This window comes from Nonomuraea antri, assembly GCF_013283785.1.
GTDB classification, from domain to species: Bacteria; Actinomycetota; Actinomycetes; order Streptosporangiales; family Streptosporangiaceae; genus Nonomuraea; species Nonomuraea antri.
Genome location: NZ_JABCPZ010000043.1, coordinates 1 through 57671, shown reverse-complemented (window position 1 = coordinate 57671; position 57671 = coordinate 1). Strand labels below are relative to the sequence as shown.

The 57671-nt window shown below is 71.5% G+C and carries 48 protein-coding genes (1 of these 48 running past the window's edge); 28 read left to right on the top strand and 20 right to left on the bottom strand.

The annotated features are described in order from the left end of the window. From HII36_RS16960 to HII36_RS16940, 5 genes are all read left to right on the top strand, one after another. The coding region annotated (locus HII36_RS16960) for a hypothetical protein (protein ID WP_173524157.1) crosses the window boundary (this coding region is incomplete at its 5' end): on the top strand, positions 1-557 show 557 of its 707 nt. Its footprint begins 150 nt before the window's first position. Between the two features lie 16 nt (positions 558-573). After that, positions 574-2415 carry a serine/threonine-protein kinase gene (locus HII36_RS16955; protein ID WP_173524156.1) on the top strand — a complete coding sequence of 614 codons (1842 nt, stop codon included), beginning with the start codon at positions 574-576 and terminating at the stop codon, positions 2413-2415. 35 nt (positions 2416-2450) lie between these two features. Further along, positions 2451-3677, top strand: a complete 1227-nt coding sequence (locus tag HII36_RS16950; RefSeq protein ID WP_173524155.1) for a serine/threonine-protein kinase — start codon at positions 2451-2453, stop codon at positions 3675-3677. A 266-nt stretch (positions 3678-3943) separates the two neighbouring features. Further along, a complete protein-coding gene (locus tag HII36_RS16945) occupies positions 3944-4723 on the top strand; it encodes an electron transfer flavoprotein subunit beta/FixA family protein (protein WP_173524154.1) in 780 nt (259 codons plus the stop codon). A 22-nt stretch (positions 4724-4745) separates the two neighbouring features. After that, a complete protein-coding gene (locus tag HII36_RS16940; protein WP_173524153.1) occupies positions 4746-5699 on the top strand; it encodes an electron transfer flavoprotein subunit alpha/FixB family protein in 954 nt (317 codons plus the stop codon). Positions 5700-5810: 111 nt separating this feature from the next. Here the strand turns inward: HII36_RS16940 and HII36_RS16935 are convergent, their stop codons facing one another. The 4 genes from HII36_RS16935 to HII36_RS16920 all read right to left on the bottom strand — a co-directional run bounded on the left by HII36_RS16935 (position 5811) and on the right by HII36_RS16920 (position 9686). After that, positions 5811-6608 carry an ABC transporter permease gene (locus tag HII36_RS16935; RefSeq protein WP_173524152.1) on the bottom strand — a complete coding sequence of 266 codons (798 nt, stop codon included), beginning with the start codon at positions 6606-6608 and terminating at the stop codon, positions 5811-5813. After that, on the bottom strand, positions 6605-7525 hold the full coding sequence (locus HII36_RS16930) for an ABC transporter ATP-binding protein (protein ID WP_328807746.1): 921 nt from the start codon (positions 7523-7525) through the stop codon (positions 6605-6607). The genes HII36_RS16935 and HII36_RS16930 overlap by 4 nt, the downstream gene beginning before the upstream one ends. A 97-nt stretch (positions 7526-7622) precedes the next feature. Further along, a complete protein-coding gene (locus HII36_RS16925) occupies positions 7623-8837 on the bottom strand; it encodes an MFS transporter (protein WP_173524150.1) in 1215 nt (404 codons plus the stop codon). A 339-nt stretch (positions 8838-9176) separates the two neighbouring features. After that, positions 9177-9686, bottom strand: a complete 510-nt coding sequence (locus HII36_RS16920; RefSeq protein ID WP_173524149.1) for a TetR/AcrR family transcriptional regulator — start codon at positions 9684-9686, stop codon at positions 9177-9179. Positions 9687-9785: 99 nt separating this feature from the next. Here HII36_RS16920 and HII36_RS16915 point away from each other — a divergent pair, with 99 nt between their 5' ends. Continuing rightward, positions 9786-10904: a cysteine desulfurase family protein gene (locus HII36_RS16915; protein WP_217369611.1), complete on the top strand. Its 1119-nt coding sequence runs from the start codon at positions 9786-9788 to the stop codon at positions 10902-10904. A gap of 22 nt (positions 10905-10926) precedes the next feature. Here the strand turns inward: HII36_RS16915 and HII36_RS16910 are convergent, their stop codons facing one another. Next, the gene (locus HII36_RS16910) at positions 10927-11979 is read right to left on the bottom strand and encodes a DUF695 domain-containing protein (protein WP_173524148.1); all 1053 of its coding nucleotides are present in this window, start codon (positions 11977-11979) and stop codon (positions 10927-10929) included. Positions 11980-12046: 67 nt separating this feature from the next. Between HII36_RS16910 and mnmA the strand changes: the two genes are divergently transcribed. Continuing rightward, positions 12047-13111 (top strand): tRNA 2-thiouridine(34) synthase MnmA, encoded by a 1065-nt coding sequence (gene mnmA / locus HII36_RS16905; RefSeq protein ID WP_173524147.1) that lies wholly within the window; start codon positions 12047-12049, stop codon positions 13109-13111. Positions 13112-13115: 4 nt separating this feature from the next. Here the strand turns inward: mnmA and HII36_RS16900 are convergent, their stop codons facing one another. Continuing rightward, on the bottom strand, positions 13116-13748 hold the full coding sequence (locus HII36_RS16900) for an MBL fold metallo-hydrolase (protein ID WP_173524146.1): 633 nt from the start codon (positions 13746-13748) through the stop codon (positions 13116-13118). A gap of 24 nt (positions 13749-13772) precedes the next feature. Between HII36_RS16900 and HII36_RS16895 the strand changes: the two genes are divergently transcribed. The 7 genes from HII36_RS16895 (at position 13773) to HII36_RS16865 (ending at position 24317) form a co-directional block, all read left to right on the top strand. Then, on the top strand, positions 13773-14756 hold the full coding sequence (locus HII36_RS16895; protein ID WP_173524145.1) for a methionine synthase: 984 nt from the start codon (positions 13773-13775) through the stop codon (positions 14754-14756). A 141-nt stretch (positions 14757-14897) separates the two neighbouring features. Then, positions 14898-17093: an NAD-dependent DNA ligase LigA gene (gene ligA / locus HII36_RS16890; protein WP_173524144.1), complete on the top strand. Its 2196-nt coding sequence runs from the start codon at positions 14898-14900 to the stop codon at positions 17091-17093. Positions 17094-17392: 299 nt separating this feature from the next. Next, positions 17393-19465: a putative bifunctional diguanylate cyclase/phosphodiesterase gene (locus HII36_RS16885; RefSeq protein WP_173524143.1), complete on the top strand. Its 2073-nt coding sequence runs from the start codon at positions 17393-17395 to the stop codon at positions 19463-19465. A 106-nt stretch (positions 19466-19571) separates the two neighbouring features. Next, positions 19572-19871, top strand: coding sequence for an Asp-tRNA(Asn)/Glu-tRNA(Gln) amidotransferase subunit GatC (gatC, locus tag HII36_RS16880; protein ID WP_101787882.1), 300 nt, complete (start codon positions 19572-19574; stop codon positions 19869-19871). Continuing rightward, a complete protein-coding gene (gatA, locus tag HII36_RS16875) occupies positions 19868-21358 on the top strand; it encodes an Asp-tRNA(Asn)/Glu-tRNA(Gln) amidotransferase subunit GatA (RefSeq protein ID WP_173524142.1) in 1491 nt (496 codons plus the stop codon). Before gatC ends, gatA begins: the two co-directional genes overlap by 4 nt. Positions 21359-21360: 2 nt before the next feature. Next, positions 21361-22848, top strand: coding sequence for an Asp-tRNA(Asn)/Glu-tRNA(Gln) amidotransferase subunit GatB (gatB, locus tag HII36_RS16870; protein ID WP_217369610.1), 1488 nt, complete (start codon positions 21361-21363; stop codon positions 22846-22848). Positions 22849-22982: 134 nt separating this feature from the next. After that, positions 22983-24317, top strand: coding sequence for an MFS transporter (locus tag HII36_RS16865; RefSeq protein ID WP_236003573.1), 1335 nt, complete (start codon positions 22983-22985; stop codon positions 24315-24317). Positions 24318-24398: 81 nt separating this feature from the next. Here the strand turns inward: HII36_RS16865 and HII36_RS16860 are convergent, their stop codons facing one another. From HII36_RS16860 to HII36_RS16845, 4 genes are all read right to left on the bottom strand, one after another. Next, entirely contained in the window at positions 24399-25535 is a 1137-nt protein-coding gene (locus tag HII36_RS16860; protein ID WP_173524140.1) for a serine hydrolase domain-containing protein, read from the bottom strand. 86 nt (positions 25536-25621) lie between these two features. Further along, complete coding sequence (locus tag HII36_RS16855; protein ID WP_173524139.1) at positions 25622-27130, bottom strand: tripartite tricarboxylate transporter permease; 1509 nt, start codon at positions 27128-27130, stop codon at positions 25622-25624. Between the two features lies 1 nt (position 27131). Continuing rightward, the gene (locus HII36_RS16850; RefSeq protein WP_173524138.1) at positions 27132-27641 is read right to left on the bottom strand and encodes a tripartite tricarboxylate transporter TctB family protein; all 510 of its coding nucleotides are present in this window, start codon (positions 27639-27641) and stop codon (positions 27132-27134) included. Continuing rightward, positions 27641-28612 carry a Bug family tripartite tricarboxylate transporter substrate binding protein gene (locus HII36_RS16845; protein WP_173524137.1) on the bottom strand — a complete coding sequence of 324 codons (972 nt, stop codon included), beginning with the start codon at positions 28610-28612 and terminating at the stop codon, positions 27641-27643. The genes HII36_RS16850 and HII36_RS16845 overlap by 1 nt, the downstream gene beginning before the upstream one ends. A 138-nt stretch (positions 28613-28750) precedes the next feature. On the opposite strand from HII36_RS16845, the gene HII36_RS16840 reads away from it, so the two are divergent. The 3 genes from HII36_RS16840 (at position 28751) to HII36_RS16830 (ending at position 33111) form a co-directional block, all read left to right on the top strand. Then, a complete protein-coding gene (locus tag HII36_RS16840; protein ID WP_173524136.1) occupies positions 28751-30373 on the top strand; it encodes an ATP-binding protein in 1623 nt (540 codons plus the stop codon). Continuing rightward, entirely contained in the window at positions 30370-31026 is a 657-nt protein-coding gene (locus HII36_RS16835) for a response regulator (RefSeq protein WP_173524135.1), read from the top strand. Before HII36_RS16840 ends, HII36_RS16835 begins: the two co-directional genes overlap by 4 nt. Positions 31027-31353: 327 nt before the next feature. Beyond that, entirely contained in the window at positions 31354-33111 is a 1758-nt protein-coding gene (locus HII36_RS16830) for a VanW family protein (protein ID WP_173524134.1), read from the top strand. Here HII36_RS16830 and HII36_RS16825 read toward each other — a convergent pair. Then, positions 33108-34172, bottom strand: a complete 1065-nt coding sequence (locus tag HII36_RS16825; protein ID WP_173524133.1) for a PQQ-dependent sugar dehydrogenase — start codon at positions 34170-34172, stop codon at positions 33108-33110. The two genes, HII36_RS16830 and HII36_RS16825, sit on opposite strands and share 4 nt — an antisense overlap. A gap of 38 nt (positions 34173-34210) precedes the next feature. Here HII36_RS16825 and HII36_RS16820 point away from each other — a divergent pair, with 38 nt between their 5' ends. The 5 genes from HII36_RS16820 to ilvC all read left to right on the top strand — a co-directional run bounded on the left by HII36_RS16820 (position 34211) and on the right by ilvC (position 41443). Further along, positions 34211-35119 carry a 2-hydroxyacid dehydrogenase gene (locus tag HII36_RS16820; RefSeq protein ID WP_173524132.1) on the top strand — a complete coding sequence of 303 codons (909 nt, stop codon included), beginning with the start codon at positions 34211-34213 and terminating at the stop codon, positions 35117-35119. Positions 35120-35356: 237 nt separating this feature from the next. After that, positions 35357-37969 (top strand): putative bifunctional diguanylate cyclase/phosphodiesterase, encoded by a 2613-nt coding sequence (locus HII36_RS16815; protein WP_328807744.1) that lies wholly within the window; start codon positions 35357-35359, stop codon positions 37967-37969. A 209-nt stretch (positions 37970-38178) separates the two neighbouring features. Then, positions 38179-39918, top strand: a complete 1740-nt coding sequence (locus tag HII36_RS16810; RefSeq protein ID WP_173524131.1) for an acetolactate synthase large subunit — start codon at positions 38179-38181, stop codon at positions 39916-39918. Beyond that, positions 39911-40435 carry an acetolactate synthase small subunit gene (ilvN, locus tag HII36_RS16805; protein WP_173524130.1) on the top strand — a complete coding sequence of 175 codons (525 nt, stop codon included), beginning with the start codon at positions 39911-39913 and terminating at the stop codon, positions 40433-40435. Before HII36_RS16810 ends, ilvN begins: the two co-directional genes overlap by 8 nt. A gap of 24 nt (positions 40436-40459) precedes the next feature. Continuing rightward, a complete protein-coding gene (ilvC, locus tag HII36_RS16800) occupies positions 40460-41443 on the top strand; it encodes a ketol-acid reductoisomerase (RefSeq protein ID WP_173524158.1) in 984 nt (327 codons plus the stop codon). Between the two features lie 47 nt (positions 41444-41490). Here the strand turns inward: ilvC and HII36_RS16795 are convergent, their stop codons facing one another. Next, positions 41491-41790, bottom strand: coding sequence for a DUF6204 family protein (locus tag HII36_RS16795; RefSeq protein ID WP_173524129.1), 300 nt, complete (start codon positions 41788-41790; stop codon positions 41491-41493). Positions 41791-41793: 3 nt separating this feature from the next. Continuing rightward, complete coding sequence (locus HII36_RS16790) at positions 41794-42432, bottom strand: TetR family transcriptional regulator (RefSeq protein ID WP_173524128.1); 639 nt, start codon at positions 42430-42432, stop codon at positions 41794-41796. 125 nt (positions 42433-42557) lie between these two features. Between HII36_RS16790 and map the strand changes: the two genes are divergently transcribed. After that, a complete protein-coding gene (map, locus tag HII36_RS16785) occupies positions 42558-43325 on the top strand; it encodes a type I methionyl aminopeptidase (RefSeq protein ID WP_173524127.1) in 768 nt (255 codons plus the stop codon). Positions 43326-43377: 52 nt separating this feature from the next. Here map and HII36_RS16780 read toward each other — a convergent pair whose 3' ends face one another. Next, on the bottom strand, positions 43378-44166 hold the full coding sequence (locus HII36_RS16780; protein WP_173524126.1) for an alpha/beta fold hydrolase: 789 nt from the start codon (positions 44164-44166) through the stop codon (positions 43378-43380). Positions 44167-44423: 257 nt separating this feature from the next. Here HII36_RS16780 and HII36_RS16775 point away from each other — a divergent pair, with 257 nt between their 5' ends. Next, positions 44424-44657: a hypothetical protein gene (locus HII36_RS16775; RefSeq protein ID WP_173524125.1), complete on the top strand. Its 234-nt coding sequence runs from the start codon at positions 44424-44426 to the stop codon at positions 44655-44657. Between the two features lie 211 nt (positions 44658-44868). Here the strand turns inward: HII36_RS16775 and HII36_RS16770 are convergent, their stop codons facing one another. The 3 genes from HII36_RS16770 to HII36_RS16760 form a co-directional block, all read right to left on the bottom strand. Next, complete coding sequence (locus HII36_RS16770; protein ID WP_236003572.1) at positions 44869-45678, bottom strand: CAP domain-containing protein; 810 nt, start codon at positions 45676-45678, stop codon at positions 44869-44871. A gap of 180 nt (positions 45679-45858) precedes the next feature. Beyond that, positions 45859-47409, bottom strand: a complete 1551-nt coding sequence (gene dacB, locus HII36_RS16765) for a D-alanyl-D-alanine carboxypeptidase/D-alanyl-D-alanine endopeptidase (protein WP_173524123.1) — start codon at positions 47407-47409, stop codon at positions 45859-45861. 209 nt (positions 47410-47618) lie between these two features. Further along, the gene (locus HII36_RS16760) at positions 47619-48167 is read right to left on the bottom strand and encodes a DUF1707 and FHA domain-containing protein (RefSeq protein WP_173524122.1); all 549 of its coding nucleotides are present in this window, start codon (positions 48165-48167) and stop codon (positions 47619-47621) included. Between the two features lie 108 nt (positions 48168-48275). Between HII36_RS16760 and HII36_RS16755 the strand changes: the two genes are divergently transcribed. The 3 genes from HII36_RS16755 to HII36_RS16745 are packed head-to-tail and all read left to right on the top strand — an operon-like array spanning position 48276 to position 51999. Then, positions 48276-48788: a PadR family transcriptional regulator gene (locus HII36_RS16755; RefSeq protein WP_173524121.1), complete on the top strand. Its 513-nt coding sequence runs from the start codon at positions 48276-48278 to the stop codon at positions 48786-48788. After that, positions 48785-49465 carry an ABC transporter ATP-binding protein gene (locus HII36_RS16750; protein WP_173524120.1) on the top strand — a complete coding sequence of 227 codons (681 nt, stop codon included), beginning with the start codon at positions 48785-48787 and terminating at the stop codon, positions 49463-49465. Before HII36_RS16755 ends, HII36_RS16750 begins: the two co-directional genes overlap by 4 nt. Continuing rightward, on the top strand, positions 49462-51999 hold the full coding sequence (locus tag HII36_RS16745; protein ID WP_173524119.1) for an FtsX-like permease family protein: 2538 nt from the start codon (positions 49462-49464) through the stop codon (positions 51997-51999). The genes HII36_RS16750 and HII36_RS16745 overlap by 4 nt, the downstream gene beginning before the upstream one ends. Here the strand turns inward: HII36_RS16745 and HII36_RS16740 are convergent. Beyond that, positions 51959-53320 (bottom strand): MFS transporter, encoded by a 1362-nt coding sequence (locus tag HII36_RS16740; RefSeq protein ID WP_173524118.1) that lies wholly within the window; start codon positions 53318-53320, stop codon positions 51959-51961. The genes HII36_RS16745 and HII36_RS16740 overlap by 41 nt on opposite strands. Positions 53321-53398: 78 nt before the next feature. Beyond that, complete coding sequence (locus HII36_RS16735; RefSeq protein ID WP_328807743.1) at positions 53399-54163, bottom strand: hypothetical protein; 765 nt, start codon at positions 54161-54163, stop codon at positions 53399-53401. A 334-nt stretch (positions 54164-54497) separates the two neighbouring features. Here HII36_RS16735 and serA point away from each other — a divergent pair, with 334 nt between their 5' ends. Beyond that, entirely contained in the window at positions 54498-56087 is a 1590-nt protein-coding gene (serA, locus tag HII36_RS16730; RefSeq protein ID WP_173524116.1) for a phosphoglycerate dehydrogenase, read from the top strand. Positions 56088-56555: 468 nt separating this feature from the next. Here serA and HII36_RS16725 read toward each other — a convergent pair whose 3' ends face one another. Further along, a complete protein-coding gene (locus HII36_RS16725) occupies positions 56556-57452 on the bottom strand; it encodes an ROK family protein (RefSeq protein ID WP_173524115.1) in 897 nt (298 codons plus the stop codon). Positions 57453-57671: the final 219 nt, after the last annotated feature.

Genomic DNA, 57671 nt, shown 5'->3' with positions numbered 1-57671 from the left:
TGCTCATGATCGTGGCGGCCGTCATGGCGCCGGTGCTGGTGGCCGTGGTGGCGATCCCGGTCGCGGTGCTGCTGCGCGCCGCCGACCTGGCCCAGCCCGAGCTGCACACGCGCCGTCCTGCCGGTTCGGCCGCGCTCGACGTGCTGCGGGTGTTCGCCTACCCGTACGCGCTGGCCAAGTCGGCCGGCATCACGCTGGCGCTGGTACTGTACGCGCTCATCCTCGGCCTGCCCGTGACCCTGCTGCTCAGCGTGGTGGTCAAGACCGATCCGTCCAACGCCCTGGCGTGGGGCGCCGCGGTAGCGTTGTGGACCGTGTGCGCCGGGCCCGGCGTCGAGGGCCCGGGCAGGCAGATGCGCAGAACGTTGTCATCCCTCGTACCCTCGAGAACAGCGGCGATGGTGATGGCCGGGGTTCTCGCGGCGGGGGCCGCGCTCTCGCTGATCCTCGCCTACAGCACGTTCGGGGACCGTTCAAGGGAGGCCGTATGGGCTCCGGTAGATGTCGGCTGGTTGGAGACACAGCTCACCGACCTGAGGGGGAATTCCGGGGGATGACGCGGGTGAGGTGGCGATGAGCACGCAGGCACCAGAGCGGCTCGGCCCGTACCGGCTCGTCAGGAAGATCGGCGAGGGCGGCATGGGCGTCGTCCACCTCGGGCTCGACACCGAGGGCCGCGAAGTGGCCATCAAGGTGCTGCACCCGCACGTGGCCGCCGACCTCAAGGCGCGCGACCGGCTGACCCGCGAGGTCGAGACCATGCGCAGGGTGCGCAGCCCGAACGTGGCCGAGGTGATCGACGCCGAGCTGGTGGGGGGCCAGCCGTACGTCGTCACCCGCTTCGCGCCCGGCCGCACGCTGGAGGACACCGTGCTGGCCGACGGGCCGCTGCCGGCCCGCGAGCTCATCCGCCTGGCGCAGGGCCTGTGCCAGGCGCTGGTGGCCATCCACGCGGCCGACGTGATCCACCGCGACTTCAAGCCGTCGAACGTCATGCTGGTCGAGGGCGAGCCGCTGGTCATCGACTTCGGCATCGCCCACCTGGTGAACGCCACCAGGCTCACCCAGACCGGCATGTTCGTCGGCACGCCGGGCTATCTCGCGCCCGAGATCATCCGCGACTCGGAGATCACCCAGGCGGCCGACGTGCACGCGCTGGCCTCGACGGTGTTCTTCGCCGCCGTGGGCGCGCCGCCGTTCGGCACCGGCACGTTCGAGGCGGTCTGCTTCAACATCATGGAAGGCCGGGCCCAGCTCGACAAGGCGCCGGCCTGGCTGCGCGGCTGGCTCGGCCGGGCGCTGAACGTCGAGGCCACCGCCCGTCCCGGGGCCAAAGAGCTGCTGCGCATGTCCAGGGAGCTCGACCCGTCGGTGACCACGTTCCACGAGACGGCGCTCGAAGGCCCGACGGGCACCAAGCGCATGGGCGGCGGCACGCGGCAGATGGACAGCTTCGCCGACCTGCTGCCGCCGGTGGAGTACGGCACGCCGCAGCGTGAGGAGCGCAGGCCCAGGCCCGAGGAGCGCAAGCCCAGGCGCGAGGAGCGGCGGCGCGAGGAGCAGCCGCCGCCGTACGTGCCCGCGCCGATGCCGGGCAGGCCGCCGGCGCCGCGTCCCGACCAGCGTGTCGCGGGCTACGGCCCGCCGCCGCCCGCGACGCAGCCGCCGCCCTACGTCCCCGCCCCGGCGCCGCGGGCGGCCGCGCCACCGGCCGCCGCGCCGCGTTACACGCCGCCGTCGGAACGCAAGCGTTACCTGTTCGGCAGCCAGCTCGTCGGCCTGCTCCTGCTGGTCACGCTGGTCGCGCTGACGGTGATGATGCCGGTCGCGGTGAGCGCGGTGGCCATCGCGCTGGCGGTGGTGCTGCGGGTGGGCGAATACCTGTTCGGCGACCTGGTCAAGCGGCGGCAACTGCGCGGCAGCAGCCCGAGCGACGGGCTGCTGGCCGTGCTCGGCACGCCGTGGGCGCTGGTCAAGTCGGCGCTCGTGACCACGGTGCACGTCCCGCTGGCGATGTTGTTCGGCTTCTGCGTGTGGGGCGCGCTGCGGTGGGGCGGCAACATGGACATCAACCCCGCCGCGGCGTACGCGGCCGGGGCGTTCGCCGCGGGGCTGTTCGTGCTGCCCGGCGGCGGGGCGCCGCGCAAGGCCGTCACGCGCTCGCTGACCGGCGTGCTGCGCTCGCCGGGCGCGGCGCTGGTGGCGGTCCTGCTGGTGGGTACGGCCGCGTTGTTCGCGGTGATGTTCGCCATGGGCCAGGAGACGGTCTGGTCGCCGTGGCGGGAGCCGAAGACCGTCATCGACGAACTGACCAGCGAGGCGCGTAACAGCGTGACGGGCCTGCTGTCCGGGCTGTTCCAGGACCTGCTCGACGGATTGCGATCCGGGCTGGGGTCCATGCTGCCCTGGAACTGAGTGTCCGCGCGGGCCGGTGAGGGGAGAGAAGAGGTATGAGCGAGCACCTCGGCCCGTACGAGCTTCTCTCCAGGCTCGGGGCAGGCGGTTTCGGCGAGGTGCACCTGGCGCTCGACGCCGAGGGCCGCACGGTCGCGGTCAAGGTGCTGCACCCGCACGTGGCGGCCGACGTGGCCGCGGTGTCCAGGCTGGCCCGCGAGGTCGAGACGATGCGCAGGGTCGGCGGCCCGCACGTGGCCGAGGTGCTCGACGCCTCGCTGGCGGGCGCCAGACCCTACCTGGTCACGCGGTACGTCCAGGGCCGCCCGCTGAGCGCGGTGCCGGTGCCGGTGGAGGACCTGGGCCGGCTGGCGAGCGGGCTGGCCGACGCCCTGCTGGCCATGCACGAGGCAGGCGTCGTGCACCGCGATCTCAAGCCGGCCAACGTGATGATGACCGAGGGCGAACCCGTCGTCATCGACTTCGGCATCGCCAGCGCGCTCGACTCGCTGTCCGTGACGGCCTCGGGCGCGGTGGTGGGCACGCCCGGCTACCTGGCCCCCGAGGTGCTCGAAGGCGGCGCGGCGGGCATGGCGGCCGACGTGTTCTCCTTCGGCGCCACGCTGGCCTACGCGGCCACCGGACGCCAGCCGTACGGCCAGGGCCCCGCCTCGGCGGTCGCCTACCGCGTGGTGCACCACGAGCCCGACCTGGACGGCGCGCCCGAGTGGCTGGCGCCGCTGTTACGCGACTGCCTGGCCACCGATCCGGCGCTGCGTCCCACGGCCGCGCAGATCCGCGCCAGGCTCGACGGCGCCCCGGTGCCCAAGGCGCGGCGCGCGGCACGCAGGAAGGTCGCCACGGTCGCGCCGCCGCCACGCGAGCACGACGACCTGGCCACCAGGGAGTGGCGTCCTGGTCAGGAGCGGCGGCGCGAGAGCGTGGAGGAGTCGCGGGCCCGGCACCGGGAGAAGATTCGCAGGTGGTGGCTGGTCGGCTCGGCGTTGTTCGTGTCGCTGTTGGCCGCCGCGGCGCGTGAGCCGCTGCCCGAGGTGTCGTTGTTCCTGCTGTCGGCGTTCGCGCTGGTCGTGGTGGTCGACGCGGGGGTGGCGCTGTTCTCGCGCAGCCCGTTCAGACGCGGACGCATGATCATGGACCTGCTCGGCGTGGCCGGCGCGGTGGGGCTGTGCCTGGCGCTGAGCACGTTCTTCAGCACGTTCACGCTGGCCCTGTTCGCCGGTACTGCGCTGGTGGTGGGCATCGTGTTCCTGGTCTCGGCTTGATCGCGATTTCCGATCGACCCCATAGACCGGAAACGGAACAAAGTTCGGTAGGGTGGGGTGTGGTACGGCTTTTCGCGCGAACCGCACAAGCTGCGGGTTTGCGCGTAAGCTACCCATGGGTAACATGACCGCGGGAGCCAGGGCTAGCCTCTGACCCACCCTCTGTCACGAGCCTCATGGGCACCTGGCAGTCTGGACAGGATGCATCCGGCGCCCATCGCAACGTCGCGGTGGCGCACGCGAACACGGGAGGTCGGCCACCGGCCATGAACATCGTCGTCTGCGTGAAGCAGGTCCCCGACACGGCGACCGAGCGCAAGCTGCGGTCCGATGACAAGACGCTCGACCGCGACGCCGTCGACGGCGTGGTGAACGAGCTTGACGAGTATGCGGTCGAGGAGGCGCTGAAGCTCAAGGAAGCCCATGGCGGTGAGGTCACCGTTCTGACCATGGGTCCTGGCAAGGCCACCGAGACCATCCGCAAGGCCCTGGCCATGGGCGCCGACAAGGCCGTCCACCTGAGCGACGACGCCCTGCACGGCTCCGACGCGCTGTCCACCTCGTACGCCATGGCCCAGGTGCTCAAGAAGATCGGGTTCGACCTGGTCATCCTGGGCTCCGAGTCGACCGACGCCCGCACCGGCGTGCTGCCCGCGATGCTGGCCGAGCGCCTCGGCACGCCGCAGCTCACGTTGGCCAACAAGGTCGACGTGGCGGGCTCCTCGATCAGCGTCCAGCGTCTGACCGACTACGGCTACGACAAGGTCGAGGCCTCGCTGCCGGCCGTCGTGTCGGTGGTCGAGAAGATCAACGAGCCGCGTTACCCGTCCTTCAAGGGCATCATGGCGGCCAAGAAGAAGCCGGTCGAGACGCTGGCCATCGCCGACGCCGAGATCGACGGCGCGCAGGTGGGCCTGGGCGCCGCCTGGTCCGAGGTCGTCGAGTTCGCCGCCGCCCCGCCGCGCGCGGCCGGCACCATCGTCAAGGACGAGGGCGACGGAGGCCAGAAGGCCGCCGACTTCCTCGCCTCGAAGAAGTTCATCTGAGCACGGGAGAGAACAAGCTGATATGTCGGAGATTCTCGTTCTCGTGGAGCAGGTCGACGGCGAGGTCAAGAAGGTCACGCTCGAACTGCTGACCCTGGCCCGCTCGCTCGGCACGCCCGCCGCCGTCTGGGCGGGGCCCGGCATCACCGCCGAGGCCAAGGCCAAGCTGGCCGAGTACGGCGCGGACAAGATCTACGTCGCCGGTTCCAGCGACGTCGTCGACTACGTGGTCGCGCCCAAGGCCGAGCTGCTGGCCCAGCTCGTCGCCGAGAAGTCGCCCGCCGCCGTGCTCGTGGCCGCCACGGCCGAGGGCAAGGAAGTGGCCGGCCGGCTCGCCGTCAAGACCGACTCCGGCGTCATCACCGACGCCGTCGGGCTGCGCGAGGGCTTCGTGGCCGACCAGTCGATCTTCGGTGGTGGCGTCAACGTGCAGTCGCGCGTGGCCAAGGGCACCCCGATCGTCGCCGTACGCCCGAACTCCACGGCCCCCGAGGCCGCGGCGGGCGCCGGTGCGGAGGAGGAGGTGTCGGTCGCGCTGTCCGACTCCGCCAAGGCCGCCCGCATCGTCGAGCGCGTCAAGCAGGAGAAGGGCGCGCGCCCCGAGCTGACCGAGGCCGCCATCGTGGTCTCCGGCGGCCGCGGCGTGGGCTCTGCCGAGAACTTCTCGGTCATCGAGGGCCTGGCCGACGCGCTGGGCGCGGCCGTGGGCGCCTCGCGCGCCGCCACGGACGCCGGCTGGTACCCGCACCAGTTCCAGGTCGGCCAGACGGGCAAGACCGTCTCGCCGCAGCTGTACATCGCGGCCGGCATCTCCGGCGCGATCCAGCACCGGGCGGGCATGCAGACGGCCAAGACGATCATCGCGATCAACAAGGACCCGGAGGCGCCGATCTTCGAGCTGGCCGACTACGGGGTCGTGGGCGACCTGCACCAGGTCGTCCCGCAGCTGACCGAAGAGGTCGTCAAGCGGAAGTAGCGCGAAACGCCGACGGCGCCGCATCCCTTACGGGTGCGGCGCCGTCGGCGTGCGGCTCCGAGATCAGGCGGCTCCGAGATCAGGCGGCTCGGAGACCAGGTGACTCCGAGGTCAGGCGCGGCGCGGCTCCCAGCGGAAGTACTGGCGGGTGGACAGCAGCCCGACGCCGACCCACAGCAGCGCGATCGCCAGACCGGCGGCCGAGACCTGGAACGACTCCAGGAAGCCCACCTCGGGAGCGGAGTCGACGCTGAAGTCGCGGCCCAGGAACCCGGTGCGCAGCATGCTCACCACCGGGGTCAGCGGCAGCGCCTCGGCGATCCGCTGCCCCCAGTCGGGCAGCGAGGTCAGCGGGACGATCATCCCCGAGCCGAACAGGCTGAGGAACAACACCGGCAGCGCCACCAGCTGGGCCACCTCGTAGTTGGGGATCAGACCGGCCGTGCCGATCGCGAGCGCGGCGAACACGGCCGCGCCGAGCACGAACGCCAGCAGCATGAGCGGGATGTTCGCCGGGACCGGCGCCTTCACCGCCGCGATCGCGTAGCCCAGGATGAGCGCCGCCTGCACCGCACCCACCAGCGTGGCGTGCAGGATGTCGCCGGCGAAGATCGCGCTGGTCGGCAGCGCGCTGCCGCGCAGCCGCTTGTACACCCGCTCCTCACGCCTGACCACGATGCCGGTGGCGATGGTCATGTACGAGAACGGGAACACCACCGCCATCGCGCCCACGGCCGCGTAGACCGTGCCGGGCACGCCGTTCACGCCGCCCTCGATCGTCGGGCCCGAGGTGTAGACGAAGGCCAGGAACAGCGGGAGGAACAGCACGCTGAAGGCCATCCCGCGCTGCCGCAGCAGCACCGTCTGGTTGAGCCGCGCCTGCGCCCACGTCATCGACAACCAGCTCATGCCGCCACCTTCTCCGTCTCCGCCACGTCCAGGAAGATCTCTTCGAGGGACGGCCTGCGTACCTCGAGCGTGCCCAGTTCGATGCGGCGCTCGTGCGCCCAGACCAGCAGCGTGTGCAGGTCCTCCTGCGCCGCGTCGGTCTCCACGGTGAACTCCTCGCCCGACAGCTCGACCGACCGCTTGACCAGGTCGGAGCCGTAAGGCAGATCGGCGGGACCGAAGCCGGCCAGCCTGAAGGTGATGCGCGTGCCGCGCCGGCCGAGCACCTCGGCCAGCGTGCCCTCGGTGACGATCCGGCCCCCGTGCATGATCGCCAGCCGGTGGGCCAGCTGCTCGGCCTCGTCCAGGTAGTGCGTGGTGAGCAGAACGGTCGTGCCCTCGTCGACCATGCCCCTGATCAGCTCCCACACGTTGCGGCGCGCCTCGGGGTCGAGCCCGGTCGTGGGCTCGTCCAGGAACAGCACCTCCGGCCGGCCCAGGACGGCCAGGGCCAGGTCGAGCCGGCGCTTCTCGCCACCGGACAGCTGCGAGACGCGTACCTGCTCGCGGTGCGCCAGGCCGACCCGGCCCAGGACCTCGCGCCGCTCCAGGGCGTGCGGGGTCCAGCGGCGCCAGGCGTCGATGGTCTCGGCCACCGTGAGGTCCTTGTAGAAGCCGGCCTCCTGGTGGACGATGCCGATCCGGTGCCGGACCTGCGCGCGCTCGGCGAACGGGTCGTGGCCGAGCACGCGCACCCGGCCGCCGGTGGGGGCGTGGAAGCCCTCCAGGACGTCCAGGGTGGTCGTCTTGCCCGCGCCGTTGGTGCCCAGCAGCGCGTACAGCTGGCCGCGGCCGACCTCGAAGCCGATCCCCTTGACCGCTTCGAAGTCGCCGTACTTCTGGTGCAGGCCGTGCACCTCGATCGCTGTGGTGTTCACGTCACATACTGTGCCGCCGGACCGGTGGTGGACGGCAGTCGCCGATCTCATCGGTCCCGGCTGAACTTCGCAGCGATCAAGGATGACATTTGTCACCTCATGCGGCGACCTCGGCAGGCTCCCTGACGCGCTCACCCGTGGCCTGCTCCGCCGGCCGGGGCGCGACGGTCAGGGCGGGCTCGGCGCGCGGCAGGAAGCGGGCGGCCAGCGCGATCAGCACGCCGAGCACGACCGCCAGCGACAGCGCCGTGTGCAGGGACGTGGCGTCCGACAGGAAGCCGATGGCCACCGGGCCGAGCAGCAGCCCGGCGTAGCCCATGGCGCCCGCCTGAGCGATGGCCGGGCCCGGGTTGGCGGTGGCGGTGCCGGCCAGCGACAACGTCATCGGCGAGATCGTCGCCACGCCGAGTCCGACGAAGAACATCGCGAACAGCGCCACCGTCGGCACGGGCCCGGCCAGCACGACCGTGAAGAACCCGGCCGTGGCCAGGCCGGAGACGGTCATCATGCCGCGTACGCCGAACCTGGCGCGCAGCCGGTCGCCGGTGAGCCTGGCGATCAGCATGCCGACCTCGAAGATCGGGTAGCCGAGCGCGGCCAGGGCCTCGGGGGCGCCCAGCTCGTCCCGCATGTACAGGCCGTTCCAGTCGGCCACGGTGCCCTCGACCATGAAGGCGAAGAACATGATCGCGCCGAGCAGGTAGACGATCGCGGGCATCCGCCGTCCCGCCTTGCCCGCCGCCGTCTCGGCCCGCTGGTCCGGCAGGTACGTACGGCCGAGCAGGATCATCACGGGCAGCGAGACGAGCGCGACCAGCATCACGTTGGCCGTGAACGACAGGCCCAGCGCGATGGCCAGGCTGCCCAGGCCGCCGGCCGCGATGGCGCCGACGCACCAGCCCGCGTGCATGCCGTTCATCAGCGGACGGCCGTGGGCCTGCTCGACCGTGGAGCCCTGGGCGTTCATGGCGATGTCGACGGTGCCGAAGGCCATGCCGAAGAACGCGGCGGCGGCCAGCAGCAGCGGCAGGTCGGGCGCGAACGCCACGGCCGGCAGGCCGAGCGCGGTCAGGGGTCCGCCGATCCGCAGGACCGTCCTGCTGCCGGCCCTGGCCATCACGCGCCGCATGGACTGCATGGTCACCAAGGCGCCCAGGCCCCACACGAGCAGGATCGCGCCGACCGTGGACTCGGACAGGCCGAGTTTGTCGGTCAGCGCGGGGATGCGCACGGTCATCGTGCCCACCATCAGGCCGGCAAGGACGAAGGTGAGAACCGCCCCGTTACGGGCGGTCCTCAGGTCGCGGGTCATCAGCGCACCTCACAAGTCGCAATATGTCGTCATAAATCGGGCGCCCCGAGGCGGGACGGGTCTGGACGGGGATCCCTGAGCACGGCGACCGGCCGCGCGGGGGCTTCGGCGGCTCGCCGAACAGGAAGGGCAGGAGGGGAGGGCAGGAAGGGCGGGGATGCGGTCCGGACGAGGGGCCGGGCTTCTGTGAGCGGCGCGCGGGCTCGGGCCGCCCATGTGAGCCTCACGGTGGCCGGCGGCCTCGCGCTGGTCCTCGCAGGCTCGTGCCCGTGTTGGTCCTTACCGGCTCGCGCCGGCCCCGGCGCTCGGGGTGGCCGGTCGGCGGGATGGGAGCCGCTCTCAGCCGGGTTTGAGCAGGGCTCTCAGCCGGGTGTCGAGTGCCCGCAGGTCGCTCTCGCCGTTCAGCCCCGGGTCGTGGCTGGCCACGTCCCAGAGCCCCTCACAGGCGAGCCGGACGATCTGCGACGCCAGCGGGTCGGGCTCCTCGCCCAGCCCCTCGCGGTGCCAGCGGGCCATCGCCTCGCGCAGCGGCGTGAGCAGGTAGATGTTGCCCGACGCGCTCGTGACGACGGCCCAGCGTCGCAGCCGCCCCGAACGGACGGCGGCCAGCGTGGCGCCCAGGTAGCGCTCGGTGTAGGTGGCGTCGGGCTGCTCGGCGATGAGCTGGTCGAACTCCTCGATGAGCCGCTCGACCATGCCCTTGATCAGGGCTTCCTTCGTGCTGAAGTGGTAGAGCAGCCCGCCCTTGCTCACGCCGGCGCGGTCGGCCACGGCGGAGAGGGTGAGCGCGGTCGAGCCCAGGTCGCAGAGGAGTTCCTCAGCGGCATCCAGAAGCTCGTCCCGTCTCATGCGTTCTACTGTACCGTCCGGACGGTACAGTGGCAAACGAGATACCCTGGCCGGGTGAATCAACCGTCGGCCTACCTAGATCATGCGGCGACCACGCCCATGCTGCCCGAGGCGATCGAGGCCATGACGGAGCAACTCAAACGCGTGGGCAACGCCTCCTCCCTGCACGCCGCCGGCCGCCGGGCCCGCCGGGTGGTCGAGGAGTCACGCGAGACCATCGCCGACGCACTGGGCGCCAGGCCGAGCGAGGTCGTGTTCACCTCGGGCGGCACCGAGGCCGACAACCTCGCGGTCAAGGGCCTGTACTGGGCGCGCGCACCCAGGAAACGGATCCTGATCAGCTCGATCGAGCACCACGCCGCGCTCGACCCGGCGAGCTGGCTGGCCGACAGCCAGGGCGCCGAGGTGGAGCCGCTGGCGGTCGACGAGTACGGCCAGGTGCGCCCCGAGACGCTGCGCGCGGCCATCGAACGCGATCCCGACGACGTCGCCATGATCAGCGTCATGTGGGCCAACAACGAGGTCGGCACCGTGCAGCCGGTCCACGTGCTGGCCGCGATCGCGCACGACCACGGCATCCCGTTCCACACCGACGCGGTGCAGGCGGTCGGGCAGCTGCCGGTGTCGTTCAGCGAGTCGGGCGTCGACGCGCTCACCATGACCGGGCACAAGGTCGGCGGCCCGATGGGGGTCGGCGCGCTGCTGCTGGCCAGGGGGCTGACCCCGGTGTCCGTGCAGCACGGCGGCGGCCAGGAGCGCGACGTGCGCTCCGGCACGCTCGACGCGCCCGCCGTCGCCGGGCTCGCCGCGGCCGTCAGCACGGCGGTCAAGGAGCAGGAGGCGCTGCGGCGGCGGCTCACCGCGCTGCGCGACGAGCTGATCGAGCGGGTCCGCGCGGCCGTGCCCGACGTGGTGCTCAACGGCCACCCGGCCGAGCGGCTGCCGGGCAACGCGCACTTCTCCTTCCCTGGGTGCGAGGGAGACGCGCTGCTCATGCTGCTCGACGCCAAGGGCGTGGAGTGCTCGACCGGCTCGGCCTGCTCGGCCGGGGTGTCGCAGCCCTCACACGTGCTGCTGGCCATGGGCGCCGACGCGGCGGCGGCCAGGGGGTCGCTCAGGTTCACCCTGGGCCACACCTCCACCAGGGCCGATGTCGACCGGCTGATCGAGGTGCTGCCCGCGGCCGTCGAGCGGGCCAGGCGGGCCGGGCTCAGCTAGCCCGCCCGGCCGGCTCCGGGCCTCAGTTGAGGAAGGGCGCCACGGCCGACCACGAGGGGTCGCTCGCCACGTCGACCGTGGGCTCGCCCTCCTCCCAGCTCACGATCAGCTCCTTGGCGTGGATCGCCGCCTCGCCTGTCGGGTCGGCGTAGACGTGGATGACCCGGTGGCTCTCCGCGCTCAGGTGCGCGGCGAGCACCGCGTCGCTGTGCAGTTTGAGCAGGCGGGCGGCCAGCCGCTCCTCGAAGTCGCGCAGCGCGGCCAGCGAGTCGCCGACGGGCAGGCCGTTCTCGTCGCGGTGCGCGTACGGCAGCGTGATGGCGATGTGCTGGTCGAACAGCGGATGGTCGACCTGGCGCAGCGGGTAGCGCGCGGTGGCGATCAGCGGGGCGCCGCCGGCCGTCTGGCCTTCGAGCAGCACCCACTGCTCCTCCTCGTAACCCGAGGCCAGGTCGGCGACCACGGCGGGCAGGTGCACGGCGGCCACCGAGTCGATCGGCTGGAACGTGGCCGCGGTGATCTCGCCCACCCAGCGGGCCACGTCGTCTTCGCCGAGCAGCCAGTCGAGCGCCAGCAGCGTGGCCTCCATCCTGGTGTCCTCGTCGAGCTCGCCGAAGATCGGGTGGTAGGCGGCCACGTCGACGCGGGGCGCGCCTCTCGGCACGCGCAGGCCGAGCATGAGCTTGTCGAGTGCGAACTCGTAGCCGCCGACGTCGAGGGTGAGCTCCATCGCCTGCGGGTTGGCCTGGCGCGACGGGTGGAACTCCCACAGCAGGTCGGACTCGGGCGCGGCCCTGGCCCACCGGTGCGCCAGCGCGCGCAGCTCGGCGTCTCCCGCCGACGTCACCACCAGCGCGTGCGCGGCGTTCCTGCCCGGCGCCACCTCCCAGACCAGGCCGGGGTGCACCGCCTCGACCGCCGGGGCCAGCCACTCCTGCAGCTCCTCCGCCTGGCCGGCGGCCACCGCGGAGTCGATCCTGGGCCGCGCCTCCTGCCACCACGCCCAGAATCCGGCGATGCCGTCGTCAGACCCGGTGGGCTCTTCCTCTTCGTCCTTGCGCCCGAACAGTCGCATGCGCTGAATCCTCCCAGACGGAACCCGTGGCCGCGCACGCCCTGCCGGACAGTACGCTGGAACGGTCATGGGACTGCGTGTGCTTGCCGCCATGTCGGGCGGCGTCGACTCAGCCGTGGCCGCCGCTCGGATCGCCGAGGCCGGTCACGACGTCACTGGTGTGCATCTGGCCTTGTCGGCCAATCCACAATCCCACCGTACGGGGGCCAGGGGCTGTTGCACCATCGAAGACTCGCGTGACGCGCGGCGCGCCGCGGACGTCATCGGCATCCCCTTCTACATCTGGGACATGGCCGAGCGTTTCCAGCGCGATGTGGTCGAGGACTTCGTGGCCGAATACGCCGCGGGCCGCACGCCGAACCCGTGCCTGCGGTGCAACGAGAAGATCAAGTTCGAGGCGGTGCTCGACCGGGCGCTGGCGCTCGGCTTCGACGCCGTCGCCACCGGCCATCACGCCAAGCTGGCCGACGGCGTGTTGTCGCGCAGCGTCGACCAGGGCAAGGACCAGTCGTACGTGCTGGGCGTGCTCACCCGCGAGCAGCTCAGCCACGCGATCTTCCCGCTCGGCGGCTCCACCAAGGCCGAGGTGCGCGAGGAGGCGGCCAGGCGCGGCCTGACCGTCGCCGACAAGCCGGACAGCCACGACATCTGCTTCATCGCCGACGGCGACACGCGCGGCTTCCTGGCCCAGCGGCTCGGCGCGGCGCAAGGGCCGATCGTCGACCAGAGCGGCGAGGTCGTGGGCAGCCACCAGGGCGCGCACGGCTTCACCGTGGGGCAGCGCAAGGGCCTGCACATCGACCGGCCGGCCGCCGACGGCCGGCCACGCTACGTGCTGTCCATCGAGCCGGTGTCCAACACGGTCACGGTCGGGCCGCGGGCGGCGCTGGAGGTCACCACGATCGACTGCGTCCGTCCGGTGTGGAACGGGCCCGCGCGGGCGTCGGGGGAGCTGACCGTGCAGTTGCGCGCGCACGGCGAGGTCTACGGCTGCCGGTTCGAGGAGAGCGACGCCGGCCTGACCGTGCACCTCGACCGCCCGGCCACCGGGGTGGCGGCGGGCCAGGCGGCCGTGCTCTACGCGGGCGACACCGTCATCGGGTCGGCCACGATCCTGTCGTCGCGGCGCTAGGGCCTCAGGGCAGGTCCACCGACTCGCCGATTTTGAGCCTGCGCATGTCGGCGTCCTGCTTGTCCGACTCGAGCTTGAGATAGTTGTCGACCAGGGTCAGGCCGATGTCGTTGAGCAGGCCGTCGTGGGTGGAGTACGCCCGCGCCGGCCGCACGGTGCGCAGGTAGTCGACCATCTCCATGAGCTTCATCCACGGGGCGTTGGTCGGCACCAGCAAGGTAGGGACGTCCACGCCGGGCACCGTCAGCGCGTCGCCGGGGTAGAACACCTCGTCGTCCACCAGGAAGCCGACGTTGCCGACGATCGGCACGTCGGGGTGGTTCTTGGCGTGCCATTCGCCGTAGACCTTGATCGAGAAACCGGCCGCGGTGAAGTCGTCGCCGTGCCGGACGACCTGCACCTTGGCGGGGACGTCGGTCAGCTCGTTCGCGACGCCCTCGCACGTCCAGACCTCCAGGCCGGGCGCGGCGGACCTGAGCCGCTCGACGTCGAGGTGGTCGAAGTGCTGGTGGGTGACGAGCACCGCGTCGGCGCCGTCGAGCACCGGGCCCTCGGTGAACGTGCCCGGGTCGATCACCAGGACCTTGCCGTCCTTCTCCAACCGCACGCACGCGTGGCCGTATTTGGTGAGCTTCATCCTCGAGAGCCTACGCTTGGTCCCATGTCTACGTGGGAAGCCACCGGGGTCGGGTCGCATCCGGGAGAAGATCACCTTGAGGCGGTCCGGGTCGTGTTCGGCGAGGTGCCGGGGCTGCCGTACCTGCCTGAGCTGCCGGCCAGGGGCGTCGGCGCCGACATGATCGGCAGGACGGCCGCGCTGCTCGTCGACCTGCCCGTGGAGGTGCAGCCGTCGGGGTGGCGGCTGACCGACCGGCCGGGGCGCGACCACCAGCGGGCCGTCGACCACCTGCGGCGCGACCTCGACGGGCTCGAGGAGGTCGGGCACGACTACACCGGGCCGCTCAAGCTGCAGGTCTGCGGGCCGTGGACGCTGGCCGCGTCACTGGAGCTGCGGCACGGTGACAAGGCGCTGTCCGATCCTGGCGCCGTCCGCGATCTGACCGACTCGCTCGCGCAGGGGGTGGCCGACCACTGCGCCGAGGTGCGGCGGCGGCTGCCGGGCGTGAGCGAGATCGTGTTGCAGCTCGACGAGCCCGGGCTGCCCGGAGTGCTGGCCGGCACCGTGCCGACCGCCTCCGGGTTCGGGCGGCTGGCCGCCGTCGAGGAGTGGCGGGTGGAGGAGTCGCTGCGGCTGTTCGACCGGCCGCTGGTGCACTGCTGCGCCCGCGCGGTGCCCTTCGCCCTGCTGCGCAGGGCCGGGGTGCGCGGGATCTCCTTGGACGCGTCCCTGCTGGGCAGGCGCGACGAGGACGCGGTCGGCGAGTGCGTCGAGGCCGGGCTCACGCTGCTGCTCGGCGTCGTGCCCGGACGCGACACCCGGCTGCCGGACGTGGGCGTGGTCGCCAAGCCGGCGCTGGAGCTGTGGCGGCGGCTGGGTTTCGCGCCGGAACGGCTGGCCGGACAGGTCGTGCTGACCCCGGCGTGCGGGCTGGCGGGCGCGTCACCGGCGTACGCGCGGGCGGCGCTGGCGGCCTGCCGCAAGGCGGCGCAGGTGCTCAAGGAGGACCCGTCCGGGGAGGGCTGAGCCCGCAGGAAGATCACTGGTAAGCGCTCGATCTGGGATGGGGTCCGGTCCCAGGGTGGCCCGCTCCGGGGGAGTGCTCCTGTCGGTGGTCGGCGGTAGCGTTTGCTCAGGGGTTGTTCGCAGGCCAGAAGGAGACCCGGAGTGAGCGAGCCGAACGTCGGGGGCGTGCCCGTCGCCGCGCTTGAACGTCATGCCGAGCTGAGCAAACTGGTCGAGGACGCTCGCGTCCGCTACTACGTGGAAGACCGGCCCACGGTCAGCGACGCCGAGTTCGACGGCTGGTTCCAGGAGCTGCTCGCCCTGGAGGAGCGCCATCCCGAGCTGCAGACCCCCGACTCGCCCACGCAGAAGGTGGGCGCGGCGGTCTCAGGCGACTTCGCCAAGGTCCAGCACCTGGCGCCGATGGAGAGCCTCGACAACGCCTTCGACGCCGAGGGCATGTCGGGCTGGCAGGCGCGCGCCGCCCGGCTGGCCGAGCGCGAGCCGGGCCCCTACCTGTGCGAGCTGAAGATCGACGGGCTGGCGGTCGCGCTGGTCTACCGCGACGGCCGGCTCGACCGTGCCGCCACCCGCGGCGACGGCCGCACCGGCGAAGACGTCACGGCGAACGTCCGCACGATCAAGGGCGTGCCGCACCGGCTCACCGGCGCCGACGTGCCGAGCCTGATCGAGGTGCGCGGCGAGGTCTACATCCCGGTCGCCGACTTCGAGAAGCTCAACGAGCAGCTCGTCGAGCAGGGCAAGCCGCCGTTCGCCAACCCGCGCAACTGCGCGGCGGGCACGCTGCGGCAGAAGGACTCCCGCATCACCGCGCAGCGGCCGCTGCGCATGCTGGTGCACGGCATCGGGCTGTGGGAGGGCTCGGCGGTGCCGAAGGCGCAGTCCGAGGTCTACGACCGGCTGCGGGAGTTCGGGCTGCCGGTGAGCGATCTCTACCGGGTGGTGCCCGACCTCGACGGCATCAACGGCTACATCGAGCACTACCGCGAGCACCGGCACGATCCGGCGTACGAGATCGACGGCGTGGTGGTCAAGGTCGACGACTTCCGGCTGCAGCGCGAGCTGGGCTCCACCTCGCGGGCCCCGCGCTGGGCGATCGCGTTCAAGTACCCGCCGGAAGAGGTCAACACCAAGCTGCTCGACATCCAGGTGGGCGTCGGGCGCACCGGGCGGGTCACGCCGTTCGCGGTCATGAAGCCGATCGTGGTGGCCGGGTCCACGGTCGAGCGGGCCACCCTGCACAACGCGGCCGTCGTGGTCAAGAAGGGCGTGCTCATCGGCGACACGGTCGTGCTGCGCAAGGCGGGCGACGTGATCCCCGAGATCGTCGGCCCGGTCGCCGACCTGCGCGACGGCTCCGAGCGCGAGTTCGTGATGCCCACGCACTGCCCCGAGTGCGGCACCGAGCTGGCCTACGAGCGCGAGGGCGACGCCGACCTGCGTTGTCCCAACGCCCGCTCGTGCCCGGCGCAGATCCGCGAGCGGCTGTTCTTCGCCGCCGGGCGCAACGCGCTCGACATCGACGGGCTCGGCTACGTCGCGGCCACCGCGCTCTCGCAGCCGATCCCGTCGCAGGAGCCGGTGGTCCGCACCGAGGCCGACCTGTTCGACCTCACGCTCGACAAGCTGATCCCGATCAGGTCCGTGGTGCGCGACCAGGAGATGGGCGGCCTGCCCAAGATCGACCCGAAGACCGGCGAGGAGAAGGTCGTCTCGTTCTTCTCCAACGTCAGCGGCGAGCCCAGCCAGAACGCCCGCAAGGTCCTGGACGAACTGGACAAGGCCAAGCAGGTGCCGCTGTGGCGGGTGCTGGTGGCGCTGTCGATCAGGCACATCGGGCCGCCGACCGCGCAGGCGCTGGCCGGTGAGCTGCGCTCGATCGACACCATCATGAACGCCTCGGTCGAGGAACTGGCCGCGGTCGAGGGCATCGGGCCCAGGGTGGCGGCCACGATCAAGGAGTGGTTCGAGGTCGACTGGCACCGCGAGATCGTCGAGCGGTGGCGGGCGGCCGGGGTGCGCATGGCGGACGAGGGCGTGCCCGCGCCCAAGGGGCCGCAGACCCTCGAAGGGCTCACGTTCGTGGTCACCGGAACCCTGGCCGGCTACACCCGCGACGCGGCGGGCGAGGCGATCTCCCAGCGGGGCGGCAAGGTGGCGGGGTCGGTGTCGAAGAAGACGTCGTTCCTGGTGGCCGGGGAGAACGCGGGGTCGAAGTACGACAAGGCGGTCGGGCTGGGGGTGCCGATCCTCGACGAGGCGGGCTTCGAGACGCTGCTGAACGAAGGGCCTGAGGCGGCGGGGCGGGTCGCGGTCACACCCGAGGCGGAGGGGTAACCGCCGGGCCGGGTCCGCCGTGGACTCGGCGCGCTGAAGGAGGCGGGGTCTCCCGGAGGGCCGCACGGCCTTTCCGTGTGCCGGTCTCTTGGCGTGCGCGGGTCTTTGAGCGCGTACGCGGTTCCCGCGCGTACGCGGGTACGGCCGGGTTGTAGGCGAAGAGTGGGTGGGTGGCTACATTGAGTGGTTTTTGGGTATATGTCGGAAAGGAGAAGTGACGGAACGTACGCGCTTGGTTTCGCGAAGTGGGGTGAAGGCCGTACCCTCCCATAGTGACGCTAATGGGGGTTGTGTTACCGATGACTGACCCAAACGACACCCGCGACACAGGACCTCGCATCGGCACGCCGTTGTGGGCGTTCCTCGCGGGCGTCACCGTGATCGGCTTCACCGCTCTGGTCGTGGCCATGCTGCGGCTCGACCTCGGCCCGCTGGTGGAGCTGGCCCGCACCCCGCTGTTCTGGGTGCTGGCGGTGCTAGTGGTGCTGGGCGAGCTCAGGCCCGTGATGGTCTCGTCGGCCACCGCCGTGGGGGGCACGTACCCGTCGACGATGTTCACGTTCGCCGTGCTGCTGCACTTCGGGCTGCCTGTCGCGGTGCTGATGCAGGCCGTGGCCGTCGCGATGAACGGGGTGGTCACGCGCAAGGCGTGGCATCGGGTGATGTTCAACATCGGTCAGTCGACCCTCGCGCTGACCGCCGCCGCCGTGGTGCTCGGGCTGTTCGGCATCGTGCCGAGCCCCGCCGTGCCGTGGACACCGGCCGGCGACGACCTGGTGGCGATCGCGCTGGCCGGGGTGGCGTACTTCGCCGGCCGGGCCACGCTGGTGTCGGGCGCGGTCGCGCTGCACGAGCGGCGCTCGATCGCGCGCGTGCTGAGGGTCACGGTGGGCCCGCAGAGCCTGGTCTACACCGCGCTGCTGGGCCTGGCGCCGCTGGTGGTCGTGGTGATGAACCACTCGCCCGGGCTGGTGCCGCTGTTCGTGGCGCCGCTGGCGGCGGTCTACTTCACCGCCACGCTGTCCATGCGCCGCGACCATCAGGCCATGCACGACGAGCTGACCGGCCTGCCGAACCGCAAGATGCTGATCGTCAGCACCGAGGAGGCGCTGGCCGAGTCACGCCACGACGAACGGGTCGGTCTGCTGCTGCTCGACCTCGACCGGTTCAAGGAGGTCAACGACACGATGGGGCACCCGGTCGGCGACCGGCTGCTCCAGCTCGTGGCGCACAAGCTCACCCACTCCGTACGCCCGGGCGACGTGGTGGCGCGGCTGGGCGGCGACGAGTTCGCGGTGCTGCTGCCGTCCATCAGGGACACCCATGCGGCCAGGGAGGTGGCGGCCAGGCTGCGTGCGGCGCTGACCGAGCCGGTGCGCCTGGAGGGCATGACGTTCGACCTCGACGGCTCGATCGGCATCGCGCTCTACCCCGATCACGCCCCCGACTTCGAGCTGCTGCTCCAGCGGGCCGACGTGGCCATGTACCTGGCCAAGGAGGGGCGTACCGGGGTCGAGCTCTACCTGCCCGACAAGGACCGTAACTCGCCCGAACGGCTCAACCTGCTCGGCGACCTGCGCCGCGCCATCGACAACCGCGAGCTGCGCCTGCACTACCAGCCCAAGGTCGGGCTCACCACGAACGCCGTGCACGGGGTGGAGGCGCTGCTGCGCTGGCGGCACCCGGTGCGCGGGCCGATCGCGCCGTCGGAGTTCGTCCCGCTGGCCGAGCAGTCGTACCTGATGCGCCAGCTCACCGCGTACGTGATCGACGCCGCGCTGGAACAGGCCGCCCGCTGGTGGCACTCGGGGCTGCGGGTGCAGATCTCGGTCAACATCAGCGCACGCGACCTGCTCGACTCGGCGCTGCCCGAGCGGCTGGAGCTGGGGCTGGCCAAGTACCGGCTGCCGCCGGCGGCGATCCAGCTGGAGGTCACCGAGCGCATCCTGACCGGCGACCAGGCCTACACCCAGGAGACGATCAAGGCCCTGGCCGTGCTCGGCGTGCCGCTGGCGCTCGACGACTTCGGCACCGGCTACTCCTCGCTGATCAGGCTCCAGCGGCTGGCGGTATCCGAGGTGAAGATCGACGCCTCGTTCGTGCGGCGCATCGCCGAGTCGCAGGACGACGAGCGCATCGTGCGGTCCATCGTGGACCTGGTCCGCTCGCTGGGGCTGCGCTCGGTGGCCGAGGGCGTGGAGTCGGAGGACGTCGCGCTGCGTCTCGCCGACCTGGGCTGCGACCTGGGCCAGGGCTGGCTGTTCTGCGAGCCGATGCCGCCGGCCGAGGCCACGATCTGGCTGCGCGAGCGCTTCCAGAGCACCCCGGAGATCGAGTACGGCTACCGTCCCGAGGTCACCCAGACCGCCTGAGCGCCGTCAGGCGTGTTACCAGGCGGTTAATGGTTCGGGGAGGATCCGTCAAGGCCCCTAGGATGGGAGGGTCCAAACTCCATCCACGAAACGGGTTCAACGACTCATGTCCGCCATAACCCGCGACGAGGTCGCGCACCTGGCCCGGTTGTCCCGGCTGGCGCTCACCGACGACGAACTCGACCACTACGCCACCCAGCTCGATGCCATCATCGAGTCGGTCGCGAAGGTGGCCGAGGTCGCCGCCGAGGACGTGCCGCCTTCGTCGCACGCGCTCCCGCTGACCAATGTCTTCCGTGCCGACGAGGTGCGACAGTCCCTGACGCCCGAGCAAGCCCTGTCCGGCGCCCCCGCCGTCGAGGACGACCGCTTCCGTGTGCCGCGCATCCTCGGGGAGGAGGCATGAGTCTGATCCGCAAGACAGCCGCCGAACTGGGCGAGCTGATCGCCAAGGGCGAGGTCTCGGCCGTCGAGGTGGCCGAGGCGCACCTCGACCGCATCGCCGAGGTCGAGCCGAAGGTCAAGGCGTTCCTGCACGTCGACCGCGAGACCACGGTGGAGCAGGCGCGGGCCGTCGACGCCAGGCTCAGGGCGGGCGAGAAGCTCGGCCCGCTGGCCGGCGTGCCGATCGCGCACAAGGACATCTTCGCCACCCACGACATGCCCACCACCGCCGGGTCGAAGATCCTGGAGGGCTGGCGGCCGCCGTACGACGCGACCGTCACCAGGCGGCTGCGCGAGGCCGGGCTGGTCATCCTGGGCAAGACGAACCTCGACGAGTTCGCCATGGGCTCGTCCACGGAGAACTCGGCCTACCACCCGACGCACAACCCGTGGGACCTGAGCAGGGTGCCCGGCGGCTCGTCCGGCGGTTCGAGCGCGGCGGTGGCCGCCTACGAGGCGCCGCTGTCGACCGGCACCGACACCGGCGGCTCGATCCGCCAGCCGGCCGCGGTGACCGGCCTGGTGGGCATGAAGCCGACCTACGGCGGCTCGTCCCGTTACGGCCTGATCGCGTTCGCCAGCTCGCTCGACACGCCGGGCCCGTTCGCCCGCAACGTGCTCGACGCGGCGCTGCTGCAGGAGGCGTTCTCCGGCTACGACCCGATGGACTCCACCTCCATCGACTCGCCCGTCCCGAACGTGGTCGAGGCCGCCAGGAACCCCGACATCGCGGGCATGCGGATCGGCGTCGTCAAGGAGTTCGGCGGCGAGGGCTACCAGCCCGGCGTGCTGGCCCGCTACACCGAGGCGGTCAAGCTGCTGGAGTCGCTGGGCGCCACGGTCGTCGAGGTGTCCTGCCCGTCGTTCACGACCGCGCTGCCGGCGTACTACCTGATCGCGCCGTCGGAGTGCTCGTCCAACCTGGCCCGCTTCGACGCCATGCGCTACGGCCTGCGCGTCGGCGACGACGGCACCCGCAGCGCCGAGGAGGTCATGGCGCTGACCAGGGCGGCCGGCTTCGGCCCCGAGGTCAAGCGGCGCATCATGCTCGGCACGTACGCGCTGTCCAGCGGCTACTACGACGCCTACTACGGCCAGGCGCAGAAGGTCCGCACGGTCATCTCGCGCGAGTTCCAGGCCGCCTATGAGCAGGTCGACGTGCTGGTCTCGCCCACGACGCCGACCACGGCGTTCGCGATCGGCGAGCGCGCCGACGACCCGATGGCGATGTACCTCGCCGACCTGTGCACGATCCCGTCCAACCTGGCGGGCAACGCGGCCATCTCGGTGCCGTGCGGCCTGGCCGACGAGGACAACCTGCCGGTCGGCCTGCAGATCATGGCCCCGGTGCTGGCCGACGACCGCTGCTACCGCGTCGGCGCCGCCGTCGAGAAGGCCCTGGAGAGCCGCTGGGGCGGCCCGCTGCTGAAGGAGGCCCCGTCGCTATGACCATGGCGTACGAGGAAGCGCTCGAGAAGTTCGAGCCGGTGCTCGGGCTGGAGACGCACGTCGAGCTGGGCACCAAGTCGAAGATGTTCTGCGGCTGCAAGACCGCCTTCGGCGCCCCGCCCAACACCCAGGTCTGCCCGACCTGCCTGGCCTTTCCCGGCGCGCTGCCGGTGGCCAACACGATGGCGATCGAGTCGACGATCCGCATCGGCCTGGCGCTGAACTGCTCGATCGCCGAGTGGTGCCGTTTCGCCCGGAAGAACTACTTCTATCCGGACATGCCGAAGAACTACCAGATCTCCCAGTACGACGAGCCGCTCTGCTTCGACGGCTACATCGACGTCGAGGTCAACGGCGAGACCGTGCGCATCGAGATCGAGCGGGTGCACCTGGAGGAGGACACCGGCAAGTCCACCCACGTGGGCGGCGCGACCGGGCGCATCCACGGGGCCGACTACTCGATCGTCGACTACAACCGGGCCGGCATCCCGCTGGTCGAGATCGTCACCAAGCCGATCCCCGGCACCGACCGGCTGGCGCCCGAGGTGGCCAAGGCGTACGTGACCGAGCTGCGCGAGATCATGCGCTCGCTGGGCGTCTCCGACGTGCGCATGGAGGAGGGCTCGCTGCGCTGCGACGTCAACGTGTCGCTGATGCCGCGCGGCTCCTCGGAGTGGGGCACCCGCACCGAGACCAAGAACGTCAACTCCCTGCGCAGCGTCGAGCGCGCGGTACGCAGCGAGATCGAGCGGCAGGCCGGTGTCCTGGCCGACGGCGGCAAGATCACGCAGGAGACCCGGCACTTCCACGAGGACACCGGCACCACCACCTCGGGCCGGTCCAAGGAAGAGGCGCAGGACTACCGCTACTTCCCCGAGCCCGACCTGGTGCCGATCGCGCCCGACAAGGCGTGGGTGGCCGAGCTCAAGGCGGCGCTGCCCGAGCTGCCTTCGGTCAAGCGCAAGCGGCTGCAGGCCGAGTGGGGGCTGTCGGACCTCGACATGGCCGCCATGCACAACGCCGACGCGATCGACCTGGTCGAGGCCACGGTCGCGGCCGGCGCCCCGCCGGCCGACGCGCGCAAGTGGTGGATGGGCGAGCTGGCGCGGCGCGCCAACGAGACCGGCACGCCGCTGGCCGACCTGCCCATCACGCCGGGGCAGATCGCCCGCGTCACCGAGCTGGTGTCGCAGGGCGCGCTGAACGACAAGCTGGCCCGCGAGGTGCTGGAAGGCGTCATGGCCGGCGAGGGTTCGCCGGACGACGTGGTCGAGCAGCGCGGCCTGAAGATCGTCAACGACGAGGGCGAGCTGTCGGCGATCATCGACCAGGTGCTGGCCGACAACGCCGACGCGGCCGAGAAGGTCCGCTCCGGCAAGATCGCGGCGGCCGGCGCCCTGGTGGGCGGCGTGATGAAGGCCAGCCGCGGCAAGGCCGACGCGGCCCGCGCCCGCGCGCTCATCCTGGAGAAGCTGGGCGTCTCCGAGTAACCGCCTGATGCTGTGGGGCCCCGTCACCGTGCCGGTGGCGGGGCCCTTCGCGTGGGTCCTAGGTCGATGTGCCCAGGCGGGTCTAGGGCTCACGCTGGAGGTGCGGGGCGCGCCGCCGTCATAGCGTCGCGGCCATGACGAGAAGAGCTTTGACAGTGGGCCTGGTGGCGATGGTGTCGCTGGTGGCCTTCGAGTACATGGCAGTCGCGATCGCCATGCCGGTCGTGGCGGAGAAACTGGGCGGGCTCGAACTGTACGGGCTGGCCTTCAGCGGGGCGATGGCCGCCGCCGTGGTCGGCACCGTCCTGGGCGGGCGATGGGCCGACGTGCGCGGGCCGTGGGCGCCGTTGTGGACCGGCGTGGCCGGGTTCGTGGCCGGGCTGACCCTGGCGGGGCTGGCGCCGAGCATGGAGATGCTGATCGCCGGACGGCTCGTCCAGGGGTTCGGCGGGGCGCTGGTCAACGTGGCGTTGTACGTGGTGGTGGCCCGGGTGTATCCCGAGGAGCTGCACCCCAAGATCTTTTCCTTGTTCGCGACGGCGTGGGTGGTGCCGTCCATGGTCGGGCCGGCGATCGTCGGGCTCATCGTGGACACGCTGGGCTGGCGCTGGGTGTTCCTGCTGGTGCCGATCCTGACCGCGCTGAGCGGGCTGGTGCTGCTGCGCGGCCTGGCCGGGCAGCCGGTGCGCGGCGGGCAGAGCGGGCCCGAGCCCGGCTTCGGCCGCAAGCTCGGCTGGGCGGCGGTCACCGCGGTCGGCGCCGGTCTGATGCAGTACGGCAGCGACGGACGTCCGCTCCTGCTGCTGGCCGGGCTGCTCGTGCTGGCGGTGGCGCTGCCGAGGCTGCTGCCCGCGGGCACCCTGCGCGCGGCCAGGGGGCTGCCGGCGGTGGTGGGCCTGCGCGGCCTGGCCACCGGCGCGTTCATCGCCGCTGAAGTGATCATCCCACTCATGCTGGTGAACGAGCGTGGGCTCTCGCCGCTGGCCGCCGGGCTCGCGCTCACCGGTGGCGCGCTGACCTGGTCGCTGGCCTCGTGGCTGCAGGGACGCGAGGTGTTCAGCCGGACGACGAACCTGCGGCTCGGCTCGGCCATGATCGCGCTCGGCGTCCTGGCCACCGGAACCGTGGCGTTCGCGGCCGTGCCGGTGGGAGTGGTGTACCCGGCCTGGGTCATCACCGGGTTCGGCATCGGGCTGGTCTACCCGACCCTGTCGGTGCTGACGCTGGAGCTGTCGGCGCCGGGCGAGCAGGGGGCCAACAGCTCGGCGCTGCAGGTGGGCGAGTCGGTGTTCTCCGTGGTGGCGGTGGCCGTCACCGGGGCGCTGTTCACCGCGGCGGGCTCGGGCTACTGGACGGTGTTCGCGGCGGCGCTGGTGCTGGCGCTGATCGGGCTGGCCATCGCGCCCAGGTCCACCGGCCGGGCAGCGGACCAGACCAAGGGGCCGGCGCCCCAGCTGGTCGGCGCCTGAGCGATCGAGCCTGCGCCTGAGGGATCGGGCCTGAGTGATCGCGCCCGAGTGCTGAGCGGCCCGGCCCACCGGCCGGGCTGTTCAGCGTCTGGCGGCGGACATCACGGCCTTGATCAGGCGGCCGTTCTCGCGAGCGCCGCCCCCGCCGCCGAGCTGGAACCGGCGGCGGGTGTAGCCGTAGGCGACGCCGCTGCCCGGGTCGGCGAACGACTGCGCGCCCACCGCGCCGCTGTGCCCGAAGGCGTCGGGGCCGAGCTCCGGATAGCGCATGGCCTGGGCCTCGAAACCGAGCAGGAAGTGGTCGGGCTCCCCGGTGACCAGGTCGACGCCGGGGGAGTGCGGCTTGGTGAACTCGGCCAGGGTGGCGGGGGAGAGCAGCGGCGGGCGGCCGTCCACCTCGCTGATGGCGGCGGCGTACATGGCGGCCAGGCCGCGGGCGCTGCCCACGCTGCCGCTGGAGGCCGGGCCGAGCGCGCGCACCCGGCGGGTGTTGGCGAACTCCACCAGGTCGGCGGGCGGGTCGGCGTGCAGGTTGAAGGCGACGGCGAGCAGGCTGTCCGGGGCCGGGGGCTGCGCGGCGGCGATGGCGGCCTCCTCGGGCGGCAGCGGGCGCACCGGCACGTAACGGGGTTCGAGCTCGGCGGGCAGCCCGAGGTAGAAGTCCAGCCCGTACGGGGTGCGCACGCGCTCGTCGTAGACCTGCTGGAGGGTGCGCCCGGTGACGCGCCTGACCACCTCGCCGACCAGCGCGCCGATGACGAACGCGTGGTAGCCGTAGGCGCTGCCGGGCCGCCAGTAGGGACGCTGGCCGACCAGGCGCTCGGCGATGAGCCGGTCGTCGGCCAGCTCGTCGGGGCCGAAACCGCCGTCGACGCCGATCAGTCCGGACCGGTGGGCCAGCAGCTCGCGCACGGTCAGCAGGTCCTTGGCATGCGCGGCGAACTCGGGCCAGTAGTGAGCCACAGGACGGTCCAGGTCGAGCACTCCGTCCTGGACGAGCAGCGCGGCGACCAGGTGCGTGGCGCCCTTGCCCGAGGAGTACAGGCCGTGCAGCGAGTCGCCGCTGACGCCGTCGCCCGCCCACAGGTCGACCACCCGCCGCCCGTCCAGGTGCACGGCCAACTGGGCGCCAGGGTCGGGCTCGGCCGCGACGACCGCCGCGAACTCCTGCTCGACCTGCTCGAAACCGGGGGCCACAAAGCCGTTCACATTCGTCATGGCCATGACCATATAGTAAGAATCAGTGACTATCAAGTTCAGTGACTAAATGCCGGCCCGCCAGGGAAGGCGGGCCGGTGAGACGGTCACTCCGTCCGTGCTGCCTCCCTCCGGCGGGCCAGCAGCTTGCGCGCCAGCGGCGTGAGCAGCGCCAGCACCGACAGCACCAGCAGCGACGCTGCGATCGGGCTGCCCACCAGCGTGGTCACGTCGCCCGCGCCGATGGCCAGCGCGCGGCGCAGCTGCACCTCGGCCATCGGGCCGAGGATCATGCCGATCACCGCGGGCGCCACCGGCAGGCCGAAGCGGCGCATCGAGTAGCCGAGCAGACCCAGCAGGAAGAGCACGAACAGGTCCACCGTGCTGGCGTTCAGCGCGTAGACGCCCAGGGCGGCGAACAGCACGATCCCGGCGTACAGGTACGGCCGCGGGATCCGCAGCACCCGCGCCCACAGCGGCGCCAGCGGCAGGTTCAGCACCAGCAGCATCGTGTTGCCGATGAACAGCGACGCGATCATGCCCCAGACCAGGGCCGGGTTGTGGTCGAACAGCTGCGGCCCGGGCTGCAGCCCGTACTGCTGGAAGGCGGCCAGCAGGATCGCGGCCGTCGCCGAGGTCGGCAGGCCCAGCGTCAGCAGCGGGACCAGCGTGCCGGCCGCCGAGGCGTTGTTGGCCGCCTCCGGCCCGGCCACGCCTTCGATGGCGCCCTTGCCGTACTCCTCCTTGGCGACCCCGCGGGCCAGCTTCTTCTCCGCCGCGTACGACAGGAACGTGGGGATCTCCGCGCCGCCGCCGGGCAGCGCGCCGAACGGGAACCCGAGCGCGGTGCCACGCAGCCACGGCCGCCACGAGCGGCGCCAGTCGGAGCGGCCCATCCAGGCCCGGCCGACCGGCACCACCTCGGGCGCCGCGTGCCGCAGCCGGGAGGCCACGTACAGCGCCTCGCCGAACGCGAACAGGCCCACCGCGACGATCACCACGTCGATGCCGTCGAGCAGTTGCGGGATGCCCAGCGTGAGCCGCGCCTGGCCGGTCTGCTGGTCGATGCCGATCAGCCCGATCATCAGTCCGAGCACCAGCGAGGCCAGACCGCGCACCACCGAGCGCGACATCACCGACGACACTGCGGTGAAGGCCAGGATCGCCAGCGCGAAGTAGTCCTCGGGCCCGAACGAGATCGCGAAGCTCACCACCGCCGGCGCGGCCACCACCAGCAGGCCGGTGGCCAGGGTCCCGGCCACGAACGAGCCGATCGCCGCGGTGGCCAGCGCCTGGGCGGCCCGGCCGCGCCGCGCCATCTTGTTGCCCTCCAGCGCGGTGATCATGGAGGAGGACTCGCCCGGCGTGTTGAGCAGGATCGAGGTGGTCGAGCCGCCGTACATGCCGCCGTAGTAGATGCCGGCGAACATGATGAACGCGCTGGCCGGCGGCACCGTGAAGGTGATCGGCAGCAGCAGCGCCACCGTCATCGCCGGGCCGATGCCGGGCAGCACCCCGACCAGGGTGCCCAGGGTGACGCCGATCAGCGCGTACAGCAGGTTGACCGGGGTGAGCGCGGCGGCGAAGCCGTCGAGCAGCAGCTGGAACGACGACATGTCAGATCACCCCGCCCAGGGGCCCGGCGGGAAGCGTCACGCCGAGCCCCTTCACGAACACCAGATACGTGGTCACGCCCAGGACGACCGCGATCACGGCCGCCCGCGCCTTGTGCTCGGCGCCCAGCGCGACGGACAGGCCGAAGAACAGCAGGCTCGCGCCGATGACCCAGCCCAGCACGTTCAGCAGCGCCGCGAAGGCCAGGAAGACGCCGCTCACCAGGCCGACGCTGCGCCAGTCCGCGGGCGCGTCGACGTCGATGTCCTCGCTCTCCTCCGGGTCGCCCCGGCCGCCGCGCAGCACGTCGGCCACGTAGAGCAGGCCGATCAGGATCATGGACCCGCCCACCAGCATGGGGAAGAAGCGCGGGCCCAGGCCGAGCTGGGAGGCCGCCGCCGCGACGTCGAGCGTCCCGACGACGACGAACACGCCCAGCGCCAGCACGACGAGCGCGAGCCCGAGCTCGGGCCGCCACCAGCGGCGGCCCTTCCGCTCTTCGGCTTCGGACATCAGGAGACGAGCCCCATCTCGGCGATGATGGCCTTGACCCGGGTCTGCTCGGTGTTGAGGTAGTCGGTGAACTGCTGACCGGTCTGGAACGAGTCGATCCAGCCGTTCTTGGCCACCGCGTCCTTCCACGCCTGCGAGTCGTGCATCTTGGTGACCAGGTCGGTCAGCGCCTTCTTGTCGGTGTCGCTGAGCCCGCCGGGGGCGACGAAGCCGCGCCAGTTGGCCAGCTCGACGTCCAGGCCGCCTTCCTTCAGGGTGGGCGCGTCCAGGTTGGGCAGCCGCTGGCCGGAGGTCACCGCCAGGGCGCGCAGCTTGCCGGACTTCACGTGCTCGGCGAACTCGCCGACGCCCGAGATGCCGAGGCTGACCTTGTTGCCGAGCAGCGCGTTGAGCGCCTCGCCGCCGCCGGAGTGCGCGATGTAGTTGACCTGCTTGGGGTCGACGCCCGCGGCCTTGGCCATCAGACCGGCCACGATGTGGTCGGTGCCGCCGGCCGAGCCGCCCGCGATGGAGATCTTCGCCGGGTCGGCCTTCCAGGCGGCGACCAGGTCGGCGATCGACTTGAGCGGGGACTCCGCCGGGACCACGATGATCTCGTACTCCTCGGTCAGCTTGGCGATCGGCGTGGTCTCGGCCAGCGTGACCTTCGACTTGTTCTGCTCGATCGCGCCGACCATGACCAGTCCCATGGTCATGAGCAGGTTGCCGTTGCCCTTCTCGCCGGCGAGCTGGGCCAGGCCGATGGTGCCGCCCGCGCCGGGCACGTTGAACACCTCGACCTTGCGCTGCGGGTCGGCGGCCTTGAACGCCTGCTCGGCGGTGCGTGAGGTGGTGTCCCAGCCGCCGCCGGGGGCCGCGGGCGCCATGATGCGCAGGGCGCTGGTGCCGCCGCCGGCCGAGCCGTTCTCGCCGCAGCCGGTCAGCGCCGCGACGGAGAGTGCCGCGAGTGCGGCGAGTATGCGCAGGCGCATGATCACTCCAAAGGGGGGATTTCACGTTGGTGAAACTGGATGGTGAGGACACTTCCCCGCGGAGTCGAGGGTTTGCGTGGTAGCCGTCATAGTGGTCGTATTGGTCACGGGCTTGCCCATGACCTCGGCGTGCCTAGCATGTGGACCGTGAGAAGGGTCCGCGACGCCTCCCTGGGCACGCAGTTGTTCGTGCTCCAGATGGTGATCGTGCTGCTCGCGGCCGGCGGCACGGCGAGCGTGTGGGCCGCGCACACCCGCGACCAGCTCGACAAGCGGCACGAGCAGCTCGCGCTGGCGATCGCCCGCTCGGTGGCCGGGCTGCCGCAGGTCCGCGACGCGTTTTCGCTGGAGAGCCCGCAGACGGTGCTGCAACCGCTGGCGATGAGCGTCCAGCACGAGACGGGCGCCGACTACGTCGTCATCGCCAACACCGACCAGATCAGGTACGCCCACCCGAACCCCGCGCTCATCGGCAAGCGGTTGTCCACCGACGGCACCACGGTGCTCAGGAGCGGCGAGAGCTGGGTCGGCACCGAGACCGGCACGATCGGCACCACCGTGCGCGGCAAGACCCCGATCCGCGACGAATACGGCAACGTCATCGGCCTGGTCTCGGTCGGCATCCTGCAGACCACGGTCACCGACCGGCTCTGGGACGCGCTGCCGCGCCTGCTGTGGACCGCGATGGCCGCGTTGCTGGCCGGGCTGGCGCTGGCCGCGCTGATCACCGCGCGGGTGCGCAGGCAGACGTTCGGCCTGGAGCCGCGCGAGATCGCCGCGCTGCTGGAGCAGCGCGAGGGCGTGCTGCACGGCGTCAAGGAAGGCGTGCTGGCGCTCGACCTGTCAGGACGCGTCACGCTGGTCAACGACGCCGCCCGCGAGCTGCTCGGCGGCCTCGGCGACGGCCGGGGCGAGGTGACGGTCGGCGGAAACCTGACCGACCTGCCGGTCTCCGAGCGCATGCGTGACGTGCTCGGCGGCGTCGACCCCGGCGAGGACCGGGTGGTGCTGCACGGCGACCGGGTGCTGGTGCTCAACCGCACCCCGGTGTCCGTACGCGGGCAGCACCGCGGCTGGGTGGTCACGCTCAGGGACCGTACCGAGCTGGTCAGGCTGGCCCGCGAGCTCGACGACACCAGCAGCGCGACCGAGGCGCTGCGGGCCCAGGCCCACGAGTTCGCCAACCGCATGCACACCGTCGTCGGCCTGCTGGAACTGGGCGAGCACGAGGCCGCGATCGGCTTCATCACCCGGACCACGCGCGGCACGTACGCCACCGACCTGCGCGAACGCGTCCAGGATCCGACGCTGGCCGCGTTGCTGCTGGCCAAGTCCGCAGAGGCGGCCGAGCGCGGCGCGCGGCTGGTGCTCGCCGAGGACTCCTCGGTGCCCGAAGGGGTGCTCGGCGACGCGCAGGACGCGGTGCTGGTCGTCGGCAACCTGGTCGCCAACGCGATCGACGCGCTCGACGGCGCGGAGGGCACGGTGGAGGTGTCGGTGGTGGCCGACGAGGACGGGCTGCGGGTGCGCGTGTGCGACTCCGGTCCGGGGATCACGCCCGACCTGGTGGACGAGGTCTTCAGGGAGGGCTTCACCACCAAGGCCGCGCACTCGGGCCCGCGCGGGCTCGGCCTGGCCCTGACCAGGCAGGCGTGCCTGCGGCGCGGCGGCTGGGTGCGCGTCGGCGACCCCGGCTCGCGTGCCGGAGGGGCGGTCTTCACCGCGCTGCTCCCCGCCAAGGCGAAGGCCGGCAGCCGATGATCCGCGTGCTGGTCGTGGACGACGACTTCATGGTGGCCCGCATCCACAGCGGCTACGTCTCGCGCGTGCCCGGGTTCGAGGTGGTCGCGGTGGCGCACAACGGCGCGGACGCGCTCGCCGCGGCGGCCGAGCTGCGTCCCGACCTGGTGCTGCTCGACATCTACCTGCCCGACATGTCCGGGCTGGAGGTGCTCAAGGCGCTGCACGACGTGGACGTCCTCATGATCAGCGCCGCCCGCGACGTGTCCACGGTCAAGGAGGCCATGCGCGGCGGCGCGGTCAACTACCTGATCAAGCCGTTCACCGCCACCGCGCTGGCCGAGCGCCTGCAGCAGTACGCCGACACCCGCAGGCGGTTCACCGCCATCGGCCCCGAGGCCAGACAGGACGACGTGGACCGGCTCTTCGGCCTGCCCAAGGCCCCCGCCCCGGTGCCGAAGGGCCTGTCACCCGCCACGTGCGCGCTGGTGGCCGACGCGCTGCGCGACGCGGGCGGCGATCTCTCGGCGGCGGAGGCGGCCGAGCTGACCGGGCTGTCGCGGGTGAGCGCCCGCCGATACCTGGAATATCTGTGCGAGGCGGGCCGGGCCGAGCTACGTCCCAGGTACGGCACCGCGGGACGGCCCGAACATCGTTACCGATGGCTGGGTTGACATACTTCCGTTTCCATTTTCTCGTGACATATCCGGACCCTCGTGCCTTACTGTTGCCTGAGACTTGGCTGCGGACCGGGAGGAGATTGAGGCGTGCGGAACGCCGGACCGATCGAATCACCGACCGACCCGTTCGCCTCGGTGCCATTGCCCTCGCGGGGACAGTCGAAGAAGCCGCGGATCGAAGGACTGCCGCCGGGTGTCTCACGTGACATCTTCGGCCCGCAGGACCAGGAGTCCCGGCCCCCCGCGAACCAGAGCGCACCGGGCGGTCAGGGCGGTGGCGGCGCACTGCCGCCCGTTCCACCACCCCCGCAGCCCTGGCCGATGAGCGACTCCAACCGGGAGCCCGCGCCACCGCCCGCCCCGGTCTTCGGCCGCCCGGCCGGACGGCCCGAGATCGCCGAGCCCGAGCCGCCGCGCAAGCGCCGGCTCCTGCCCGGGCTGCTGGTGCTGGTGGCGCTGCTGGTCGTGCTGGCCTACGCGGTACCCGCCGTGCTGATGTCGGGAGCCGTGTTACGCGGCACCCACGTGGCAGGCGTGGACATCGGCGGGCTGACCGTCACCAAGGCCGCGGAGAAGCTGCGCGTCGAGCTCAGCGCCAAGCTCAGCCAGCCCGTCGAGGTGGATCTCGGCGGCGAGAAGGACATCATCCAGGCCGACGAGGCCGGGCTCGAACTCGACGTGGTCGCCACGCTCAACCAGGCGCCCAGCGGGTTCCCCACCCCGATCGAGGTGTGGCGCGGCCTGACCGGCACCACGAACCTGCAGCCGAAGATCACCATCGACCCCGCCCAGCTCACCAGGACCGTCGAAGGGCTGGCAGAAGGCGTGGACAAGCCCGCCGTGGAGGGCCGGATCACCTTCGACCGCCTGCGCCCGCAGGTCCGCATGCCCGCCGACGGCGTGCTGCTCGACCGGTCCGACGCCGTCCGCCAGATCAGCGAGGCGTTCCTCAGCGGGCGTGACGCGGTGGTGCTCGCCCTGCGCCCGGCCAAGCCCACCACGACCAGGGAGTCGGTCGCGGCCGCCGCGGCCGGGGCCAGGCGCGCGGTCGCCGGGCCCATCACGCTGACCATCGCCGGCAAGCAGGCGCAGCTCGCCCCGGCCACGATCGCCGCGAACCTCACCTACGTCCCCGACGGCGAAGGCGGCCTGACGCCGCAGTTCGACGCCGAGTCGGCGCTGGTGGGCGTGGAGAACAGCCTGGTCGACACCGCTCAGCAGCCCCAGGACGCCACCTACCAGATCGTCAACGGCAGCCCGGTGCTCGTCCCGTCCCGCGTCGGCCGCGGCGTGGACGACAAGCGGCTGGCCCGCGACGTGATCAAGCTGCTGGCCGCCGACGGCGGACGCACCATCCCGGTGACGCTCGCCGCGGCCAGGCCCGCCGTCACCACCGCAGAGGTGCGCGACCTGGGCATCAAGGAGAGCGTGGCCCAGTTCACCACCTCCTTCGAGTGCTGCCAGCCCCGCGTCAAGAACATCCAGACCATGGCGCAGAACATCGACGGCCACCTGGTCAAGCCGGGCGAGACGTTCTCCCTCAACGACACGCTCGGCGAGCGGACCGTCGAGGGCGGCTACGTCGAGGCGGGCCAGATCGTCGGCGGCCGGATGGTGCCGATCATCGGCGGCGGCGGCGCCCAGTTCGCCACGGCCCTGTACAACGCGGTCTACGCTGGCGGCTACGAAGAGGTCGAGCGGACCCCGATGGACTACTTCGACTCCCGCTACCCGGCCGGCCGCGACGCCGCGCTGCTGCACCCGGACCGCGACCTGAAGTGGCGCAACGACTCCGAGCACGGCGTGCTGATCAAGACCGCGGTCACCGGCACCTCGGTCACCGTCACGCTGTGGAGCACCAAGCGCTACGACAAGATCGTGGCCGTGGAGTCGGACAAGCGGGACTTCACCCCGTTCCGGAGCGAGCGCGGCACCGCGCCCGGCTGCGTGGCCACCATCGGGCAGCAGGGCTTCACGATCGACGTCACCCGGGTGTTCTACAACGACGGCCAGGTGGTCAAGCGCGACAAGAAGCAGACCACCGAGTACCGGCCGCGCGCCCAGGTGACCTGCGGCTAGCCCGCCGGGGCGATCGACAGGATCTTGTCGTCGCCGGCGCGCGGGCTGCCCCTGCCGTCCTCGTTGCTGGTGCCCACCCAGAGCGTGCCGCCGGGGGCCGCGGCCACCGCGCGCAGGCGGCCGTAGGCGTCGGTGAAGTGCGCGACGGGCTCGCCCGCGGCGCCGTCCTGGCTCAGCGGCACCTGCCACAGCCGCTCGCCGCGCAGCGCGCCGACCCACAGCGAGCCGTTCGCGTACGCCATCCCCGATGGCGAGGCCTCGGAGGTGCGCCAGGTGACGATCGGGTTCACGAACCGCGGGTCGTCGCCCCTGCCCTCCACCTCGGGCCAGCCGTAGTTGGCCCCCGGTCTGATCAGGTTGACCTCGTCGAAGCTGTTGGCGCCGAACTCCGACGCGTACAGCCGACCGGCCGGGTCCCAGGCCAGGCCCTGCACGTTGCGGTGGCCGTAGCTGTAGACGAGCGTGCCGAACGGGTTGCCCGGCGCGGGCGCGCCGTCGGCGGTCATGCGCAGGATCTTGCCGCCGAGCGAGTCGCGCCGCTGGGCGAGCTGGGTGTCGCCGGTCTCGCCGGTGGTGGCGTACAGGTGGCCGTCGGGGCCGAATGCCAGCCGCCCGCCGTTGTGTATGCCGCCCTTGGGTATGCCCTGGACCAGCACCTTCGGCTCGCTGATCGCGTTGTCGCCGAGCCGGTATCTGACGATCCTGTTGTCCTGCTCGGCGGTGTAGTAGACGAACACGTGCGCGTCCTTGACCGCCACGCCCATCAGGCCGCCCTCGCCGTCGGGGCGCACGCCGTCGATCCTGGCCAGCTCGCTCACCTGGCCGGACGGGCTCACCTTGAGCAGCCTGCCGGTGTCGCGCTCGGTGACCAGCGCCGCGCCGCCCCCGCCGGCGGGGAACGCGATGCCCCACGGCACCGCCAGCCCGGTCGCCACCGGTTTCGGCTCGCCAGGACGCGAACCGGGCGAGAGCGCGGCGGTCGGGGTCACCTCGCCGCCCGCGGTCGAGCCGGAACACGCGGTCAGGGCGGTCAGTAGCGCGATCGTCCAGAGCTTCCTCATGTGTTCCATACTTCCCCCGGAGTCGTAAGGTTCTCGGCATGAAGATCTGGGTGCCTTCCGATGCGGTCGTCGAGGTCTTGTCCGATCTGCCCGGCCTGGAGTGCACCGTTTACGACGGCACCACCGCGTTGCCCGGCGACGTGGCCGACGTGGAGGTGTGGGTCCCGCCGCTGATCACGGTGCCGGACGTGCCGGGCACCCTGGCCAGGATGTCCGCGTTGCGGCTGGTGCAGACCGTCAGCGCGGGCGTGGAGCAGTACCGGCCGCACATCCCGCCGGGCGTGGTGCTGTGCAACGCGCGCGGCGTGCACGACGCGGGCACCGCCGAGTGGGCGGTCGGCGCGATGATCGCGGTGCTGCGCGAGTTCCCCGGCTTCGTCGACGCCCAGCGCGACGGCGAGTGGACCTACCACCGCACCGGCGTGCTGGCCGACTCCACCGTCCTGATCGTGGGCCACGGCTCCATCGGCGCGGCGCTGGAGAGGCGGCTGGACGGCTTCGAGGTCGACGTCGTCCGGGTGGCCAGGACCGCCCGCGACGGCGTGCACGGCCTGGACGAACTGCCCGCGCTGCTGCCCGCGGCCGACGTCGTCGTGCTGCTGGTGCCCGCGACCGCCGACACCGCGGGGATGGTGGACGCGGCGTTCCTGGCCCGGATGAAGGACGGCGCCGTCCTGGTCAACGCCGCCCGCGGCGGCGTGGTCGACACCGAGGCCCTGCTCGCCGAGGTGAAGACGGGCCGGCTGCGTGCCGCGCTCGACGTCACCGACCCCGAACCGCTGCCGGCCGGCCATCCCCTGTGGAGCGCGCCCGGCGTGCTGATCACCCCGCACATCGCGGGCAGCACCCCGGCCTCGGCCCGGCGGACGCTGCGGCTGATCCGCGCGCAGCTCGGGCGCCACCTCGCGGGCGAGTCGCTTGACAACGTCATTACCGACTCGTATTGAGAGGATTCCGGAACGTGGCTGGTCCGTGACCTCCAGTGCGTACGGTGGCGTCTGCAGGGAGTTCCTGACTCACTGTCAAGGAACTCTTGGCGGCAATTGGTCTGTGTGGTTATCAGATCGGTGACGACATCGGCGTTGTCACCCCCCGCGCATCCGCGACCGCACACACTGGCGAGGTGATGTGCCAGGCTTCGGCGGTCGCTGAGGCGAGAGTTCGAGACGGGATGGGCAACGACTGTGATCCGCTGGCGTGATCCACGGGCGCCGCTGGCCGCCGCGGCGGCGGCCGGTGCGGCGGGCTTCGCCGCTGCGCTGCTCGCGGGCGGTCCCGCCCTCCTCGCCGGCGCGATAGCCGGGGCGTTCGCGGCGCTGGTCGCCGCGGCCTCGCTGCTGCTCGCGGCGGCCCGCAGGCTCGCGCACCGCTCGACGGCGGCCGGCGCGCGCTGGATGGGCGGCGGCGCCGTCATCTGGGCGGCCGGCGTGGCGCTGCGCCCGGTGGCCGAGAGTTTCGTGGTGAGCTTCGCCGACCTGTTCGTGCTGCTCGGCACCGTGATCATGGCCGGCGGCACGCTGATGGCCGCGGGCCGCGCCTTCCCCGCGGGCGTCGTGCTGCGCCATCTCACCGACTCCTTCCTCTGCTCGGCCTCGCTGTTCCTGATCGGCTGGGTGGTGGCGCTGCGCCACGTCTACGACGACGCGGGCGACCCGCCCGCGTTCACCGTGGCCATGCTGCCGCCGATGGTCGCGCTGCTCGTCACGTTCGCGGTGGTGCCCGCCGTGGTGGCCAACCGGTCCACGTCCTGGCCGCTCGGGCTGGCCGGGGTCGGCGTGCTGGGCACGATGACGGTGGCGGGCATGGCGGCCGCGGTCGCGCGGCTCGGCGACGGCACGCCGCCGATCTGGAGCCTCATGCTCGCCCCGGTGGCACTCCTGCTGCTGGCCGCCGTCCCGTGGGGGCCGCCGGCCAGGGAGGCGGGCGGCCCTGGCGTCGGCCACCTGATGACGCTGGTGCCGCCGGCGCTGGTCGCGGTGGCCGCCTTCACACTGCTCGCGCACCTGGCGAGCGGGCGGCAGCAGCCGCCGGTCACCGGCGTCGTGGTCGTCGCGGTGTCGGTGGTGCTGGTCCTGCTGGTGCGCCTGTTCGTGCTGGCCGGGGTGAACATCAACCTGCGCAGGCTGGTCGCGCTCGGCGACAAGCAGCTCAGGGAGCTGGCCGAGAGCACCGGCGACGTGGTGCTGATGTGCGACTACGAGGGCGCGATACGCGAGATCGGCGCGGGCGTCGAGGTCACCTACGGCTACCGTCCTGAAGAGCTGGTCGGCCGCCCGATCTTCGACTACATCCACCCCGAAGACGTGCCCGGCATCCAGGAGGCGCTGCGCGCGATGGGCCCCGACGAGGAGGTCGCGCCGGGCGCCTGCCTGATCGCCTGCCGGGTACGCGGCGCCGACGGCACCTGGCGGCCCACCGAGTCCGTGGCCACCAGGCACGTCGGCGGCGACGACCTGCTGCTGGTGACGATCAGGGACGTGAGCGACGAGGAGGCGCTGCGCTACCAGGTCGCCCACCTGACCTTCCACGACGGCATCACCGGCCTGCCCAACCGCGCCTACTTCGAGGAGCGCACCCGCGAGGTGCTGTCGGGCCGCAACTCGCCGTACGTGGCGGTCATCTTCCTCGACCTCGACGGGTTCACCTCGGTCAACGACTCCGTCGGCCACGCCAGCGGCGACTACCTGCTCGGCCAGGCGGCCAGGCGGCTGCGCGGCGCGGTGCGCGCCGACGACACGCTGGCCAGATGGGGCGGCGACGAGTTCGCGGTGCTGGTGGAGACGGGCGGCGACGCGCAGGTCGCGGTCGACCTGGCCGAGCGGCTGGTCCGCGCGGTCTCGCAGGAGCCGTTCCGGGTGGCCGACCGCGACGTGGCGCTGACGGCCAGCGTCGGCGTGGCGTTCGCCGAGGACGACATGCCGGCCGGAGACCTGATACGAAACGCCGATGTGGCGATGGCGCGTTCCAAGGAGCTGGGCGGCCGGCGGGTCGAGGTGTTCGCCGCGCAGATGCACGCCGACGTGGTCCGCAGGCTCGAACTGGCCGCGGACCTGCAGCGGGCGCTCATCGAGCAGCAGTTCGCCATCGAGTATCAGCCGGTCGTCGACCTGGCCACCTCGCGGGTGACCGCGGTGGAGGCGCTGGTGCGGTGGTGGCGCGGCTCGGTGTTCGTGCCGCCGGAGCAGTTCCTCGGCCCGGCCGAGGACACCGGGCTCATCGTGCCGCTGGGCGAGTGGATCCTGCGCGAGGCGTGCCGCGAGGTGGCCGCCTGGCGGGCCTCGTCGTGGGACATCGGGCTGTCGCTGAACCTGTCGGCCCGGCAGATCACCGCGCCCAGGTTCGTCGAGACGGTCGAGGAGGCGCTGGCCGAGAGCGGCCTGCCGGCCTCCGCGCTCACGCTCGAGGTGATCGAGGAGATGCTGGTCGAGGACGCCGAGGAGACGATCAAGCGGCTGTCGGAGCTGCGCGCGCTCGGCGTGCGGCTGGCCATCGACGACTTCGGCACCGGCTACGCCTCGCTGGCCTTCCTCAGGCAGCTCCCGGTCGACATGATCAAGATCGATCCGTCGTTCGTCTCCGGGCTGGGCAGGGACGACACGCTGACGTTGCTCACCCGCACGATCGTGCGGCTCGGCCACGACCTCGGTCTCATCGTGGTGGCCGAGGGCATCGAGCGTCCCGAGCAGCTCGAATTGCTGCGGGAGATGGGCTGCACCAGGGGGCAGGGCTTCCTGGTCGCCCGTCCGATGGCGGCTCGCGGGGTGGACTCACTGATGCGGACGAGTCTCACTGTCTGAGACTTGTGTCCCACCAAGTTGACACTGGGGCGTTCGGAGCGGCTATGGTGTAAGGCATGCTTCGCAGTGAGATTCTCGTAGTACTTCGCCGGCGCGCAGGCCGTTAGCGAAGCACTCCGACCTGCGCGCCGCCCCAGTCCCACCTCCCGGTGGGAAGGGGCATTTTTTATGTCCTTAAGGCGTCAAGTGACAACGCAAGGAACGAGCCGATGACCGAACGGATGACAGGTGCACAAGCCCTGGTCAGGGCGTTGGAGCACGTGGGAGTCGACACCGTGTTCGGGATCCCAGGTGGCGCGATTCTCCCCGCCTACGATCCTCTCTACGACTCGACCAAGGTCCGGCACGTGCTTGTACGGCACGAGCAGGGCGCTGGTCACGCGGCCGAGGGTTACGCCCAGGCCACCGGCCGGGTCGGGGTCTGCATGGCCACCAGCGGCCCGGGCGCCACGAACCTGGTGACGCCGATCGCCGACGCCTACATGGACTCCGTGCCGATGGTCGCCATCACCGGGCAGGTCGCCTCGCCGCTGATCGGCACGGACGCCTTCCAGGAAGCCGACATCGCCGGCATCACGATGCCGATCACCAAGCACAACTTCTTGATCACCGACGCCGCGGACATCCCGCGCACGATCATGGAGGCGTTCCACATCGCCTCGACCGGCCGTCCCGGCCCGGTGCTGGTGGACATCGCCAAGGACGCGTTGCAGGCCGACACCACGTTCTCCTGGCCGCCGACCATGCAGTTGCCCGGCTACCGCCCGGTCACCAAGCCGCACTCCAAGCAGATCCGCGAGGCCGCCAAGCTGATCGCCGAGGCCAAGCGCCCGGTCCTGTACGTCGGCGGCGGCGTGCACAAGGCGAGTGCCTCGCCCGAGCTGCTGCGCCTGGCCGAGCTGACCCACATCCCGGTCGTCACCACGCTGATGGCCCGTGGCGCGTTCCCCGACAGCCACCCGCAGCACATGGGCATGCCGGGCATGCACGGCAGCGTCTCCGCCGTGGGCGCGCTGCAGAAGTCCGACCTGATCATCGGATTGGGCGTGCGCTTCGACGACCGGGTGACGGGCCAGCTGTCGTCGTTCGCGCCGTACGCCAAGATCGTGCACGCCGACATCGACCCGGCGGAGATCTCCAAGAACCGCCACGCGGACGTCCCGATCGTGGGCGACTGCAAGGAGGTCATCGGCGAGCTGATCAACGCCGTCGAGGCGTCGGGCCGGCAGGGCGACTACGCCGACTGGTGGACGCTGCTCAACGGCTACAAGGAGACCTACCCGCTGGGCTACGAGGAGTTCGAGGACGGCTCGCTGGCCCCGCAGTACGTCATGCAGCGGCTGAGCGCGATCGCCGGTCCCGACGCCTACTACGTGGCGGGCGTCGGCCAGCACCAGATGTGGGCCGCCCAGTTCGTCGAGTACGAGAAGCCGGGCACGTTCATCAACTCCGGCGGCGCGGGCACCATGGGCTTCGCCGTCCCGGCCGCGATGGGCGCGAAGATGGGCCGCCCCGACGCCACGGTCTGGGCGATCGACGGCGACGGCTGCTTCCAGATGACCAACCAGGAGCTGGCCACCTGCGCGCTGGAAGGCGTGCCGATCAAGGTGGCGGTCATCAACAACGGTAACCTCGGCATGGTCCGCCAGTGGCAGACGCTCTTCTACGACCAGCGCTACTCCAACACCGACCTGCAGGCGAAGCGTCGCATCCCGGACTTCGTGAAGCTGGCGGAGGCCTATGGTTGTGTGGGCCTGCGCTGCGAGCGTCCCGAAGACGTCGACGCCACGATCAGGAAGGCCATGGAGATCAACGACGTGCCCGTGGTGGTCGACTTCGTCGTCCACCAGGACGCCATGGTCTGGCCCATGGTCGCCGCGGGCACCAGCAACGACGACATCAAGATCGCCCGGGACATGGCGCCGAAGTGGGAGAACGAAGATGAGTAGGCACACGCTGTCTGTTCTTGTCGAGAACAAGCCCGGCGTCCTGGCGCGGGTGTCCTCGCTGTTCAGCCGGCGGGGGTTCAACATCGACTCCCTGGCCGTCGGGCCCACCGAGCACGACGACATCTCCCGCATGACGATCGTGGTCTCCGTCGAGGAACTGCCGCTCGAACAGGTCACCAAGCAGCTCAACAAGCTGGTGAACGTGCTGAAGATCGTGGAGCTCGACACGTCGCAGTCGGTGCAGCGCGAGCTGATGCTGATCAAGGTCAAGGCCGACGCCGACAGCCGCTCGCACGTGCTCGAACTGGTCAACCTCTTCCGCGCCCGCTGCGTGGACGTCGCCGCCGACGCCGTGACCATCGAGGTCACCGGCACCCCCGACAAACTCGAAGCCTTCGTCAAGGTCCTCGAACCCTTCGGGATCAAGGAACTTGTCCAGTCGGGCATGGTGGCCATCGGCCGCGGCGCCCGTTCCATCACTGACCGGTCCCTCAGGGCACTGGACCGTACCGCCTGAAAGGTTTTACTCAAAGTGGCAGAGATCTACTACGACGACCAGGCCGACCTCTCGATCATCCAGGGGCGCCACGTGGCCGTGCTGGGGTACGGCAGCCAGGGCCACGCCCACGCGCTCTCCCTGCGTGATTCGGGTGTCGACGTGCGCGTCGGCCTGCCCGAGGGCTCCAAGAGCCGCGAGAAGGCGCAGAACGACGGCCTGCGCGTGCTCAGCCCGTCCGAGGCGGTCGAGGAGGCCGACCTCACCATGATCCTGGCGCCGGACCACATCCAGCGTCACCTGTACGCCGAGCACGTCGCCCCGAACCTGGTCGAGGGCGACGCGCTGTTCTTCGGCCACGGCCTGAACATCCGCTACGGCCTCATCGAGGCGCCCGAGGGCGTCGACGTCTGCATGGTCGCCCCGAAGGGCCCGGGCCACCTGGTCCGCCGCCAGTTCGAGGCCGGCCGCGGCGTGCCGTGTCTGGTGGCCGTGGAGAAGGACGCCTCGGGCAAGGCGCTGGAGCTGGCGCTGTCGTACGCCAAGGGCATCGGCGGCACCCGCGCGGGCGCGCTCAAGACCACCTTCACCGAGGAGACCGAGACCGACCTGTTCGGCGAGCAGGCCGTGCTGTGCGGCGGCGTGTCCGAGCTGATCAAGGCCGGGTTCCAGACCCTCATCGAGGCCGGCTACCAGCCCGAGGTGGCCTACTTCGAGTGCCTGCACGAGATGAAGCTGATCGTCGACCTCATGTACGAGGGCGGCGTCTCCAAGATGTACTGGTCGGTCTCCGACACGGCCGAGTACGGCGGCTACACCCGTGGCCCGCGCGTCATCACCGACGAGACCCGCGCCGAGATGCGCCGCATCCTGGCCGAGATCCAGGACGGCACGTTCGCCCGCCAGCTCGTCGAGGAGTTCGACGGTGGCCAGAAGGAGTTCACGCGTTACCGCGAGGAACTGGCCGCCGACCCGATCGAGAAGACCGGCGCCAAGCTGCGCCCGATGATGAGCTGGCTCAAGGCCTGAGCCTGCCGGTAGCGTGAAAGAGCGGGGGCCGGCGCCCCCGCTCTTTTTCATGACGCCCGGCGGCGCCTGCTGGGGATCTTGATGGTCCGCAGGTCGGTCACGGCGACCCGGAGCACCCGGTGCGGGTGCCCGTGCGCGGCCAGCGCCGCCATCGCCATCGCGGTGGCCTCGGCCTCGCCGTCGTCGGGACCGGCGGGCATCTGGCAGCGGAAGGTGAACGCCGACACGCTCTGGTCGTGCGTGAACGTGCCTTCCTCGGTGTACGCCACGCCGCCGGCCGCGAGCACGGCGGCCCGGCCGGCCTCGCTCAGCCCGTCGAACGTGCCGCGGATCGTCACTCTGAACACGCCTCATTCCTTTCGTACGGCGTAGGCGAGCACGCGCTCGCCCAGCAGGCTCTCGAAGACGTCGAGCAGGTCGAGCACGGCCGCGGCGATCGTGTCGCGGTCTTCGCCGGCGGCGGTGCGCCGGCCGATCTCGGTATAGATCATCGAGTGGAGCGCGCCGACCTGCCACGCCACCACCCGCGGCAGCGGGTCGCCGGGATCCGCCCCGGTCTCGTCGGCCAGCGCCGCGGCCAGTTCGTCGGTCATGCGCTGCCCCAGGTCGCTCAGCCGGGCCATCAGCGTGGGCGCGGCGCGCATCATCTCGAAGACCCGGCCGAACCCCTCGCTCAGCCCCATGCGCCGGTCACGGCCGCGGGCCTCGGCGCGCAGCCGGTCGAGCACCGCGAGCACGGCGGGCCGGCCGGGCGGGCGTTCGCGCACCAGGTCGGCCAGCCGATGCGCCGAGGCCTGGTCGGGCGGCAGCACCAGGTCCTCCTTGACCGGGAAGTAGTTGTAGACGGTGTTCACCGACACCTCGGCGGCGGCCGCGACCTCGGCGACGGTCACCTGGTCGAAGCCCCGTTCCACGAACAGCCCGATGGCCACCTGGGAGATGTGCCGGCGCGTCCGCTGCTTCTTGCGCTCTCGCAGCCCTTCCGTCATGCCGCAGACGCTAGTAGAAAAATGGTGTCGACTCCAAATTTAAAGCCGAGTGCAGAAATGCGGCCGATCAACGAGGAACCTGATAATAATACCGGTATAGTTATCGACAAGCCGGGAGTGTGACCGTGATCGAGCTCAAGAGTGCCGGGGAGATCTCCGCCATGCGCGAAGCCGGGCGGGTGGTCGCGGGCGTGCACGCGGCGGTGCGGGCGCAGGCCGCCGTGGGCGTGTCACTGCGCGAGCTCGACCAGGTCGCCAGGACGGTCATCCACGAGGGCGGGGCCGGGTCGTCGTTCCTCGGCTACCACCCGTCGTTCGGCGCGACGCCGTACCCGGGGGTGATCTGCACCTCGGTGAACGGGGTGATGCTGCACGGGCTGCCGACGCCGTACCGGCTGCGTGACGGCGACCTGCTGAGCGTGGACTGCGCGGTGCACGTGGACGGGTGGCACGCCGACGGGACGGTCAGCTTCGTCGTCGGCGCCGCCCGGGCCGAGGACCTGGACCTGATCCGCGTCGCCGACGCGACCCTGGCCGCCGGCATCGCCGCGGCCGTGCCCGGCGCCCGCATGGGTGACGTCGGGCACGCGATGTCCGCCGTCGGACGGGGCGCCGGGTACGGCATGCAGAACGACTTCGGCGGCCACGGCATCGGCCGTGAGATGCACGAATCCCCGTTCGTGCCCAACGAGGGACGCAAGGGGCGCGGGCTGTGGCTGCGGCCCGGGCTGGTGATCGCCATCGAGCCGAGCCTGATCGCCGGTGGCGGCGACGACTACCACATGGCCTCCGACGGCTGGTCGGTGTGCACCGGTGACGGCAGCCGCAGCGCCCACGTCGAGCACACCGTGGCGATCACCCAGGACGGCCCGGTCATCCTCACCGTGCCCTGAGCCCGGCCGGCGGCCCGGTCGTCCTCGCCGTGCCCTGAGCCCGGCCCCCTGGTCAGGCGGTGAGGAAGCCGGCGATCGCCTCCACGAAGACCTTCATCGGCAGGTCGTGCGGCTGCCCGGGCAGCCGCCGGTGCTCGGCGTTGGGCAGGGCCGCGACCAGCGCCTCGACGCCCTCGTTGACCCACGGAATGCTGTCGCCGTCGAGCACCAGCACCGGCGCCGTGACCTGGGCGACGCGCGGGAGGTCGAGGGAGAAGTCGCGCAGCAGCGCGGCGTCGCGGACCAGCAGGTGCGCGTTCGGCTCCATCGCCGCCCAGAACGGCTCGGTGCGCATCTGCGTCACGTACTCGGCGGGCACCTCGACGACCGTGGTCATCCAGTACGCCAGCGCGTCGCCCGGCCGGCCGTCCTGGACCAGTTCGTCCACGTAGCGGCCCCAGTCGGCGGGGATGGGTGTGCGGCTGTCGGCCACCACGAACGGCGGCTCCCACAGGGCCAGCCTGCTGACCGGCAGCCCCCGCGCCGCCGCCTCCAGGGCGATCAGCCCGGTGCCCGAGTTGCCGACCAGCGCCGCGGAATCCCCCGCCGCGGAGATGACGGCGGCCAGGTCCTCGTACTCGCGCTCGGCCGAGTACGGCGGCGTGTCACCGCTCTCGCCCCGCCCCCGCCGGTCGTAGTTGTACACGGTGCAGTGCGCCGACAGCAGCTCGGCCAGCTCCTGGTTGGCGGTGCGGTCGGACGGGCCGCCGGAGATCAGCACGACGGCCGGGCCGTGGCCGAGCCGGTCGTAGGCGAGCGTGGTTCCGTCGGCGGAACTGACGGTGTGGGTCTGCCTGTCCATGATCTTCCTCCCTCGTAGAGCCCCAGTTTGGTGCCCGTGGAGGGGTTTCGCCATGCGAACGCCAGTCCTTCTTCAATGGCAACTCCCCGCACGTCATGCGGATCCCCCAGGAGTGGGGTCTTCTCTCCTGAATTCCCCGTGAGGGGCGTTTGCCCACGTCAAGGGTGGAATCCAGGCTGTTTGCCGATGTGGGGCGTCGGGCACATCTCCCGCAGTCGCTACGTAGAGTAGTCAAGAGAACGCAAGAGGAGAAAGTTATGTTGAGAACAGGACTCGTCCTGGCCGGTCTCGTCGGTGGCCTGGCCATGACCGCTGGTCCGGCCGTCGCCTCGGTCCAGACGGCGGTTCCCGTGGTCATGGGCGGCTCCGACGACGGCCTCCGGTGGTACCTGGGCGAGGACGCGGAGTTCGACGGCGGCGACCTCAACACCTACGGCGAGCACCAGAGCCTCATCTACCTGCCGATTCTGAACGGCCTTCTCTCCATGTGACTTGGGTGAGAATCCCGAAACACGCGAACGGGCCCGTCTCCTCGTGGAGGCGGGCCCTTCGACGTGCCGGCAAGCGTGCAGTGTCGCGGACCCGGCCGCGGTCCGTGTGCGGGGAGGCGCGGCCGGGCCCGCTCGGAGGGGAACGGGCGGGCGTGCGGTGGGGTGGCCGGCGTCGGGGTGGAGTGCCGGCTCCGCCCGACCGTTCCTGAGGTCAGCGGCTGGCGAAGTCCTGGGTCCAGACCGGGCCCTTGGCGTGGTGCCCGACACCGATGTGGGTGAAGCCGCAGTCCAGGATGTTGCGCCGGTGCCCGGGGCTGTTGAGCCAGCCCTTGACCACCGAGGCCGCCGTGGGCTGGCCCATGGCGATGTTCTCGCCGTACGAGCGCCACTTGAAGCCGGCCGCCGTGATGCGGTCGGCCACGTCGCGGCCGTCCTTGGAGGTGTGGTCGAAGTACTTCTTGGCCGCCATGTCGGCGGAGTGCAGCTCGGCGGCCTTGTGCAGCTTGGTGTCGTGGACGAGCGGACGGCACCCGGCCTTCGCCCTGGCCTCGTTGGTGAGCTTGACCACCGCCTGCTCCACTGCGGAGATGCCGCTGGACTTGCACGACAGGGTCACCGCGCTCGACGAGCGCTCGCGGCCCTTGGAGTCGAGGGCGACCACGTAGTAGCGGCGCGGGGTCTTGCCGCACTTCAGCCCGGCGGTGATGCGGGCGTTGCGGACGATCTGCGAGCCACTCTTGACCGTGGGGTCGGTGCCCTTCACCGAGACCTTGATCCGGACGCGCAGTCTCGCCTCGTCCGTGCAGCCGGCCCGGCTGACCGTGCCCCTGATCACGCCCCGGGCGTCGACGTACGGCTTGGCCGCCGCCACGCGGCACCCCTGCGCGGCCGACGATGCCAGCGACACCGGCGGCGCAGCCGCGCGAGTGGCCCCGGAGGACTGTGCGTGCGCGGCGGGCAGGGGGAAGCTCATTGCCGCCAGACTCCCGAGACAGGCCAGGGCCTGGAGTGGTCTGCGCATGCTTGTCCTCCCTGTGGGGATTCGACACCTGCGTCGAGACGGCATTCTGGCCCTCCCAAGTCGGCCATGTCCGGAAAAACAGGCCCTTACTTGGAGTTCCAAGTAATAAAACCGTCATCGACCTCGGTAAACCATAGCGGCCCCCTGGACGTCTGGGGGCCGCGTGGCGTCAGGGACGGATCAGCATTCGATGGGCTTCAGCCACGAACATTCAAGATCGCCGGCGCCGGAATCCCCTGTGGCACGGAGCTGCGGCGACGCGGGGACGTCCGCGGCGTTGGCCCGGGAGAACTGCGAAAGACGGATCGCAATTTTGTCCTCGATGTCCTTCGGGGCGCCCGACAGGTACTGGTTCAGCATGATGGAGAAGACCAGCGGCTCACCGTCGGCACTGGTGACGTAACCCGACAGCGAGGTCACTCCGGTCAGCGAGCCGGTCTTGGCGTGCACGTTGTTCGCCGCCGGGGTGTTGCGCATGCGGCTGCGCAGCGTGCCGCCGGTGAACCGGTCCGCGTTGCCCGCGATGGGCAGCGAGTCGTAGTAGGCCTGGAACCACGGCTTGCTCCGCACCGCGCCGAGCAGCTGCGCGATCGAGCCGGCGGAGAACCCGTCGCGGCGCGACAGGCCGGAGCCGTCCCGCATGTTGATCACCTGCACGCCGTTGGCCTTGGCGAAGTCGGTGCTGACCTTGAGCCCGGCCGCCCAGGTGCCCTGGTTGGCCGCCTTGCGTCCCATGGCCTTGACGAGGATCTCGGCGTGGATGTTGTTGCTCAGCTTCATGAACGGCACGAGCAGCTCGCCCAGCGTCATCGACTCGTGCGCGGCGAGCTCGGCCGCGCCCTCCGGCGCCGCGCCGGGCACGGTCGGGCCGAGCACCCGCACGCCGTGCTTGGCCAGCGACTTGCGGAACAGTGCGGCGACGTAGGCGGTGGGGTCGTCCACGGCCACCCACTCCTGGTAGGAGTCGGCCACCGTGCCGGTGATCACCACCGTCCTGGTGCCGTGCTGCCGTTCGACGAGGACGTCGGTCTCCGTGCCCACGGTGGCCTTGTTGACGATCTTCAGGTAGTCGGTCTCCGGCGTCGTGGTCACCTTGACCTTGCCGCCTTCGGACGCCACCGTGACGATCACCGAGCCGGCGTCGTAGTCGCGGTCGGGGGAGGCGGTCAGTGCGGAGATCGGGGCCGCGTAGTAGGCGGTCTCGTCGTCCCAGGCCCAGTCGTTGCCCAGGCGTACCGAGTCGAACCAGGTGTCGTCGGCGACGAGCTTGCCGGTGACGACCTTGACGCCCGACCTGGCCACCGCGGCGGCCAGCGCGTCGTAGTCCTCGGCCAGCATGGTCGGGTCGCCGGTGCCGCGCAGCACGAGGTCGCCGTTGATCACCGAGCCGATCCTGCGCCCGCCGTTCAGCACGGTGGTGGGGAAGCGGTAGTCGAGGCCGAGCGTCTCCACGGCGGCGGCCGCGGTGAACAGCTTGGTGTTGGACGCCGGCGTCATGAGCTTGCCCGCGTCGGTGGAGTAGAGCTCCTCGCCGGTGGCCGCGCTCTTGACCACGACGCCGGCCCTGGCGATCGTGAGCCGCGAGTCACTGAGGATCTTGTTGATGTCCAGGGCCAGGTCCGCCACGCCGGCCGCGGGGTCGAGCGCGACGGCGGGTGAGGACGGGGCTGACGCCCACGCGAGGGTCGCGACGAGCGCGCCCGCGACGAGGGAGGTTGAGGTGCGCCGCATGAGGTCTCCTGAGAGGCCGATGGCCTGTAGTCGGGGGGCCGCTGATCGGAGGGATCGGGCGATCAGGGAATCGGAGGATCAGGCGAACAGGAAAGCCGGAAGGTCCGGGTGATCAGGGAATCGGAGGATCAGGGATCGCATGTGAGCATGGATCAGCCCGGCGGCGCTGTAATCCGCAAATATCCGTATATTTCGTCAGGCCCGAGACGTCACGCGGACGACTGGCCCGCGCTCACCAGGAAACCGCAGTCGCCGAAGGAGACCTCGTCCCCCGACCGCACCCGGGCCGGCCCCACCAGCCGCCACCCGTTGAGCCTGGTGCCGTTGAGCGAGCCCAGGTCGATGAGCGTCCAGCCCTCGCCGTCGCGCCGCAGTTCGGCATGCACGCGCGAGACCGTCAGGTCCGACAGCACCAGGTCGCAGGCCGAGCCCCGGCCCACCACGTAACGCACCCGGTCGTCGGTGGGCAGCGCCAGCCTGGGCAGCCGCGGCTTGCGCCAGGCGGACTGCAGCCTGGTGGTGAACTCCGAGACCGACGACACGGCGTCGGTCAGCCGCTCGCGCAGCGTCTGCTTGCGCGGCAGGTCGGCGACCAGTTCGTCGAGTTCATACTGGTTGCGGGCACGCAGGGCCTGGTCGACCCGGCCGACGAAGGTGTCGTGGGAGATCCGGCCCTCCACGGCCCGGTCTCTGAGCTCGTCGATCGCGCGGTCACGTTCCCCATCTGAGGCGCGGAACGGCGGGTGCGTGGAGCTCATGTTCCTGAGTATCGGCCTCAACGGCGTTTCCTGTCCAGAATACCCACCTTCATGGGCCACACCGCGTCTGGTTGCGGCGAGCATACTCAGTATGCATACTCAGTATCCATGTCGATCAGACACGGACTGCTCGCACTGCTGAGCAGAGGACCGCGATACGGCTACCAGTTGCGGGTGGAGTTCGAGTCGTCCACGGGGGCGACCTGGCCGCTGAACATCGGCCAGGTCTACACGACGCTCTCCCGCCTGGAACGCGACGGCCTGGTCGCGCCCGGCGGCGCCGACGAGCAGGGCCGCGCGGTCTACACGATCACCGAGGCCGGCCGGGAGGAACTGGAGCGATGGTTCAGCACCCCCGTCGACCAGACCGGCCGGCCTCGGGACGAACTGGCCATCAAACTCGCCATGGCCGTCGCCGCGGGTGACGTGGACGTCGCCGAGGTGATCCTGGCCCAGCGCCTGGCCACGATGCGCAACCTGCAGGAACTGACCAGGGCGAAACGGGCGGCGGCCGACGGGGTCGCGCGGCGGCTCGTCCTCGATTCGCTGATCTTCAAAGCCGAGGCGGAACAGCGCTGGCTGGATCACTGCGAGACCGTTTTGAAAGGGATGGACCGATGACAGCGGTGAGTCTGCGGGACGTGACCCGCACGCATGGCCAGGTGCACGCCCTCGGCGGCGTGAGCCTGGAGGTGGCGCCCGGCGAGCTGGTCGCGGTCATGGGCCCGTCGGGGTCGGGCAAGTCCACGCTGCTCAACCTGGCCGGCGGGCTCGACCGGCCGACCTCGGGCAGCGTGCTCATCGAGGGCACGGACCTGTCCGGGGTGAAGGACCTGGCCGCGTTGCGCCGGCGCAGCGTCGGCTACGTCTTCCAGGACCTGAACCTCATCCCGTCGCTGACCGCCGCGGAGAACGTGATGCTGCCCAGGGAGCTGGACGGCGTGCGCGCCCGCGCGGCGCGCGAGCAGGCGCTGCTGGTGCTCGCCGAACTGGCCGCCGACCAGCTCGCCGACCGCTTCCCCGAGGAGCTGTCCGGCGGCCAGCGCCAGCGGGTGGCCATCGCCAGGGCGCTGGTCGGCGAACGGCGGCTGCTGCTGGCCGACGAGCCCACCGGCGCGCTCGACACCGCCACCGGCGACGAGATCCTGCAACTGCTGCGCGCCCGCTGCGACGACGGCGCGGCCGTGCTGCTGGTCACGCACGAGCCCAGGTACGCGGCCTGGGCCGACCGCGTGGTCTACCTGCGTGACGGCAGACTGGCCGAGGCGGGCTCGGTGCGCATGGAGAGCGCCAGATGAGCGCGTTCCTGGCCGCGCTGCGGCTCTCCAGACGAGACGCGCTGCGCTTCAAGGGCCGCAGCGCGCTGATCATGGTGATGATCGCCCTGCCCGTCCTGGTCATCACGGGTGTGCTCACCGCGGCCGCCACCACCCATGTCTCACCCAAGGAGCAGCTGATCTCCCGGCTCGGCTCGGCCGACGCGAGCGTCAACGCCATCGGCGGCCGGGTACGCCAGAACAAGCGGGGCGACATCACCAACTACGGCAAGCGGCCGGCGGTGCGGCTGACGGCGGCCGAAATCGGCGCCCTGGTCGGCGGCCGGGTCATCCCGTATCACGTGTTCACCGTCCACGTCTGGGTCGACGGCGGCTACGACGTGGCGAACACGCTGGAGACGGACTTGCGCGACCCGATGGCGAAGGGCCTGCGGCCGCTGGTCGAAGGCAGGTACGCGGCCGCGCCCGGCGAGGTCACGGTGAGCCCCGAGCTGCGCGACAGGGGCCTGCGGGTCGGCGGCACGATAGCGGTGACCAGGGAGAACCGGCAGCTGCGGGTGGTCGGCGTGGCTGAGCACCCGACCAGGCCCGGGCTCATGGAGCTGACCGGCCTGCCCGGCACGCTCACCCCGGACACCCAGCGCGGCACGGAATGGCTCGCCGACACGGCGGCCCCCGTGTGGTGGAGCGACGTGCCGCGGCTCAACAAGTCCGGGCTGGCCGTGGTCTCCCGCGCGGTGATCGAGGAGATGACCTTCAGCGCGAACCTGCCGGGCGACACGCGTACCCGCACGCTCGCCGGGATCGCGATCGGCGTCGTCCTGGTCGTCACCGAGACGGTCCTGCTCGCGGGGCCCGCGTTCGCCGTCGGGCTGCGCCGCCGCCGCAGGGAGCTGGCGATGCTGGCCACCCAGGGCGCCTCGCCCGGCCATCTGCGCACCATCGTGCTCGCCGACGGCCTGGTGCTGGGCGGCGCGGCGGCGCTGACCGGCGCGCTGCTCGGCATCGGGGGCGGCGCGCTGGTCGAGCGGATCGCGGCGCGGCAGCTGAACTGGGGCAGCGGCCCGATCGAGGTGCCGTGGCTCCCGGTGCTCGCCGTGGCCGCGCTCGGCCTGCTCAGCGGCCTGATCGCGGCCCTGGTTCCGGCGTCGCAGGCCGCCGGGCAGAGCCCGGTGCGGGTGCTGGCCGGCCGGACGGGCGAGGTCCGCGACAGGGCGGGCCTGCCCGTGGCCGGTCTGGCGCTGGTGGTGCTCGGCGTCGGCGTGACCGTGTTCCTGGCCGAGCGGGACCAGTTGAAGGTGGCGGCGGGCTTCGTCCTGGTGGTGCTCGGGCTGGTCGCGGTGACGCCGTGGCTGGTGCGCGCCACCGGGCGGCTCGCCAGGCGCCTGCCGCTGCCGGCCCGCCTGTCCGTACGCGACGCCGCACGCCACCGATCGCGGACGGCCTCCGCGACGGCGGCGGTGATGGCGGCCACCATGGCCGCGGTCGCGACGGGCATCGCCGCCTACACCGTCTACGAGGACGAGGCGTCCAGGCGTGCGCTCCAGGCGCCGCTGGGCACGATGACGATCACCACCTACGGCGCCGACGACCGCGAATGGGCGCGGGTGCGGGCCGGCGCGCAGCGGCTGCTGCCCGGGGTGAACCTGGTCAGCGGACTCGAAGCCCGCGACGAGCGGGGCGTCAGCCTGCCGCTCGGCCCGGTCCTGTCCGAGGACTGCCTGGACGGATGTGCCGGCGGGCTCAGCTTCCTGGACGAGTTCCCGGTGGGCGACGCCCGGCTGCTCGCCTTCTTCCAGGGGCGCACGGACCCGCGCGCGGCCGAGGCGCTGGCCGCGGGCAAGGCCGTGGTCTTCCACCCGGGGCTGCTGCGCGACGGCAGGCTCGCCGTACTCGCCCGGCCGACGGGCGGGGATGCCGAACCCAAGTGGTTCAGCATCCCCGCCGTCCTGTCGACGGCCGCGGACGAGGGCCAGTCCGGTGCGGTGATCCCCGCCTCGGCGGTGACCGGCGCGGGGCTGAAGGTGGCGGAGCGCAAGCTGTACTCGGCCGTCCCCGGCGACGCGGAACGGCTGGAGCACAGCCTGGGCGCCCTGCACGAACGGACGCGGGTGGACGTGGAGGAGGGACACGCCGGCGTGATCCGAGCCGTGCTCGGCGCGCTGCTCGGCGCGGCGCTGATCCTGGTGCTCGGCGGCACGTTCGCGGCCACCGGCCTGGCCGCCGCCGACATGCGGGCCGACCTGGACACGCTCTCGGCCGTCGGCGGCCCGCCCAGGACCCGCAGGCTGGTGGTGGCGGCCCAGGCGGGCTACATCGCGGCGCTGGGCGCAGTGGTGGGGCTGGTGCCGGGCGTCGTCATGGGCATCGCGCTGATCCCGTCCATGGTCAGGACGGAGGCGGCGGGCGGGATCCTGTTCGTCGAGCGGGTGCCGGACATCGCGGTGCCCTGGCTCTACCTGGCCGGGCTGGTGATCGGGCTGCCCCTGCTCGCCGCCCTGCTGGCCGGGACGTTCACGCGGACGCGTCCGTCGCCGGCACGGCGGCTGGACTGAGCCGGTACTTCAGCGTCATCAGCACCGACAGGAAGATGATCAGTGCGGGGACCGCGGTCTGTCCGATCAGGACCGCGGTCACCGCGCTGTCCGGCTGCTGGACCGGCGTGCTCGGCTCGGACTCGATGAAGCCGCCGGCCGACAGGATCACGCCGAAGATCAGCGCGCCGAACGAGCTGACCCCGCTCTCGATCGCCGTCCACAGCCCGGTGAACACCCCGGCCCTGCGCTTGCCGGTGGTCAGCGCGTCGGTGGCGATCACGTCGGCCAGCATCGAGAACTGCAGCAGTTGCACCCCGGCCACGCCGGTGCCGACCAGGAGCAGCATGGCGTGGGCGTACCAGGAGCCGATGAGCGGGGTGGCCAGCGTCGCCAGCGTGCCGCCGCCGAAGAGCAGCGCGGCGATGAGCATCGCGCCGCGCTTGTCGAAGCGCCTGGACAGGCGCACCCACAGCGGCATCGTCAGCAGCATCGGGCCGACCAGCGCGGCGAACAGCGTGTTGGTGGCCTTCGGGTCGCCGATCGTGTACGAGGCGAAGTACGGCGCCGCGGCCAGCATCATGCTGACCGCGAGCATCTGCGTGCAGCTCAGCAGCAGCAGCCAGACGAACGCCGGGTTCCCCCTGGCCGCCGCGAACTGCTCGCGCCAGCGGCCGCCGTCGGGCTCGGGCGCGCCGGTCATGGGCGCGCGGGCGGTGCCGAAGAACGCGCCGAGCATCGCGGCCATCATGATCGCGGCGATGACGACGGCCATCAGCCGGTGGCTGTCGAGCGTGCCGTTCTCGCCCTGGCTGTTGACGATCGTCGGCGCGAGTATGCCGCTGATCGCGGTGGCCGCGCCGATGAAGACCATCCGCCACTGCAGCAGCGCCGTGCGCTCGTGGTAGTCGTCGGTCATCTCCGCGGGCATCGCCTTGTACGGCACCTCGAACAGCGCGTACGCGGTGGCCGCGGCGATGAAGCAGGCGCCCACGTACAGGGCGGCGTCCACCCCGGTCAGCGACGGCCCCGCGAACGTCAGGAAGAAGGCGACCGGCGTGGTGAGCGCCCCGGCCAGCAGCCAGGGCCGGCGCGGGCCCAGCCGTGACCTGGTCCGGTCCGACCAGCGGCCCACCGCCGGGTTGATCACCAGGTCCCAGACCTTCGGCGCGGCGACCACCACCCCGGCCAGCCACGCGGGCACGGCCAGGAAGTTCGTCATGTAGTACAGCAGCAGGAGACCGGGCACGGCGTTGAACGTGGCGGTGCAGAACGAGCCGACGCCGTAGCCGAGTCGCACACCTGTGGAAACCGTGCGGGGCGTCACGGCCGGGGCGATCATGAGCCTTATTCAAGCCGAGCGAGAGCTTGTTCGGTAGGGCCCACTTTCCACCGGGGGCCGGGGGGCCGGCCCCCGTGGTCAGTCCCTGACGTCGGCGCACACCACGTGTGCGCCGATCTCGATCATCCGGCGCTCGCTGCGCGCGTCGGCCACCCTGGCCATGAGGATCGGCGCCTCGCTGGCCGCGAACTGCGGCAGCCGGGCGCGTACGCCGCGGTGCAGGTCGCGCACGACGTCCTCGGCCGCCGACATGTGCACCTTGACGTGCAGCATGATGCCGGGGGCGCCCGAGGCGGTGCGCGCCTCGGAGATCCAGACGTGGTGCACGAGCGGATAGTCGGCGAGCATCCGCGCGATGGCCCGTCTCAGCGCGGGCAGGATCGGATGCGCGCAGCGCCGGTAGCCCGGGTCCACCTGCTGCATCGGCCCCGACAGGTGCGGGCGGGGCGCGGGCACCCAGGGCAGCGCGGGCGCCTGCGGCGTCGGCGCCGCCACCTGCGCCATGGGCGTGGACGTCCGCGACACCGTGGCCATCGCGCCGGTGGCGTAGGCGGCGGGCACCGCCCCCGACAGGACGGGGGTCGGCCCGGTCCTGGTCGAGGTGAGGTACCGCTGGAGGTCGTCGATCGGCACGGCGGCCGCGGCTGGGCCGGCGGCGTCGATCACGATCTCCCGCACGCCGGTGACGCGCTGGATGTCCAGGATGGTGTCGGCGTCGCACGCCGAGAGGGAATGGCTGCCACGGTGCCTGGCGTAGGTCGTCGGCCCGGTGTAACCGAGCAGCACCCGGTCACCGGCTTGGGTCGTCCCTAGGACGACCGATCGATCTGGTCGCACAGCCACCAGGACTCCACCGTCGGCGAGAGCCGCCAGCAGGCGATGCGGAGCGCCATGCTGGGCGAGCACGTCGGCAAGCGCAGGATTCCCGATGCTCATATGACGAACCATAGGTAGTCGGCCACGGCTTATCAGGCTAATGGCCAATAAATCTCCCGATCAATACAAAGATGGGTGCAGTGTGGATGACTTTGCCGGGCGCTGGGTAGCGCCACGGCCGTCTCAGAATCCGGGTCCCTCGTGAACGCGTTCACAAGCATCGATAGACTCTGAGGGATCCCCGAGGGACCCAGCGACGTGTCCCTCGTGCCCGCCGCATGCCCCTTAAGGATCCACACCAGTGAACAAGCCCGTCGTTCTGGTCGCAGAGGAACTGTCCGAGGCCGGCCTCGCCGTACTCGGCGCTGATTTCGAGGTCCGCCACACCGACGGCGCCGACCGTTCCCAGCTGCTGCCCGCGCTCGCCGACGTGGACGCGCTCATCGTCCGCTCGGCCACGCAGGTGGACGCCGAGGCCATCGCCGCCGCCCCCAAGCTGCGGGTGGTGGCGCGCGCCGGTGTCGGTCTGGACAACGTCGACGTCGAAGCGGCCACCAAGGCCGGTGTCATGGTCGTCAACGCTCCGACCTCCAACATCACCAGCGCCGCCGAGCAGACCATCGCGCTCATCCTGGCCAGCGCGCGCAACACGGCCCAGGCCCACGCCGCGCTGAAGAACGGTGAGTGGAAGCGGTCCAAGTACACCGGCGTCGAGCTCGACGAGAAGGTCGTCGCCATCCTCGGCCTCGGCAAGATCGGCCAGCTCGTGGCGCAGCGGCTGCAGCCGTTCGGCGTCGAGCTGATCGCCTACGACCCCTACCTGCCGCCGGCCCGCGCCGCGCAGATGGGCGTCAAGCTGCTCAGCCTCGAAGAGGTGCTCAAGCAGGCCGACTTCATCACCGTGCACCTGCCCAAGTCCAAGGAGACGCTCGGGCTCATCGGTGACAAGGAACTGCACGAGGTCAAGCCGAGCGTGCGCATCATCAACGTGGCGCGCGGCGGCATCGTGGACGAGGGCGCGCTCTACGCCGCCATCAAGGAGGGCCGCGTCGCCGGCGCCGGCCTCGACGTGTTCTCCAAGGAGCCGTGCACGGACAGCCCGCTGTTCGAACTCGACCAGGTCGTCGTGACGCCGCACCTGGGCGCCTCCACCCACGAGGCCCAGGAGAAGGCGGGCACCCAGGTCGCGCGCAGCGTGAAGCTGGCGCTGGCCGGCGAGTTCGTGCCGGACGCGGTCAACGTCCAGGGCGGCGCGGTGGCTGAGGACGTCAAGCCCGGCCTGCCGCTGGCCGAGAAGCTGGGCCGGGTCTTCACCGCCCTGGCCGGCGAGGTCGCCACCAAGCTCGACGTGGAGGTGCGCGGCGAGATCGCCTCGCAGGACGTGCGGGTGATCGAGCTGGCCGCGCTCAAGGGCGTGTTCGCCGACGTGATCGAGGAGCAGGTCACCTACGTCAACGCGCCGCTGCTGGCCAAGGACCGCGGCGTGACCGTGGAGCTGGTGACCAGCTCGGACAGCCCCGACTGGCGCAACGTGGTGACCGTGCGCGGAGTGCTGGCCGACGGCCGCCAGGTCTCGGTCTCCGGCACGCTGTCCGGCCCCCGGCAGATCACGAAGATCGTCGAGGTCAACGGCTACGAGATGGAGATCGAGCCGACCGAGCACCTGTCGTTCTTCACCTACGCCGACCGCCCCGGCATCGTCGGCGTGGTCGGCCGCATCCTCGGCGAGCAGGGCATCAACATCGCCTCGATGCAGGTGGCCCGTGACGTCAAGGGCGGCAAGGCGCTCATCGCGCTGACCGTCGACTCGGCGATCCCGGCCGACGTGGTCGAGCAGATCGGCGCGGAGATCGGCGCGGAGAGCGGCCGTTCGGTGGATCTCACCGACTGATCCGTTCCAACCAGGAAAGACCGCCGCGTGGACCGGTCCCGCGGCGGTCTTTTGTTGTCTCAACATGCGAGATGCTAGGACATCCAACGAGACACTGTGGCTGCCACCAGGTAGTGTTACGAGAAATGCGCCAGGTTCTCGTACTTATTACCTGCCGCGGCGGGGCCTGTTAGGGCAGGTCGACGACTCGCCGCGGTGAGTGGCGTTGTGTCGGCCGGTAAGTCCCCTTCGTTCGGTCCGTGATCCGGACCCACGAGATCAGGCCCGGTCGGATTCGCGACCGGGGTCCGACTCCTCAGGTCAACCGCGTCCGCGAAATGAGATGAGCCACATGTACGAGATGTATGCCTTCCACCGTGCCGAAGAGCAGCGCGACGAGGCCGCCGAGGCCCTGCAGACCGCGCTGGACCGGCGCGACAACGGCGGCGCGCCGGAGCACTCCGGCCGCTGATCCCACTCGGGAACGTTCTACCGCTCCCGGACGTGGAGTGAGTGCGCGAGGGCGAGCGCGCCGAGCAGCGGGGCGTCGTCGGTGAAGACGGCCGGTCGCACCTCGGGCGGGAACGGCACCGCGCGCCGCACCTCCGCGGTGATCCTGGGCATGATCAGTTCGGCGGCGCCCATCATGCCGCCGCCGATCACGACCCGCTCCGGGTCGACGGTCACGCACAGGTTGGCCACCGTCATGGCCAGCGTGGCCAGCGCTTCCTCGACCAGTTCACGCACCTCCGCCGAGCCCGAGCCCGTCGTCCGGGCGCCGTCGGCCTGGCGGGTGAGCAGTTCCTCGGTCGTGGTCTCGCGGCCGAGCAGCGCGCCGGCCCGCGCGGCCAGCCCGCCGCCTGACACCCGTTCCTCCAGGGGCACCCGGCCGTCGGCGAAGGCCGGCTCGCCCGGGGTCACCTGGAGATAGCCGATCTCGCCCGCGGCCCCGTGTGCTCCGGCGACCACCTCGCCGCCGATCACCAGCGCCGCGGCCAGGCCGGTGCCCAGGTTGACGTACACGCCGGTGGACACGCCGCGCAGCGCGCCCCAGCGCAGCTCGGCGCGGGCGGCGGCGTTCACGTCGTTGTCGATGGCGACAGGCGTGCCGCCGTACGCCTCGCCGAGCAGCCTGGGCAGTTCCAGCCCTTCCCAGCCCGGCACGTTCGGCGCCAGCCGTACCACGCCGTCGCGGACGATCCCGCAGGTCGAGAAGCCGACCGCGGCCGGCTCCGGGTTCAGCTCGCGGGCCGCGGCGAGCGCCCGGGCGAGCGCGTCAGGTCCGGAGTCGAGCCTGACGCGGGCCGCGAAGGACGGGCCGTCGGTCTCCGAGACGCCGACGGCCACCTTCGTGCCGCCCACGTCGATCCCCAGCACACCATTCATCCAGGCCACCGCCTTCCATGATCCGGCTCATCATGGTGCCATCCCCCGAGACGCGAAGGCGTCGGGGGCGCTCGACTCCGGAGAGCCGAACCCGGGACGTCCCGCACCGCGCCGCAGGCGGGGCGCCGGGGCGGCGGGGTGTGGGACGGCGGGGCTCGGCGCCCGGCACGGCGGGCCGGGTGGGCCACGGCAGCCGGTCAATGAGCGAGGCGTTGCGTC

Bases quoted from the DNA above. Each gene is read 5' to 3' on its own strand.
- HII36_RS16950 (WP_173524155.1), top strand. From the start codon at position 2,451: ATGAGCGAGCACCTCGGCCCGTACGAGCTTCTCTCCAGGCTCGGGGCA.
- HII36_RS16955 (WP_173524156.1), top strand. From the start codon at position 574: ATGAGCACGCAGGCACCAGAGCGGCTCGGCCCGTACCGGCTCGTCAGG.
- HII36_RS16925 (WP_173524150.1), bottom strand. From the start codon at position 8,837: ATGACCCGCGACCTGAGGACCGCCCGTAACGGGGCGGTTCTCACCTTC.
- mnmA (WP_173524147.1), top strand. From the start codon at position 12,047: ATGGGACTGCGTGTGCTTGCCGCCATGTCGGGCGGCGTCGACTCAGCC.
- HII36_RS16865 (WP_236003573.1), top strand. From the start codon at position 22,983: ATGACGAGAAGAGCTTTGACAGTGGGCCTGGTGGCGATGGTGTCGCTG.
- HII36_RS16725 (WP_173524115.1), bottom strand. From the start codon at position 57,452: ATGAATGGTGTGCTGGGGATCGACGTGGGCGGCACGAAGGTGGCCGTC.
- HII36_RS16850 (WP_173524138.1), bottom strand. From the start codon at position 27,641: ATGTCCGAAGCCGAAGAGCGGAAGGGCCGCCGCTGGTGGCGGCCCGAG.
- HII36_RS16825 (WP_173524133.1), bottom strand. From the start codon at position 34,172: ATGAGGAAGCTCTGGACGATCGCGCTACTGACCGCCCTGACCGCGTGT.
- HII36_RS16750 (WP_173524120.1), top strand. From the start codon at position 48,785: ATGACAGCGGTGAGTCTGCGGGACGTGACCCGCACGCATGGCCAGGTG.
- HII36_RS16775 (WP_173524125.1), top strand. From the start codon at position 44,424: ATGTTGAGAACAGGACTCGTCCTGGCCGGTCTCGTCGGTGGCCTGGCC.
- HII36_RS16920 (WP_173524149.1), bottom strand. From the start codon at position 9,686: ATGAGACGGGACGAGCTTCTGGATGCCGCTGAGGAACTCCTCTGCGAC.
- HII36_RS16915 (WP_217369611.1), top strand. From the start codon at position 9,786: ATGCTGCCCGAGGCGATCGAGGCCATGACGGAGCAACTCAAACGCGTG.
- HII36_RS16745 (WP_173524119.1), top strand. From the start codon at position 49,462: ATGAGCGCGTTCCTGGCCGCGCTGCGGCTCTCCAGACGAGACGCGCTG.
- HII36_RS16855 (WP_173524139.1), bottom strand. From the start codon at position 27,130: ATGTCGTCGTTCCAGCTGCTGCTCGACGGCTTCGCCGCCGCGCTCACC.
- HII36_RS16840 (WP_173524136.1), top strand. From the start codon at position 28,751: ATGTGGACCGTGAGAAGGGTCCGCGACGCCTCCCTGGGCACGCAGTTG.
- HII36_RS16885 (WP_173524143.1), top strand. From the start codon at position 17,393: ATGACTGACCCAAACGACACCCGCGACACAGGACCTCGCATCGGCACG.
- HII36_RS16820 (WP_173524132.1), top strand. From the start codon at position 34,211: ATGAAGATCTGGGTGCCTTCCGATGCGGTCGTCGAGGTCTTGTCCGAT.
- HII36_RS16830 (WP_173524134.1), top strand. From the start codon at position 31,354: ATGAGCGACTCCAACCGGGAGCCCGCGCCACCGCCCGCCCCGGTCTTC.
- gatA (WP_173524142.1), top strand. From the start codon at position 19,868: ATGAGTCTGATCCGCAAGACAGCCGCCGAACTGGGCGAGCTGATCGCC.
- HII36_RS16940 (WP_173524153.1), top strand. From the start codon at position 4,746: ATGTCGGAGATTCTCGTTCTCGTGGAGCAGGTCGACGGCGAGGTCAAG.
- HII36_RS16810 (WP_173524131.1), top strand. From the start codon at position 38,179: ATGACCGAACGGATGACAGGTGCACAAGCCCTGGTCAGGGCGTTGGAG.
- gatB (WP_217369610.1), top strand. From the start codon at position 21,361: ATGGCGTACGAGGAAGCGCTCGAGAAGTTCGAGCCGGTGCTCGGGCTG.
- HII36_RS16945 (WP_173524154.1), top strand. From the start codon at position 3,944: ATGAACATCGTCGTCTGCGTGAAGCAGGTCCCCGACACGGCGACCGAG.
- HII36_RS16770 (WP_236003572.1), bottom strand. From the start codon at position 45,678: ATGCGCAGACCACTCCAGGCCCTGGCCTGTCTCGGGAGTCTGGCGGCA.
- HII36_RS16835 (WP_173524135.1), top strand. From the start codon at position 30,370: ATGATCCGCGTGCTGGTCGTGGACGACGACTTCATGGTGGCCCGCATC.
- HII36_RS16910 (WP_173524148.1), bottom strand. From the start codon at position 11,979: ATGCGACTGTTCGGGCGCAAGGACGAAGAGGAAGAGCCCACCGGGTCT.
- HII36_RS16790 (WP_173524128.1), bottom strand. From the start codon at position 42,432: ATGACGGAAGGGCTGCGAGAGCGCAAGAAGCAGCGGACGCGCCGGCAC.
- HII36_RS16860 (WP_173524140.1), bottom strand. From the start codon at position 25,535: ATGACGAATGTGAACGGCTTTGTGGCCCCCGGTTTCGAGCAGGTCGAG.
- ilvN (WP_173524130.1), top strand. From the start codon at position 39,911: ATGAGTAGGCACACGCTGTCTGTTCTTGTCGAGAACAAGCCCGGCGTC.
- HII36_RS16755 (WP_173524121.1), top strand. From the start codon at position 48,276: ATGTCGATCAGACACGGACTGCTCGCACTGCTGAGCAGAGGACCGCGA.
- HII36_RS16935 (WP_173524152.1), bottom strand. From the start codon at position 6,608: ATGAGCTGGTTGTCGATGACGTGGGCGCAGGCGCGGCTCAACCAGACG.
- dacB (WP_173524123.1), bottom strand. From the start codon at position 47,409: ATGCGGCGCACCTCAACCTCCCTCGTCGCGGGCGCGCTCGTCGCGACC.
- HII36_RS16780 (WP_173524126.1), bottom strand. From the start codon at position 44,166: ATGGACAGGCAGACCCACACCGTCAGTTCCGCCGACGGAACCACGCTC.
- gatC (WP_101787882.1), top strand. From the start codon at position 19,572: ATGTCCGCCATAACCCGCGACGAGGTCGCGCACCTGGCCCGGTTGTCC.
- HII36_RS16895 (WP_173524145.1), top strand. From the start codon at position 13,773: ATGTCTACGTGGGAAGCCACCGGGGTCGGGTCGCATCCGGGAGAAGAT.
- HII36_RS16845 (WP_173524137.1), bottom strand. From the start codon at position 28,612: ATGCGCCTGCGCATACTCGCCGCACTCGCGGCACTCTCCGTCGCGGCG.
- HII36_RS16740 (WP_173524118.1), bottom strand. From the start codon at position 53,320: ATGATCGCCCCGGCCGTGACGCCCCGCACGGTTTCCACAGGTGTGCGA.
- HII36_RS16760 (WP_173524122.1), bottom strand. From the start codon at position 48,167: ATGAGCTCCACGCACCCGCCGTTCCGCGCCTCAGATGGGGAACGTGAC.
- HII36_RS16900 (WP_173524146.1), bottom strand. From the start codon at position 13,748: ATGAAGCTCACCAAATACGGCCACGCGTGCGTGCGGTTGGAGAAGGAC.